At 39.8% G+C, this 54,793-nt stretch carries 42 protein-coding genes (1 of these 42 only partly in view); 20 read left to right on the top strand and 22 right to left on the bottom strand.

Translation table 11 applies throughout. The features are described from left to right. The coding region (locus AAEU28_RS11220; RefSeq protein WP_421964192.1) for a transposase at positions 1 to 245 on the top strand (245 nt) is incomplete at its 5' end. 287 nt (positions 246 to 532) lie between these two features. Here AAEU28_RS11220 and AAEU28_RS11215 read toward each other — a convergent pair. Beyond that, on the bottom strand, positions 533 to 1,750 hold the full coding sequence (locus tag AAEU28_RS11215; protein ID WP_421964191.1) for an NnrS family protein: 1,218 nt from the start codon (positions 1,748 to 1,750) through the stop codon (positions 533 to 535). A 183-nt stretch (positions 1,751 to 1,933) separates the two neighbouring features. Here AAEU28_RS11215 and norR point away from each other — a divergent pair, with 183 nt between their 5' ends. The 4 genes from norR (at position 1,934) to AAEU28_RS11195 (ending at position 5,457) form a co-directional block, all read left to right on the top strand. After that, positions 1,934 to 3,535 carry a nitric oxide reductase transcriptional regulator NorR gene (gene norR, locus AAEU28_RS11210; protein ID WP_421964190.1) on the top strand — a complete coding sequence of 534 codons (1,602 nt, stop codon included), beginning with the start codon at positions 1,934 to 1,936 and terminating at the stop codon, positions 3,533 to 3,535. 238 nt (positions 3,536 to 3,773) lie between these two features. Continuing rightward, complete coding sequence (gene bfr / locus AAEU28_RS11205; protein WP_421964189.1) at positions 3,774 to 4,244, top strand: bacterioferritin; 471 nt, start codon at positions 3,774 to 3,776, stop codon at positions 4,242 to 4,244. 3 nt (positions 4,245 to 4,247) lie between these two features. Next, positions 4,248 to 4,736 carry a bacterioferritin gene (gene bfr / locus AAEU28_RS11200; protein WP_421964188.1) on the top strand — a complete coding sequence of 163 codons (489 nt, stop codon included), beginning with the start codon at positions 4,248 to 4,250 and terminating at the stop codon, positions 4,734 to 4,736. Positions 4,737 to 5,124: 388 nt separating this feature from the next. Then, entirely contained in the window at positions 5,125 to 5,457 is a 333-nt protein-coding gene (locus AAEU28_RS11195) for a zinc ribbon domain-containing protein YjdM (RefSeq protein ID WP_058032344.1), read from the top strand. A 64-nt stretch (positions 5,458 to 5,521) separates the two neighbouring features. Here the strand turns inward: AAEU28_RS11195 and AAEU28_RS11190 are convergent, their stop codons facing one another. The 4 genes from AAEU28_RS11190 to AAEU28_RS11175 form a co-directional block, all read right to left on the bottom strand. After that, entirely contained in the window at positions 5,522 to 6,205 is a 684-nt protein-coding gene (locus tag AAEU28_RS11190; protein ID WP_421964187.1) for a LipL32 family surface lipoprotein, read from the bottom strand. Between the two features lie 174 nt (positions 6,206 to 6,379). Further along, positions 6,380 to 8,434, bottom strand: a complete 2,055-nt coding sequence (locus tag AAEU28_RS11185; protein ID WP_421964186.1) for a S9 family peptidase — start codon at positions 8,432 to 8,434, stop codon at positions 6,380 to 6,382. 162 nt (positions 8,435 to 8,596) lie between these two features. Then, on the bottom strand, positions 8,597 to 9,823 hold the full coding sequence (locus AAEU28_RS11180; protein ID WP_421964185.1) for a threonine/serine ThrE exporter family protein: 1,227 nt from the start codon (positions 9,821 to 9,823) through the stop codon (positions 8,597 to 8,599). A gap of 126 nt (positions 9,824 to 9,949) precedes the next feature. Next, positions 9,950 to 11,185, bottom strand: a complete 1,236-nt coding sequence (locus tag AAEU28_RS11175) for a glycosyltransferase family 4 protein (protein WP_421964184.1) — start codon at positions 11,183 to 11,185, stop codon at positions 9,950 to 9,952. A 219-nt stretch (positions 11,186 to 11,404) separates the two neighbouring features. Here AAEU28_RS11175 and AAEU28_RS11170 point away from each other — a divergent pair, with 219 nt between their 5' ends. After that, positions 11,405 to 13,921, top strand: a complete 2,517-nt coding sequence (locus AAEU28_RS11170) for an alpha/beta hydrolase family protein (protein WP_421964183.1) — start codon at positions 11,405 to 11,407, stop codon at positions 13,919 to 13,921. An 86-nt stretch (positions 13,922 to 14,007) separates the two neighbouring features. Here the strand turns inward: AAEU28_RS11170 and AAEU28_RS11165 are convergent, their stop codons facing one another. The 6 genes from AAEU28_RS11165 to AAEU28_RS11140 form a co-directional block, all read right to left on the bottom strand. Further along, complete coding sequence (locus tag AAEU28_RS11165) at positions 14,008 to 14,856, bottom strand: EamA family transporter (protein ID WP_421964182.1); 849 nt, start codon at positions 14,854 to 14,856, stop codon at positions 14,008 to 14,010. Positions 14,857 to 15,010: 154 nt separating this feature from the next. After that, positions 15,011 to 15,802 carry a class I SAM-dependent methyltransferase gene (locus AAEU28_RS11160; protein ID WP_421964181.1) on the bottom strand — a complete coding sequence of 264 codons (792 nt, stop codon included), beginning with the start codon at positions 15,800 to 15,802 and terminating at the stop codon, positions 15,011 to 15,013. 95 nt (positions 15,803 to 15,897) lie between these two features. Further along, a complete protein-coding gene (locus AAEU28_RS11155; protein WP_421964180.1) occupies positions 15,898 to 16,986 on the bottom strand; it encodes a methyl-accepting chemotaxis protein in 1,089 nt (362 codons plus the stop codon). A 72-nt stretch (positions 16,987 to 17,058) separates the two neighbouring features. Then, positions 17,059 to 17,898, bottom strand: a complete 840-nt coding sequence (locus AAEU28_RS11150) for a GGDEF domain-containing protein (protein WP_421964179.1) — start codon at positions 17,896 to 17,898, stop codon at positions 17,059 to 17,061. Positions 17,899 to 17,946: 48 nt separating this feature from the next. Then, the gene (locus AAEU28_RS11145; protein ID WP_421964178.1) at positions 17,947 to 18,375 is read right to left on the bottom strand and encodes a DUF3429 domain-containing protein; all 429 of its coding nucleotides are present in this window, start codon (positions 18,373 to 18,375) and stop codon (positions 17,947 to 17,949) included. 151 nt (positions 18,376 to 18,526) lie between these two features. Further along, positions 18,527 to 19,000, bottom strand: coding sequence for a DM13 domain-containing protein (locus AAEU28_RS11140; RefSeq protein WP_421964177.1), 474 nt, complete (start codon positions 18,998 to 19,000; stop codon positions 18,527 to 18,529). A gap of 621 nt (positions 19,001 to 19,621) precedes the next feature. On the opposite strand from AAEU28_RS11140, the gene AAEU28_RS11135 reads away from it, so the two are divergent. The 3 genes from AAEU28_RS11135 (at position 19,622) to AAEU28_RS11125 (ending at position 25,316) form a co-directional block, all read left to right on the top strand. After that, on the top strand, positions 19,622 to 21,133 hold the full coding sequence (locus tag AAEU28_RS11135; protein WP_421964176.1) for a sensor domain-containing diguanylate cyclase: 1,512 nt from the start codon (positions 19,622 to 19,624) through the stop codon (positions 21,131 to 21,133). 122 nt (positions 21,134 to 21,255) lie between these two features. After that, the gene (locus AAEU28_RS11130) at positions 21,256 to 22,659 is read left to right on the top strand and encodes a YfcC family protein (protein ID WP_421964175.1); all 1,404 of its coding nucleotides are present in this window, start codon (positions 21,256 to 21,258) and stop codon (positions 22,657 to 22,659) included. A gap of 146 nt (positions 22,660 to 22,805) precedes the next feature. Beyond that, complete coding sequence (locus AAEU28_RS11125; protein WP_421964174.1) at positions 22,806 to 25,316, top strand: EAL domain-containing protein; 2,511 nt, start codon at positions 22,806 to 22,808, stop codon at positions 25,314 to 25,316. 49 nt (positions 25,317 to 25,365) lie between these two features. On the opposite strand, the gene hemH is transcribed toward AAEU28_RS11125, so the two are convergent. Next, a complete protein-coding gene (hemH, locus tag AAEU28_RS11120) occupies positions 25,366 to 26,382 on the bottom strand; it encodes a ferrochelatase (protein ID WP_421964173.1) in 1,017 nt (338 codons plus the stop codon). A gap of 260 nt (positions 26,383 to 26,642) precedes the next feature. Here hemH and AAEU28_RS11115 point away from each other — a divergent pair, with 260 nt between their 5' ends. The 3 genes from AAEU28_RS11115 (at position 26,643) to AAEU28_RS11105 (ending at position 31,427) form a co-directional block, all read left to right on the top strand. Next, complete coding sequence (locus AAEU28_RS11115; RefSeq protein ID WP_421964172.1) at positions 26,643 to 28,193, top strand: methyl-accepting chemotaxis protein; 1,551 nt, start codon at positions 26,643 to 26,645, stop codon at positions 28,191 to 28,193. Between the two features lie 112 nt (positions 28,194 to 28,305). Then, positions 28,306 to 30,249, top strand: coding sequence for a RecQ family ATP-dependent DNA helicase (locus tag AAEU28_RS11110; protein ID WP_421964201.1), 1,944 nt, complete (start codon positions 28,306 to 28,308; stop codon positions 30,247 to 30,249). A 2-nt stretch (positions 30,250 to 30,251) separates the two neighbouring features. Then, positions 30,252 to 31,427 carry an anhydro-N-acetylmuramic acid kinase gene (locus AAEU28_RS11105; protein WP_421964171.1) on the top strand — a complete coding sequence of 392 codons (1,176 nt, stop codon included), beginning with the start codon at positions 30,252 to 30,254 and terminating at the stop codon, positions 31,425 to 31,427. Positions 31,428 to 31,814: 387 nt separating this feature from the next. Here AAEU28_RS11105 and AAEU28_RS11100 read toward each other — a convergent pair whose 3' ends face one another. The 4 genes from AAEU28_RS11100 to AAEU28_RS11085 form a co-directional block, all read right to left on the bottom strand. Continuing rightward, positions 31,815 to 32,249, bottom strand: coding sequence for a hypothetical protein (locus AAEU28_RS11100; protein WP_421964170.1), 435 nt, complete (start codon positions 32,247 to 32,249; stop codon positions 31,815 to 31,817). Positions 32,250 to 32,513: 264 nt separating this feature from the next. Continuing rightward, positions 32,514 to 33,269, bottom strand: coding sequence for a hypothetical protein (locus AAEU28_RS11095; protein ID WP_421964169.1), 756 nt, complete (start codon positions 33,267 to 33,269; stop codon positions 32,514 to 32,516). 156 nt (positions 33,270 to 33,425) lie between these two features. Next, entirely contained in the window at positions 33,426 to 33,761 is a 336-nt protein-coding gene (locus AAEU28_RS11090) for a gamma-glutamylcyclotransferase family protein (RefSeq protein WP_421964168.1), read from the bottom strand. Between the two features lie 412 nt (positions 33,762 to 34,173). Beyond that, entirely contained in the window at positions 34,174 to 36,315 is a 2,142-nt protein-coding gene (locus tag AAEU28_RS11085) for a DUF6351 family protein (RefSeq protein ID WP_421964167.1), read from the bottom strand. A gap of 155 nt (positions 36,316 to 36,470) precedes the next feature. On the opposite strand from AAEU28_RS11085, the gene AAEU28_RS11080 reads away from it, so the two are divergent. From AAEU28_RS11080 to AAEU28_RS11055, 6 genes are all read left to right on the top strand, one after another. Continuing rightward, positions 36,471 to 36,863, top strand: a complete 393-nt coding sequence (locus tag AAEU28_RS11080; protein ID WP_421964166.1) for a hypothetical protein — start codon at positions 36,471 to 36,473, stop codon at positions 36,861 to 36,863. Positions 36,864 to 36,894: 31 nt separating this feature from the next. Then, the gene (locus tag AAEU28_RS11075) at positions 36,895 to 37,275 is read left to right on the top strand and encodes a hypothetical protein (protein WP_421964165.1); all 381 of its coding nucleotides are present in this window, start codon (positions 36,895 to 36,897) and stop codon (positions 37,273 to 37,275) included. 91 nt (positions 37,276 to 37,366) lie between these two features. Continuing rightward, complete coding sequence (locus tag AAEU28_RS11070) at positions 37,367 to 37,852, top strand: DUF411 domain-containing protein (protein ID WP_421964164.1); 486 nt, start codon at positions 37,367 to 37,369, stop codon at positions 37,850 to 37,852. Further along, on the top strand, positions 37,852 to 39,609 hold the full coding sequence (locus tag AAEU28_RS11065; protein ID WP_421964163.1) for an efflux RND transporter periplasmic adaptor subunit: 1,758 nt from the start codon (positions 37,852 to 37,854) through the stop codon (positions 39,607 to 39,609). Before AAEU28_RS11070 ends, AAEU28_RS11065 begins: the two co-directional genes overlap by 1 nt. A gap of 15 nt (positions 39,610 to 39,624) precedes the next feature. Beyond that, a complete protein-coding gene (locus tag AAEU28_RS11060; RefSeq protein WP_421964162.1) occupies positions 39,625 to 42,765 on the top strand; it encodes an efflux RND transporter permease subunit in 3,141 nt (1,046 codons plus the stop codon). A 418-nt stretch (positions 42,766 to 43,183) separates the two neighbouring features. Next, complete coding sequence (locus AAEU28_RS11055; RefSeq protein ID WP_421964161.1) at positions 43,184 to 43,642, top strand: REP-associated tyrosine transposase; 459 nt, start codon at positions 43,184 to 43,186, stop codon at positions 43,640 to 43,642. Positions 43,643 to 43,856: 214 nt separating this feature from the next. On the opposite strand, the gene AAEU28_RS11050 is transcribed toward AAEU28_RS11055, so the two are convergent. The 3 genes from AAEU28_RS11050 to AAEU28_RS11040 all read right to left on the bottom strand — a co-directional run bounded on the left by AAEU28_RS11050 (position 43,857) and on the right by AAEU28_RS11040 (position 48,090). Next, positions 43,857 to 45,989, bottom strand: a complete 2,133-nt coding sequence (locus AAEU28_RS11050; protein ID WP_421964160.1) for a TonB-dependent receptor — start codon at positions 45,987 to 45,989, stop codon at positions 43,857 to 43,859. Positions 45,990 to 46,069: 80 nt separating this feature from the next. After that, entirely contained in the window at positions 46,070 to 47,413 is a 1,344-nt protein-coding gene (locus AAEU28_RS11045; protein ID WP_421964159.1) for a histidine kinase sensor domain-containing protein, read from the bottom strand. After that, positions 47,410 to 48,090 carry a response regulator transcription factor gene (locus AAEU28_RS11040; RefSeq protein ID WP_421964158.1) on the bottom strand — a complete coding sequence of 227 codons (681 nt, stop codon included), beginning with the start codon at positions 48,088 to 48,090 and terminating at the stop codon, positions 47,410 to 47,412. Before AAEU28_RS11040 ends, AAEU28_RS11045 begins: the two co-directional genes overlap by 4 nt. Positions 48,091 to 48,346: 256 nt before the next feature. On the opposite strand from AAEU28_RS11040, the gene AAEU28_RS11035 reads away from it, so the two are divergent. After that, entirely contained in the window at positions 48,347 to 48,970 is a 624-nt protein-coding gene (locus AAEU28_RS11035; protein WP_421964157.1) for a LysE family translocator, read from the top strand. A gap of 64 nt (positions 48,971 to 49,034) precedes the next feature. Here AAEU28_RS11035 and AAEU28_RS11030 read toward each other — a convergent pair whose 3' ends face one another. Beyond that, positions 49,035 to 50,567, bottom strand: coding sequence for a DUF3369 domain-containing protein (locus AAEU28_RS11030; RefSeq protein ID WP_421964156.1), 1,533 nt, complete (start codon positions 50,565 to 50,567; stop codon positions 49,035 to 49,037). Between the two features lie 2 nt (positions 50,568 to 50,569). Further along, entirely contained in the window at positions 50,570 to 52,063 is a 1,494-nt protein-coding gene (locus AAEU28_RS11025; RefSeq protein ID WP_421964155.1) for an ATP-binding protein, read from the bottom strand. A gap of 273 nt (positions 52,064 to 52,336) precedes the next feature. On the opposite strand from AAEU28_RS11025, the gene AAEU28_RS11020 reads away from it, so the two are divergent. Beyond that, positions 52,337 to 53,197, top strand: a complete 861-nt coding sequence (locus AAEU28_RS11020) for a hypothetical protein (protein WP_421964154.1) — start codon at positions 52,337 to 52,339, stop codon at positions 53,195 to 53,197. A 72-nt stretch (positions 53,198 to 53,269) separates the two neighbouring features. Here the strand turns inward: AAEU28_RS11020 and AAEU28_RS11015 are convergent, their stop codons facing one another. After that, positions 53,270 to 54,793, bottom strand: the 3' portion of a protein-coding gene (locus AAEU28_RS11015; RefSeq protein WP_421964153.1) for an ATP-binding protein. It continues 459 nt past the right edge of the window; 1,524 of the gene's 1,983 nt are visible here — the last part of the coding sequence; its start codon lies beyond the right edge, outside the window; it ends in the stop codon at positions 53,270 to 53,272.

Raw genomic sequence — 54,793 nt, 5'->3', positions numbered from 1 at the left:
AGTCAGGTAAACAGGTAGGAAAGACAACCTTAAGCAAAGAAGGGCCAGGTTATATCAGGGCTAAATTATATATGGCAGCCGTCGTAGCAGGACAACATAACCCTGATATAAAGGAGCAAAAAAGTAGGCTCATAAGGCATGGAAAAACAAAAATGCAGGCTATCGGTGCAGCTATGAGAAAGCTTGCTCATATCTGCTTTGGTGTTGTGAAGAATCAAACTGAATATCAGTCTCAAGTTGTTTAAATCAAACTTGAGACTGGTTAGGAGAGATGGTATCTACATACTTTTAAAGCGCTTCATGCTGATGTGCTGGGCTCAATTTCTCAGGTGAGAACCATCACCACCCATGTTGTGATGGACTCTCCCAAGGATACACGGAAGTAGTGCTTTCGTGAAATAGAAAACAAATTTGGCGATCAAAGACTACTGTTTTGTCGCTTTGCCGCCAACTCTATAAACCCGACATAAAGTCGGTGCTACCGTGTTGATTTCAAAGAACGAGTTGTTATTTTTAACGCCAACTTGGTCTATTAACCTCTTCGCCCATCAACTCTTTTCTGCATTAAAATGGGTGTATAAAACCATAAGAAAATAGCAAAACCAACAACCCACAAATAAGCGCTGATGTTCCATGCCAAATGAGGCGCATAAAGAACAGGCATAAAAGCACGCACCAGCGCACTCAAAGCTATAAAAGCAAATGCCCAAGCGACCATACTGGCAGGGGTTAAGGCTCTACCAGTATGACCAAGTGAGACTCTTGCCATCATTGCCAAGATCATTAACCCTATACCGCCAATGGTAATTAAATGCAGTGCATCCGCTGGATTAATACTGCCTGTGAGGTAGCTAAATGCGAGAAACAAAATGCCAACCGCACTTAAAAAGTAGCCTAAATGCAGCGACCAAAGTAGCGGCACTTTAAAAGTACCTTTATCAAACCATAGAATGGCGCGAGTTAAATGCAAAGTGGCAGCAGGAAGTAAAACCAAACCAACATTGATATTAAGAGAAAAGAGCTTGATGCTAGCAAATCCAGCCATCGCAAATAGGCTAAATAACAGCAGCAATTTATCGAGTTTAGGTGTTCTAACTTGCTCTTCTTGATTTAGTCCGCGCGCCGTAAAAAATGGAATGACACGTCCGCCGATAATGCCAATTAGCAGCATAAAGCCAAGCACGGCCAATTGTGTGAATAAGCGGGCGAGCGAATATTCGCCCAACCAAGTGCTCATTAAAAACGCACTATTAAAAATAGTGAGTAGGGCGAGTACAACAATCATGATGTAATTATGTTTAGAAGCCGACGTCACCAGCATATGACTCAAATAAGCAATAGCAAAGAGCCAGAAAAGTACTTGGCCGAGTAGCAACAATAATTGGTTGTCTGCATAAAAAAAGAAAATAGCTCGGCATGAAATCCAAATCGCGACAAGGATCATTAAGCCTTTACCAGAAAGTCCTGGCACGCCGGTCCATGTTTGTGCTGCGGTGAGTAAAAAGCCGATAGCCACCGCTGAAGCAAAACCAAAGATCATTTCGTGTGCGTGCCAAAGTGTCGCAGGAATTTGTGCTTGCCAAGAGAGTGTGCCATTTAAAATAAATTGCCAAAGCAAAATAGCGAGCACAGACCAAAGCCCAGCTAATAAAAAGAATGGCCGAAAGCCAAGCATGAATAATGGCCATTGATGTGGCTTGGAAAGTTTAAACTCATTAGGCACCGGCTCGGTTAAATTGATAGGTCTCATTACTACTCCACAGCTTGTTAATTTATCTTTTTAGGGCTTGTGAATGTAATGGCATTTACTGTGCCAAATATTATTCTTATTAAAATCATATTATTAGCAGGTTTGATAAATTATAGTTTGAATAAGTGAGTCATTTTGACTTAAACTTTGTATGTCTTTTGATAATTAAAGAGTCAAAAATACATGGAGCAACGTTCGTTATCTTCACTGCTTATGCTTAATAGAGCGCTGGCTCGGGCCTTACCTAACAGCGCACAATTCGACGTAGAACATTGTTTTGAAGCCGTTATTCAGGCTGTTAAAGAGTGTTTTATTAGCGATGCCATTGCTTTGTTACTTTACCAAAACAATAAACTGGTCCCTGTTGCCATATCAGGATTGATGCCAGATGTGCTGGGCAGACACTTTGTGATAGATAAACACCCGCGTTTACAGGCAATTAGTCTGTCAGATAAGGCTGTGAGGTTCAGTGCCAATAGCGAATTACCTGACCCTTACGATGGGCTTTTGATTGCACAAGAAGGCGATATTCCCGTTCACGCGTGTATGGGGTTTCCGATCAAGCATCAAGATCAATTGCTCGGAGTGATCACGGTAGACAGTTTAAATGCTGGTATTTTTGAAGACTATGCGCCTGCTTTTTTGCAAATGGTCAATGAGTCTTTGACCCGACATGTTAGTGCCATACTGTTGACCCATGACTTATTAACCAAGGCTCAGCAAGGAAGTCATTTGATCACCGAGCTGAGCAAAGGCCAATATGAAATGGTCGGGCAAAGTCAGGCCATGAAGCAATTACAAAGAGATATTCAACTTGTTGCAGGTTCAGACTTTACCACGCTTATCACAGGTGAGACGGGCACAGGTAAAGAGCTTGTCGCTCACTCTTTACATAATCAATCGCACCGAGCAAGCAAGGTCTTTGTGCAGGTAAACTGTGCCTCTTTGCCCGAGACGTTGGCTGAAAGTGAGCTATTTGGTTATAGAAAGGGCGCGTTTACTGGGGCGAATTCACATCGTGATGGCAAGTTTCTGCTTGCTGATGGCGGTACGATTTTTTTAGATGAAATTGGTGAGTTACCGCTTAATACCCAAAGTAAGCTGCTCCGAGTCTTACAAAGCGGTGAAATTCAACCTGTCGGTGCGGATAAAACCCAATCAGTTGATGTGCGAGTCATCGCAGCGACAAACCGAAATTTATTAGAAGAGGTTGAAGCCGGTCGCTTTCGCGCAGATTTGTATCATAGATTGAGTGTATTCCCGATTAAAGTGCCTTCTTTGAACGAACGCTTAGATGATATTCCGTTTTTGACTGGCTTCTTTGCTGAAAAAGTCAGTAAACAACTTGGTATTGCGCAGTTAAAGTTGTCGCCGAGTTTATATCAATTACTGCAATCTTACTCGTGGCCGGGCAATGTTCGCGAGCTTGAACATGTGATAAGTCGAGCTGCATTAAAAGCAAAACAACAGCAGTGGCCAAATAGTATTATCAGCGTAGATGAAAGTGACTGCGAATTGTTTAAAGATAATCAAACTAAAGACAATTTTACTCAGTCTCGTTTTGAACAAGGGCAAACTTCAAACTTTGCTCAAAACAGTCCTAATTTAAGCCAAATAGATTCATTAAAGTCTGCCACTGAGCAATTTCAAAAAAAATTAATAGAGCAGGCATTGTTAGAGCATGATCTAAATTGGGCGGCAGCGGCAAGAGCATTAAAACTTGATAGAGCAAATTTGGTACGTTTGGCAAAGCGTTTAGGTATTGCAGTTAAAAAAACAATTTAACTATATAAAACAATTTCTTAAGTTTTTAAATCACGTGTTCTAGAGTTGGCTTAATATGGATAGTAAAAAAGTATGGTGTTAAGAGTGTTTTTACTAATCTAAATCACTCTCAATAATGTTATAAGTTGTTTATTTTAAAAGGATATATTAATTTAGTGCTTATCTTTAATTGGTCTTGAACTGGATGAATATTAGTCTAGTGTTATAGGGCGTCTCGTTATTATTTTTAGGGGGCCCTATGCAGGGTAACAAACAAGTGTTGGCTTCGTTAAACGCAATTTTAACGCTAGAGCTGACTTCAATTAACCAATATTTTCTTCATGCCCGTATGTACAAAAACTGGGGCTTAGAAGAACTCAACGAAAAAGCCTATAAAAAATCTATAAAAGACATGAAGCAAGCGGACGATCTCATCGAGCGCATTTTGTTTTTAGAAGGCTTACCAAATCTGCAGCATCTTGAAAAATTGCGTATCGGCGAACATACAGAAGAAATGCTTGCCTGCGATATGGCATTCGAATTGGAGCAAATTCCTGCTCTAAAAGCGGCCATTGAACTATGTGAGAAAGAGCAAGATTACATCTCTCGCGAACTGCTTGAAGAAATCCTTGAATACGAAGAAGAGTATGTTGATTGGATTGAAGCGCAGCAATTCTTAATTCAGCACACTGGCATTCAAAATTATCTGCAGTCGCAGGTTGAGGAGTAAATCATGCAAGGTAATTCAAAAATCATTGACCTACTAAATCAGCAGTTAACGCTAGAGTTAACCTCAATGGATCAGTATCTGGCACATTCGAAAATGTATGAAGACTGGGGGTTGGGCAAGTTAGGACACAAACTGGCACATGAATATGATGAAGAGCTTGATCATGCAAAAGCGATTATCGAGCGCATTTTGTTTTTAGAAGGCAAACCAGATACCGCCTCTCGACAGCCTATTAATGTGGGTGATAACGTTCAGCAAATGCTTGAAAACGATCTTGCAGCTGAGATGACGGTGGCTGCGAGTTTAAAAAACATCATAGGTGAGTGCGAAAAAGCACAAGACTATGTGACTCGTGAGATGCTAGAGAAACTTCTAGATGACACCGAAATGGATCATATTTATTGGCTTGAACAACACTTAAATTTAATCAAACTGATGGGCCTACCAAACTACATACAATTGCAAATGGACAACAGTGCACCAGACGCTTAATACAAAAGAGTGCTTTTATAGACAAAAGTACAATGCTTAGGGCATTGTTTTTACTCAAAACTTGCCCTAAATTTTTTATATGAGCGAACTTTACTGTCAGCCTTTAACTTGCACAGGACTGTTTTTACCTCCTTTTTAGCGGTCCGTTAAAGCTTTAAAGTTCAGCTCGCTTTATATTAAGCTGAGAATAGCTTACATAATTAAGAGTTTAGGCATTATTTCTAACCTATCTGAACATCAACATTAGTACTTATTTCAAAAACACTTACTTAACCTGAATTAACCATCGTTAAAACCTGATGGTCGATCAGGTTTTTTCAAAATCTCCTCGCATGATACTTCTTTAGCCTTTAGAATAATGACATTGTAATTTTAGAAGTTGTGAAATATGTCATTACCTCCTTGTCCTAAATGTAATTCTGAATACGTATACGAAGATCAAACAAACCTAGTGTGTCCAGAATGTGCACACGAATGGAACCCAAATGAAGTAGATGAAGATGCATTTGAAGTGAAAGATGCAAACGGTACTGTGCTTGCTGACGGTGATAAAGTGACTGTTGCAAAAGATCTTAAAATCAAAGGCAGCTCACAGGTGATAAAAATTGGTACTAAAGCCCTTGTTCGTCGCGTATTAGATAAAAAAGACCATGAGCTTGACTGTAAAGTTGATGGTGTTGGCGAAATGATGGTAACAGCTAAGTTTGTTAAGAAAGCATAATAGATATAACGCCATAAATTAAAAAGGCCCAAATAGGGCCTTTTGTCATTAATAAAGGTGGAGCTTAAAGCTTATTGCCATTTACCAATTCATGTAACTCTTCAAGCGATGCAGCGATTTTAACGCCAGGTACGTTAGTACCAATTGTCGCTTCAAATGAGCCTTCTACGTTTGAACGAAAAGACGTAAATGAAATTCGGTAAACACCACGAACAAGCGCTTCGCTTGCGTTATTCATTGACGTTGTTTTACGAAGAAGAGAGTTGTAGTTTGCACCACTTGGGTTTGCAGGTAACTCTGACGTATCGTCATTACGCCCTAGGTTTTGTAGCACCTTGCCACCGTTTTTGATTTTTGTATTGTCGATGATATTTAAACGATCAAACACAATATAAGTATCAAAGAATTTATCAGCATCTTTTTGCATGCCAGGTGTGAAGTTAGCATGTTTAAAGTCATCCCCTTCTGGTTTTGAAACCGCTGGTGAGATCATAGATACACCGATTTCATCAACCGCAGCAGGTACCCAAGCGTACAGATAATAAGTATCTTTGCCTTTGTACTTACCTTCCGGCTGTACTGATGAGTCTACATAACCAAAGTAGTTTGAGTAGTTCGCATAAGGTAAACGCGCTTCAATGCCCGCTACACCTTCAGATACAGAGCTTTTAAGATGTGGACCTGTTGCTGAACAACCTGCTAATACAGCAGCGGTTACAAATGGTAAGACTAGACGAGAAATTTTCATTGATTCGACTCCATGTCACTAGTTAAAAATTGAGCATAGAGTATACGCATGAAACTTTTATTACTAAAGTATTAGTTTATGTAAATTTTTCATCTTTAATAAAACGAATTGAGTGAGACTCATACAAAAAAGCCACCTAAAATAGGTGGCTTTGGTTTAATCTAGAATGCTAAATTACTTTTTAGCTTCTTTTGCTGCTTTTAAATTTGCAGCATGGTCGATTTCATAAGTCGGCATGGTTTTCTTACCTTCAATAAGGTAGTTGTCCATCCAACGCATCAAACGAATGCTGTAGTCATATTGAGCTGCAACTTTACGGTTACCATGACCTTCACCAGGGTAATAAATTAGGCGAACATCTTTACCTTGTACCTTCATGTAACGGTATAGTTCCATTGACTGAGCAGGGTGAACGCGTGGATCATCTTTACCGTGCATGATAAGTAATGGTGTTTCAGACTGACCTGCCCAGTAAATTGGGCTGCGCTCTAGGTACCATTGCCACTTTTCCCAAGGGTATGAGCGGGCATGTACAAGGTACATTTCATTAGAGATGTCAGTTGTGCCAAACTTAGATAGCTGGTTTGTCACACCTACAAACATAACACTTGCTGCGAAGTGTTCAGTCAGTTTAGTCGCGCCCCAAGCTGATGCATAACCACCGTATGAACCACCTGTAATACCAACGCGCTTGCTATCTACTAGGCCCATTTCTACTAAATGGTTTTTCATATCAACTAGATCGTCAAACTCTTTACCTGCGTAGTCGCCTTGACCAAGTTTAGAGTAATCAACGCCTTTACCTGTTGAACCACGGTAGTTCGGGTAGAAAACCGCATAACCTCGTGCTGCACCCATTTGACCTGGATCTGAGTAGCTCGTTAACCAACCATCTTTGTCATGGCTTTCAGGACCGCCGTGAACCGCCATGATCAGTGGGTAGCGCTTACCTTCTTGGTAATCAAGTGGGTAAATTAATACGCCGCCAATCTCAACACCATCACGTGCTTTGAATGAAATATTTTCTTGTTTCGCAAAGCGTTTGTCATTTAACCAATCATTTGAATCAGAAAGGCGTTTTGTCTTTTTACCGCGAAGCATGAAAACTTCGTTCGGGTGCTTGTCAGTATTGCCTCGAAGAACAATGGTCTTATCTGAATCAGATACAGATAGGTTAGATGCAATCAGTTTGCCTTCTTTAACAATCTTCTTGTACTTGTTAGAGCCTACTTTAATTTGACCAACAAAGCTTTCAGCACCCACATTTGCAACAAAGTTTAATGTGTTACGGCGGTTAGCCCACTCGAAATCACCAATGTGTCCCATGAAGTTCGGGATCCACTCTTCAATTTCGCCTGTCTTTGCATTACCTAGATAAAGACGACCAGTTGCAGGATCGTGCTTGTCCTCAGCACCAAGAATGGCAACATAATCGCCTTCGTATGAGAATTCAGCAGCACCTAATTTACCTTCAGTTTTGAAAGACGTGGTGATTTTTTGAGAGGCTACATCCATAACGTGCCATTGAGACTTCATGTACTTGTCGTCAATAAGGGCTGTGGGCTGAGTTTTAACAAGTAACTTGTCACCTTCATCAGAGAAGTTGATGTCGCTTACATAACCTTCAATTTCTACCGCAGCAGGTTTAAGCGCTTTTTCAGATTGCACTAAATCAACAAGGTGTAGTTGTTTGTTTTTTAGACCTAACTCATAAACTTCAGCCATAAAGCCAAGCTTTTTAAGTTCTTTTTCAGTCTTATCTTTAGCAGGCATCGCTAAGATAGCAACTTGTTTGCCATTTGGGTTTAGCTTGTAGCTAGAGATTGAAGTACCATTTAATGATAATACTTTTTGTGACTCACCGCCGTTAGCAGCGATACGGTATAAAGAAGTGAACTTGTCTGTTTTCTTCTTGGTTAGGAAGTAGATGAAGTCACCATCAGCAGACCACTGAATGCTGCGAACACTCACTTTACCTGTGATGAAAGGGCGCTCAACACCTTTGTCATCAACAACATAAAGCTCAGAGTAGTTTGTGCCATTAGCATCAATATAAAGTTCTCTTGGCACTGAGCGTGTAAAAGCAACAAGTTCGCCTTCAGGATCTACCGCTGTTTGGCCAACAGATTGGATTTTAGGAATGTCTTCAATTGTTATTGTGTCATTTGCAAATGCAGACGAGGTAACTAAACCCACTGCAAGTGCAATTGTTGATTTTATTAACTTCATTATATGACCTTGTTGTTCAGTTTTGTTCGCTATTTTATAGTCACAAATAGTGATTTCCAGTGTTTGCGATTAAGCGAGAATAATTAACGACAAGATTTTAAAAGAAGTATTGTTAATTTAATAGAAAAGAAGGCTGCTCAGTTTATGCAGCCTTAATTGTACTTATAAACTTTTCTTTGGTGGTAGCGCCACGTTAGCGAAAATTAAACCCGCAACCAGTGACATGAAAATCAGAAAAGTTTGTTGACCAATTTGGTCTGCATTCACGAAACTTTGGCCTTCAATTAATGAGTTCAAGCCAATGTACGTTTTTGAACCTGGCACCAAAACAATAAGCCCTTGCATAGCCACTATTGAGGCTGGAGCATTCACTACACGGTTAAACAAATTACTAAAAACGCCGACAGCAAATGCACCAACGAATGCACCTATGCTGTAGTCAAAGTAAACCGCAGCACTGATACTTGCCGCATAGGCGATAAAACCTGAAGCAATCGACCAACTTGCATGCTTTAGCTTGGTTCTAAAGATGATAATTAAGCTACTACATAAAAGTAATATAGCTAACCAAGCGGTCCATTTAGGCAGTGCTTCGGGTTGAATAAAGTCAGTTTGCCCGAACAGTGCAAAACCAATGCTAATTCCAAGAAATGCGCCAAAATAAAGTTTAAATAGCAGCATGACAGCATCCATAACACGCGCTGTGCCTGATACCAAATGTCTTGCTGATAACTCAGCAAAGCCTAGTGCTAAAGCGAGGCCTGGAATAAATACAATGATCGATGATAAAACTACGAGTCGTATGTTGACTCCAGGGTCAATGTAGCTACTTACTGCACATGCTGCTATTGCAGCTGCAATGGCAACCAACGGCTCCAACATATGAGTTACGCGTTTAGAGCGGGCTGACCAGAGTACAAACAGAAATACGACAAGTGAAATCAAACCTGACCATAAAACATCATTCCAACTGGTGCCCATTAGCATTGCAAAAGCGGCACCAGAGACCATAAAAGCAAACCCAGTAAACCAATTATTAAACGGGTTCTTGCTTGTATCTATGGTTTCAAGGTTTGCATCAGCTTCTTCAATGCTTAATTCACCAGCCAACATACGAGTTACTACATCATCGGTGTCTGCTAACGAGCCTAAATCATGATCACCAGGTTCGACACGCGCAACATGTGTGTACTCTTCTTCATGACCGTCAGTCCATATAACAAAGGTCACTGAAGTTGGTGACATAACGAAAGACGATTTTAAGTTTAAGTGCGTTGCGACTTCCATTAAGTGCGCTTCAAGTCGATAGGCTGGCGTACCATATTTGTGCAGCATTTTGCCAAGCTTAACGATAAACTTTCTTTTTTGCGTAAAACTAGCTGTGTTCAAGTTTTTAAACCAAATGAGGGTGGTAAAAGTAAATATTAGGTTAACTATAGCCGAAGTTAACCCAACTGGTATGCTTTGTTAGAAACGGTGCGAATTCTAATCACTTTTGATGGTATGTCTAGCAATTTATTGTGAATTATTTTTGTTTTTTGCTTCAATCCACTGCGCCATATATTGTGTACTTTTCATGGTGTGATGTTTTAACATTTGACCCATGAAATTTTGCATTCTGTGCGCCTCTAAATTATCAGCAATATCGACAACTCGCTTAACTAATGACGCTTCTAACTCTTGTTGATTGTAAAAAGACCTCAATAACGCTTCTGAAGCATTTTTACTTTCCTCGTACAGCTTTTTATCTTGGTAAAGCTTTACTGCTGCATCAGCAAACGTCTGGGCGCTATTAGCAATTAAACCAGGCCATGCATGGTCTTCAGTCATGCCTTCGGCACCAATGTCCGTGGTCACACTCGGTGTTTGGTTTATCATCGCTTCTAATAGCTTGCCTTTAATGCCGGCACCAAACCTTAAAGGTGCTAAACATACTCTAGCATTTTGCATGACCTTATTTGCATCTTCCGCCCAGCCTTTAATTAGGAAGCCCGCTTTTGGGTTATGCAAGGCTGTGGCTTTCGGAGGTGGGTATGAGCCGTAAATGTGTAGCTCAGCTTCAGGTAGCTGTTTTTTGATAAGCGGCCAAATTTCTTGTAAGTACAAAACCGCATCCCAATTAGGTGCGTGTCTAAAGTTACCTATGGTCATAAAGTGGGCTCTTTGCTCAAATTCAGGCAAAGACTTTGGCAAATTCTCAAGATTAACCATAAACGGTAGGTGGTGGCATAGGTTCAAATCAACTTTGAAATGAGATTCGAGCAATGACATCTCATAACTGGAGATAATTAAACTCAAATCACAACGTAAAATAGCGGCAATCTCACGTTTGGCAATATCACTTTGTAAATCTGCTAAGGTAAAGTCTCGTTTGCCTTTATGGGCAGTATGTCTTGCTTGTCTGAGGCATTGTAAATCTTCAGTATCTAAGATTTTAACAGCATTAGGGGCAAACTTATCGACTCGCCAACCAAATTGCTCCTCCATCATAAAGCGATCAAACATCACAATATCGGGATTATAATTTGTGATGTAATCATCAAAACTAGAACAATTTAAGGCTATTTTTTTACTGCTGATCCCAAAATCATTTAGGTCAACCATGTGCTCTGTTTGTTGCGAGGGCGTAGCAAACTCAACTTGCCAGTTTTGATTTCGAAACGTCTTCAGTAAAGACATCATATGTGTGCCTGCCGCGGAAGAATTGGGTTCAGGCCATACATAACCAATTACTAAAACACGTTTACTCATTGCACTCTCATAGATGTTGATTTTGGAGGCGCGAAGTCTACCTGAATTTAATCTAAAACTCGACGTTGTACTGTCATTATGAGAGATATTCTAACCGCTTAAGTGTTTTAAATTTTCTGAAATACTCTGCAAATATTGAGTGATTCAAAGTTACGTAAATAGCTGCAATTTTAATGATTTAAGTATATTATTTCGCTACTAATTGATTAGGGGAACAGTATGAATCGCACAATATCGTCTGTATTTGGCGCTTTTTTCGTTACATTGTTAATATCATCTGAAGCCATTGCGAATGCCAACACGATCGGATTCAAGACACCAACGGAAGAGTTTGCGCGCTTAGTCGAAGTGCAATCTACACCAGATATTTTAATGAGCCCAGACAACGACTGGTTAGTTGAGTTGTCACAGCATGCGATTGGTTCATCTAAACAAGTACAACCGCAACTGTCTCTATTTGGTATTAACTTCAACCCATACAATTACTCGCACGCATCACTCAAACGTTATGCTGATATTGAAATACGTCATGTTATTTCGGGTTCTGTGCTTAACATCAATAACTTACCTGAAGGTGAGATTAGAGACGTGCAATGGTCTGCGAATAGTCGTTACTTAAGTCTTGTTTTAGAGCGGGTCAATTCTGCAACGCTATGGGTTTATGACGTTAAGACCAGACGGTTGGAGCAAGTCACTCAATCGACCCTGAATGGTTTCTTAACAACTTCTCCTTACCAATGGTTACCGGATAGCACGGGGTTTGTGGTTAATATTGCTGTGAATCATGGCAAACCCTTATTAAAAGAGCCCGCTGAGCCTAAAAAAGAGCAACGCATTATCATCCCAAATCAAGAAGGCTTAGTTATCACTGAGTACTTTCGTCCTGTAGAGGAAGTTGTTGAAGCGACTCAAAGCGAGCTAATTACAAGCAATGAACTTCAAGTGACGGCGCAACCTGAATCAAACGAAGTGACAAACCAGGTTGATGAAAATGGACAGCCGGCTTCTGAAGAGATTAAACCCGATCCGATTGCCGATCAGTTTAAATTTTTTGCACAAGGTCAACTGATTAAAATCAGCTTAAGCGGACTTGCAAAGCCGATTGGCCAAGCAACCTTTTTAAATCATTTCGATGTGTCTCCTGATTCAACCAATTTAATCGTCAATATGATTGATGACCCCATTACATCTGATAGACCGCTTGAAAACTTTGCTAACGTTTGGCAAGTCTGGGGCATGACAGGTCATGCTTTATATGAATTAGCAGTAAACCCACTCGTTGAAACTTTAGACTCACCCGTTGTACAAAAACATAAGTTCCAGTGGCGTTTAGATAAAGGCGCAACGGTTTTATGGGCTGAAGCTAAACCTGATGGTTCAGATAACTTATTTACTGTCAGTGCACCGTTTCGAAAAGCGCCTAAAGCGTTCGCAATATTAGATTGGAAGCTAGATAAGATAGATTGGTTTAACGACAGTTTGGCATTGCTTACTGAAAAGTCGTTAGATAATAAAAAGCATCGACAAAGCATTATTACTCCGAGAGATGCAGACCAACGTCGTGTTGAATTTAAAACATTCACTGAAGATAAATCTTCTCAAACTTGGCATAAATTTATTAAACAAAGGAATGACTTAGGGACAGAAGCACTTAAAGTCGTTGGAGGTCGATATTTGTTTGTGCATAGCCAACAAATTCAAGGTGACTCTGTCATTCAATTACTAGAACGTTTTGACGCTAAAACAAACAGTAAATCAACTGTATGGCAATCTCAGCCTGAGTTCTCTGAGTCTTTGATTGCACTGCTTGATGATGAAGGCATGCGTTTTTTATTTAGTAAAGAGACTCAGTTGCAGCCTACTAATTTTTTTATCAGTGATTTGACCTTCAACACCTTGGAGCAACTAACGAGAAACATGCATCCAATAGAAGGCTTTATTGGTGTGAAAAAAGAGCAATTGCAATATCGTCGCGCCGATGGTCAAACATTAACGGCAAACTTATACTTACCAAATAACTATGATGCAACTCAAGGTAGCTTACCCGTCTTATTTTGGTTAGGTGATGATATCTACAATAAAAAAGGTGAATTTGTTACGAGCAACCACAAAGATATGGTGGCTTATGTTGCAAAAGGTATCGCAATTCTAGAAAACCCAAGTATGCCAAGTCTAAAAAGCGCAGCCTCAAGTGCAGCATTTATGACAGATTTGAAGTCTAGCTTCAAAGCAGCTAAGGATGCGTTAATTGCAAAAGGGGTAGCTGAACTTGGCAAAATATCAATCGCTGGTCATGGAGCGGGTGCAACGCTTGCTTCACTTGCATTGGCAAACACGGATTACTTTTCATCAGGCATTTTAAGAAGTGGTCAATATAATGTGACTATGTCGAGTAAAGGGTATTTAGACAGTGATGAGGCTTATTGGCAAAAGGCGTCTTTGTTTAGTGGTGTATCTGCTTTTAACTCTGTAGATAAAATTAATGTCCCGATTCTGATTATCCACGGTAAAGATGATGATAAGGCGACAAAACTACAAGCCGAGTTGTTATATCAAACCTTATTGAGTTTAGATAAAGAAGCACGCTTGGTATTACTTCCGAATGAATCACATGAGTATCAATCAATAGAAGCTATTTTACATGTGTTATGGGAGCAAGAGCAGTGGCTAGAAAAGTGGGTGATGCCAAAGCCAGAAGATTATCTTTTAAATAATACTAACTTCCAAGAGTACTAAAATTAAACAGAATAAAGCCGGGGACGACCTCGGCTTTATTCTAGAACTAGACTGTTAAAATTTAAGTTGCTCTACAAATCTTAAATTTAGTGTTTTTCTTTATTACCCAATGAGCTGCCCACTGAGGCAATAATAATCATAAACACAGCGAACCACTGCCACACCGTTAAAAGTTCTCCTAAGATAATAAGTCCAGCTACAGCGGCAACGGCAGGCTCTAAACTCATCATGATACTGAAACCTTGTGCAGGCATATTTCTAAGCGCAACCATCTCTAAACTATAGGGGAGCGCACTTGATAAAATACCTATCATAATACCCAGTGGGATAAGCTCCCAATTCAATAATGCAGCACCTTGTGAGGCTGCACCATATGGCACTAATACGAGTGCTGAAACAGCCATTCCAATTGCAACGGTTGCGCCACCTGAGCCTTGATTACCGGTTTTCTTACCAAATAAAATATAACCCGCCCAAAATCCACCTGCGACTAGGGCAAGTATTACGCCTATTGGGTCGAGCCCTTCTTGAGTGCTCATATCAGGGAGCAGTAATACAATACCTGCAATGGCAAATAGTACCCATAAATAGTCACGTTTTCGTTTTGATGAGAATAAAGCAACCGCAAGGGGACCGGTAAATTCAAGGGCAACACCTATCCCAAGCGGTATTCGCTCAATGGCGTAATAAAAAGTGATATTCATGCCGCCTAAACAAAGGCCATAGACGACAATTGGCCCCCATTTTTTTGGCACGTGTCGCCATGGTCTAAAAATAAGACATAAAATTAGGGCTGAGAAACCAAGTCTATAAGCAGTAGTACCTTCAGGCCCAACATAAGGGAAGAGTTGTTTGGCAATAGATGCACCTGATTGAATGGTGATCATTGCACACAGTAAGCAAGCCACCGCGAAAAGCAAATCTCTATTTGCCATTGGTTATGTTTACTCTCATATTAAATCAGAGCCGTAGTCTAATCGTGAAATTAACTTTGCTCAATAGGCTTGTATACATTATTCATAGCTTTTGCGGTGAGCATCTATTTTTCTAACATACTGTTTTCTTGAGGGAGATTAATAATCACATTTTTTACAAAGTTTCGCTTTTTAAATATGCCATCCAATCGTCATGGTGCTTTTTCATATTTTTATGCTTTTTAGAGTTTGTATGCGCGAGCTTGTCTTTGTCTGTAAGAAATGGGCCTGCGCGACAGAAGCTGCAATGATTATCTAAAAGGTAATGCGGCCGATTAAGGTGAGGAAGTTCGTCGGATGTTGTTTTTGCAGACCACACATAACTGATCCCACTGGTGTCTTTTACATGCTTATCTCTATCAACATTTCTTATCTTATAACCAGGGAAGTCATTGATATTAAATATACTTTGACCTAGATAGTTAATATCTAAGCCCTGTGTCAGTGACGATTCTAAATCCCACTCACAATAAGGTTTCACATCTTTTGAGGTAATAAAGCATAACATGGGCCCAGCAGGGTCAAGTACGTACTTATGCGCGTAGTGTATATATAATCTTAATAAGCGCCTGTTTAAGGTATTTACTGACAGACTCTGCTGTTTAAAATCATCAAAATTAGAAAATGCCGGAATTAATGGAAATTGAAATATCACCACATCGATGCTTTTGCTAGCAATCCTTTTCCATGAGCCCGGTTCAGTGACATCAAATTCTGTTAATACTTTGACTTGTTTTTGTTTTAAAGCATTGAGCGCATTATCTTTATATTTATCGAGCAATACAGTTTCTGAATCATATACGCTGGCAATAAGCTGTGAGCGAGGAAATTGTAAAGAGAGTGCGTGGGAAAAACTGAGATCGCCATCACCGACGGTCAAAATACGCCACTGTTTATTTAGTTTCATAACTACAATGTATAAATAACAATGGCGTGATTATATATTTTATGGCCTCAAGATACGAGGCTCGTCATCTTCTTCTAGAGGTTCTGGAGAAGCTATTAAGCTTGCCTAGCTAATTCATCTAGTAAAGACATAACTTCAGCAGATGCTTGTTCCATCAGATTTAGTTTTTGAATACAACCCTGCTTGTTTCCTTGAGCAAATAAGTTCATTGCTTCAACGCCAGTGGTATGAACCTGCTTGTGAGGAGCATCAAGGCGTTTAAATGCACTCAAATCACTAAACTTTTTATGACCCTCAGAATTCATCCACGTTCCGAGACGACAACTTGCATGATCAGCAAATGCTGAAATGGGCTGTGAATTTAACCCAATAAGATGGTTGTATACATCAGACTTCCACACAACATGGTCTAGCTTTACAGTTTGCACAAACGTCTGTGTGGTTGCATCCATGATGGTGTTTTTCATCGAACCACAACTACCCACTATGCTTGAATAATCATTGTTTAGCTGCGCGATACTTTCGGATAAATCGTGGTTTGAACTTTGGATCACATTAACTGCGTTTACCGTTTGTTGCGTAGTATCCATGATTTGTTTAACAAGGTCTGAAACTTCGTTTGCTGACTCATTGGTATTGTTCGCAAGCGCACGAACTTCATCAGCTACGACGCTAAAGCCACGACCAGCCTCACCGGCGCGTGCAGCTTCAATTGCAGCATTAAGTGCCAGTAAGTTAGTTTGATCAGAAATCTTAGAGATAGTGGTAACGAACGTATTGATGTTATCGGCCATTTGCGACAAACCAGAAATATTGGTTGTCATGGTCGCCATATTCTCGGTCAGCCCATCCATACCTGATAAAATATTAGTCAAAGATTTTTCTGAAGTTTCGAAAATTGAATTGATGTTATTAATAGACTGGCTTTCTTGTTCTATTGAAGTAAAACTCTGACTTACAGTTTCTCTGATATCTCGAACTTGAGATAAACCATTAATAGCACATTGAAGGAGTTGGTTATCGGTGTTCTCATTGAGTTGAGCCTGGGTTTCGACTAGCAATTCGTTAAGGTTATCATTCTCAGATTGAAGCTTTTCGTTGTCTTGCTGTAAAAACTGTACTTGTTGACGTAATGCCTGAAGTTCTTGTTCTTGCTGTTGATTATTAAATAAGTTACCGAACACAGCGATTCCCTCACAAATAGAAATTAGTATTAGACTATCAGCATGATCTTAAAAGTGCCAGAAATAAGCGCACTAAGTTCTTGGTCTTTGACGAATTATTTTGTGTGATTTATCAGAATACATGGCTGAGTCGGCACGGTGCATAATCTCATCTGGAGACTCTTTAGACGTTATCTGAGCCATGCCGATACTGACTCCTACACCGAACTCAAAAATATGCTCTATTAATTTTTCCCTCAACATTTCAAGGTTTTCAGGAGGTGTTTTGCTAAAAGCGACAAATTCATCTCCCCCAAGCCTAAAACAGTTATCATTGCCAAATTCGGATTGCAAAGTATTGGAAATTAAAATTAGTATTTTATCACCTGTTTGATGACCATATGTATCATTAGCAGACTTAAAATTATCAAGGTCAAAATAAAGTAAATAAGGATATTTGTTACTCAATGCCGTAAAGTTTTCAAAGCAAGATTTTCTGTTACCGAGTTGGGTTAGGTGATCATGATTGGCTTCAAAGCTTAATTTTTCTTCGAGCTTTTTTCGCCGTGTAATCTCGTTATTTAGTTTATTGATGATTTTTCTTTCGTGATGAATAACGTTGTAGAGCACCACACAAGTTAAAATCAGGCCAATCTTTTTTAGTGAGGTATCAGCGACCAACAGCGGGAGTGTGTCTTTGCTTAGAATATCATCGAGTACATCTAGGAATAATCCAACACAGTACATTCCCCAAGCGACGATTAAAAAGCGATTACTGACATACTGGGCGCCATAACCGATTAATAAACCGGTGCAAGAAAACCAAAATAATTCTTCGAATGCATCTATGTCTATACCTGGTCTTTTTAGAAGCAAAATGGCTAGGCACAAAGTAGTGATTATTATAAAGGCATAAAAATGTTTAATCTTCATCTGCTACATCTAGTTTAAGTCATATACTACATATAGCAGATTTAAGGCTTATATGTTGCTAGAAAGTTCAATTTGTTGTGCAATCATAAATAAATGACTGACAAACAATACTGAAGTGAGTACAAAACGCATTTTGTGGTAATCCTTATGATAGGATTGCCACGCTGGCATACCTCGCTCGAAGAGCAAGATTAGTGGGTAACAAATAGCTAAATAGGCTAGGGTAATTGTTGTATTCGCAAAAGCCAGTAAAGGAAAGGGGATAATAAGTAAAACGGCCATTACAGCATGGGTAATGCTTTGCTCTCCTGGGCGCCACATTACACCAGCGCAGAAGGCTGAAATACCAAGGCTATAAAATGTAAATGCTTGTATAAGCATTTCGTTACTTCCAAGTATTAAGCTGCCAAATATACATGCTAAAAATGGTAAAACACCATAATAACCAAGTTGTACATGATTTGAGAAAGAGTGCATGAAGATCCGAAAATTTATTTTTACTAATTCAGTATAATACCAGTTTTATAGAGAACTAGATCAATCATAGTCGTTTTCTGTGCGCAGAATGATTGGAGCATGAAATCAGAACCAGTATTTAAAAATTTTCTATAAATAACGAAAAGCATTTCTAGCCTTGTTTGTAATTCGCAGCAGTAATAAACTCTTGGAAAGCTTCACACCAAATGACAACATTGGAATATTCACTAATATCAACGTTTTTTGGCACTTCTAAAATAAAACCATTGAATGATTTAACTTCACCCACTCTAACCATTAGTTGTTTATGTTGAAGAAACTGAGGCTCATCTTCTACAAAAATTGGTGATAGATAAACTTGATAATCTGGGCCTGGAGAGAGTGTACCTTGAAAGACAATATTTTTTTCGGAGAGCGAAAAAGTGCCTTCTCCAAAGTGAAGGAAGTCTGAACCACTTAGGGATTCAGGGATAATCGCTTGGTATTTTGTATTTAATGTCGCGGTAGCAAATTCGAGCATGCTAGGCGTTGGCGGAGCCATTAAAGTGGGCAACATATATATGCCGCTGACAAAACCAGACAGATAGATTAATACGGCTAATAGTAAAAATTTAAGTTTATTCAAAACGCGACCAAAAATTATCTTTTTTGCAAGTATAGTCGCAAGTTTCCCATCTAGCTTAAATATGGAAGAGCAGAATTGAATTTCTTCGATTCAAATACCTATGTAGTTCCTAATGTTTCTTTTTTTTATTTTTATCTTTTTCTGGCACTATACAAAAGCCAAGAGAAGAAACAACATAGACTAGGATTAATGAATTACCTATAATCAAAACATGCTTATCACTGACAAGTAGCCATAAAGTGGCGAGCAATACACAAGCAACAGTAAGATGAGTAGTAAGGGCTTTGAGTTTACTGCGAACCATAAAAATCAGCACAAATTAAGATATTGAAATTATACCGATGTCAGATAGAAAAAACGACTAACTTATTTTTGGTAAATAAAATGTTATCTGAATCAATTTTTTGAGGTTCTTGATGTTTTTTATTGTTATAATTGGTATATAAAATTTAAAACATAAAGTTGATTTAGATTAATGATTTATTTTTTTCTAAGCGTAACTTTGTAATGTTGGGTTTGTATTTACACTTTTAACCATTAGAGGTTCATTTGGTTAATGTTTTTGGTGCCTTCAGGCGACTTGATTTAAAACGCTTAGTTTTGATATTGGCTTTTTTCGGTGTGCTCCTAACACTCGGAAACGCACTTTTTGCTGTCTACAAAGTTCAAAAAGACTTGATAGTCAACGACACCTTAGACGCAAATAGAGTCTATGCTAGTAAAATAGCCAATGTAACAGACCTTTTTTTGGGTTCAGTGTTATCTCAGCTCGAATATACTTCTGAGTCTTTAAAAGATAACCATGATGACCCCACTGTTTTACAAATTGAGCTAGCGCGTTTGTTAAAACAAACCGACAGTTTTAATGCAACCATCTTTGTTGATAAAAATGGCAAAGTGCGTGCCGTTTCTCCCTCATCTCTGAACTTAGTCAATACCTATATTGAAGGCGAGAAAGCACTAGAACCATTAACTAGACAACAAACTTATATATCAGAACCTTTCTTGTCTCCGGTCGGCAATTTAATCGTCAGTATCACTTCACCTGTGTTTGACAGTCAAAAAAGATTTGTAGGTTTTGTAGGTGGCGCTATTTATCTTCAAGAAAAAAATATCCTCAATCAAATACTTGATAAACACCATCATAATGATGATTCTTACACATATGTTGTCGACCAAAATGGCCACATTATCTTTCATAAAGATGTAACAAGAATAGGTGAGAAGATAATTAATAACCAAATAGTTGATGCGGTTTTGGCTGGTATATCAGGTAGCATGATTGCAGCTAATTCACAAAGCCAAAAAATGTTGGCGGGATTTGCCCCGGCTAAGCTACCAAATTGGGGGGTTGTGTCACAAAGCCGCAAGTCAGCAACGTTGGATAAGGTTTCGAATACTATCGTTGATGTTCTGTTGAGCACACTACCACTTATTGTTCTGACTTTACTTATTATTCTGTTGTTTGGAACTAAGATAGCCCAACCATTAGCAAGCTTAGCTCAGGCGTTAAAAGAAGAAGGTCTCGATAGTAAGTTTGACGCCAATAAAATCAATACTTGGTATTTTGAAGCCGATTATTTAAAACAAGCATTCTTATCAAGCCATAAACGTATTGAACAAACAATTCACAGACTTGATCAAGACAGACAAAAAGACCAATTAACTCAATTGCTAAACCGCCGAGGTATGGAAAATTCGATATCGTACTTCGTAGCAAATGAACAAGCTTTCTCAGTACTCGCACTAGATATAGACCATTTTAAGCGAGTAAATGACACCTATGGGCACGATGTTGGCGACATTGTCATTAAAGAGTTTGCAGCACTTATGCAAAATTGTGCCCGAGAGCAAGATCTAGTCTGTCGCTCAGGCGGAGAAGAATTTTTGATCTTTTTGCCAAATGTAGAGCTAGATGTCGCATATAAAATCGCTGAAAGGCTTAGGCTTAGCATTGCTGACTTTAAGTTTCAGCAAGTTGGTAACGTGACGACCTCGATAGGCATATCTCATTGGCCTAACTTGAGCGAAGACATAGATACCGTGTTAAAGCAAGCTGATAGAGCGCTTTACAGTGCCAAAGAAGCAGGAAGGAATCGCACGCACATAGCAGAGCAAGCTTACTCAAACTAGACGTCTTCAATGCCTGTTTTCATTTGTTGACATCTTGCAGGTGAATAATGGCGCTGATTTAGGTATTATGCGCGCTCCAGACTACTCGAGAGTCTCAGATTTATAAGAATAGGAGCGTGTAAATGGGTAATTTAAAAGTACCCCATACCTTGATTTTGTTATTGGGCATGATGGTTGTAGCTTTATTTGCAACCTGGGTTGTGCCACAGGGCTTTTTTGAAACAAGTACGACTGAGTCAGGTCGTCAAATGGTTGTGGCAGGCACTTATGCGCAGGTTGCAGACAAAACTTATCTCACCCCATGGGATTTACTAACTTCTATTCCACGCGCTTTTGCTGCGGCGCAAGATGTCATTTTCTTTGTATTAATTGTGGGTGGTGTACTCGCAATCGCCCGTGCAACAGGCACAGTTGATGCGCTAATCGGTCGCCTTTTAGAAAAACATGGCACTAAACCACAACGTCTTATCTTTATGGTTGTATTTTGTTTTGCGCTTGCTTCTAGTGCAATCGGTACCGCGGGTGAATACATTCCTTTTGTATTAATTCTAGTAGGCCTTTGTAAGGCAATGCGTCTTGATGCAATGACAGCAGTAGGTATGATTGTAGCGGGTTATGGTATCGGTTACGGTGTATCAGCATTTAACCCATTCACGGTACTCATTGCTCAACAAATTGCTGAAGTGCCTCAATATTCAGGTGTTTGGCTACGTTTTGCTATTTTCATTCCATTTGTTTTAATCGGTTTCCACCATGTTTGGAGCTACTCTAAAAAAGTGTACGAAGATCCAAGCAAATCAATGATGATCGGTGTGCCTTGTCCTTTAGAAGGTCAAGAAAAACCATCTTACCCGCAATTAAATAAACGCCACCAGATGATCTTAGGTAGCTTCATCATTACGCTTGTGATTGCAATCTGGGGTATTTCAACAAAGGGCTGGTATTTAACACAATTAGGCGGTGTTTTTATCGCTTGGGGTGCTGTGGTTGCAGTATTAGGTAAGTTATCTGCAGACGAAACTGCAAATCGTTTTATTGAAGGTGTGTCAGACCTAGTTACGACTGCAATCTTAATCGGTGTGGCCCGAGGTATCGCATTGGTATTGGAAGATGGTCAAATCTTACACACATTAGTTCATGCGATGTCTTTACCGCTTTCTTACGTGGGTGCTGAAGTGTCAGCGGTGGGCATGTTAATCATCCAAACTTTATTAAATACCTTTATACCATCAGGTTCAGGGCAAGCCTATGTGACTATGCCATTGATGGCACCATTAGGCGATTTAGTTGGCGTACCACGCCAGGTTGCAGTACTTGCGTATCAGTTTGGTGATGGCTTCTCAAATATGATCATCCCAACAAATGCCGTATTAATGGGTATTTTAGGCATGGCGGGTGTACCTTACACGCACTGGTTCAGATTCTGTTTGCCACTTATGCTTAAACTTATGGCAGCAGCATCAACCGTACTCGTTTTAGCCGTAATATTTGGCTATGGTTTAGATGTTCAGCCTGTAATTCAATAACCACACCGTTTAAAATTGCTGCAATAATTCATTGTTGCAGCAATTTATCTGCATTTTTTTGATCTCACTACAAAACACTTCAAAACACTTCCATTATTATTACGATTCGTGCATTTTGTATATACGTCGTTTAATTAGTGGATCACATGACACTTTCTTTTAGCCATTTTTACAGTCTTGAGAATAGCCAAGCTAGGTATGAACAAGCCATTCAGATGATGTTTGAAGAGCTAACTCCTGTTCATTGCCTAATCGGCCAATTTGTTAATGGAAGAACTCAAGTACAAACAGTTTGTTATGCTAAGGACGGCGTTTTACAACCAAATATTACTTATGACCTTGCTGGTACGCCGTGCAATGATGCGCAAGATAGTGAAGGGGTCTGTATGCTTAATCATTGTCTTAAAGAGACTTATGTTGATGATGAATTATTAAGAGTTTTAAACATCAATAGTTATGCAGGTGTCACCTTACGTGCATTAGATCATACACCTATTGGCATAATGGTTTGTATGTACGAAGATGAAAGGCTATTAACCGACAGTCAGCAATCGTTTTTAAAAGAGTTAAGTTACATCGTTGGTGCAGAATTAAACCATAACTTAGAAATGGCTTCTCAAGATTTGATTTTAAAGCAGCTTGCAAAAGGTGAGCGCATTGCAAAATTAAGCTCTTGGAATTGGCATTTAGAACAAGATAAGCACTGGTTTAGTAAAGAAATGCGCCATCTCATTGGCAAGCATCATGATATTGAATTAAGCCTAGATTGCTTTTTAGAGTGTTTAGAGCAAAGAGACAAAGAGCGACTCGAAGACCTGCTCTTGCTTTTAAAGCGCGGGGACATTGAGCAAGTTGATACCACAGTACGTCATAAGTTGTTGTCTAAGCGCAAAGGTCTGATGCGCATTATTGGGCATATCGAAAACGAAACAGGTCCTATATCTGAACGTGTTTTTACTGCTACAGTGCAAGACATATCTCAAATCAATGCACTTACAAAGCAACTAGAATTAACCAATGTGGTGTTCGAACACGCCACAGACGCTATTATGATCACAGATCATGAAAATAAAATCATCATGGTCAACAAAGCATTTGAGGATTTGACGGGTTATAAAGGTTTTGAACTAATGGGCCAAGATCCCGGTGTTCTTTCGTCAGGTCAGCAAAGTAAACAGTTTTACAAAAAGATGTGGCATGCGCTAGAAACTTCGGGTACCTGGAAAGGTGAAATTTTTAATCGACGTAAAAATGGTCAAATTTTTCCAGAAGAATTGACTTTAAGCGTTGTTAAAGATGAATTAAATCAACCCACAAATTATGTCGCGATATTCAGAGACATCACTGAATGGAAGCGTAATGAAGCCCAATTAACGTTTTACGCAAATCATGAACCGCTCACAGGCCTGACCAATCGTCGCTCATTTTTAGAGAATTTAGAGCAAGTTATTTCGGAAAACCGCGCGAAGAAAAAAGAGTCTGTTGTTTTATTTATTGGCTTAGACAGGTTTAAAGAAGTCAACGACGTTTATGGTTCTGAGATTGGGGATAATGTTCTATTATCTGTGGCTAAGCGAATAAAAAATGGTGTGCGCAGGCAGGATATTGTTTGTCGTTATGGCGGTGATGAATTTGCTATTCTACTCCAGAACAGCGGCATAGATAATGCGATGCTTGTGGCTGAAAAAATTCAGTCTAAAATATCACTTCCGTATGTTTTTAATGAATTGTCAGTAGAGATCACTGCGTGTATTGGTGTAGCAGAATTAGCATCAAATCAACCTTTGACTGCATCAACTTTAATCAGTCATGCAACGCATGCTCTGGGCTCTGCAAAGAAAACGTCACCAGGTCAAATTGCACTATACAACGAAGCCATTCAAAATGCTTATCTGCAGAAAATACATCTCAGAGACAAACTCAAAGAGGCCATAAAATTCCAACTCCTTTCAGTACACTACCAACCTATCATTGACTCTACAACAGGGAATATTCGCAAGTTCGAAGCACTTGTGCGATGGTCAGATAGTGAGTTAGGTGCTATATCACCCGGGCAGTTTATTCCAATAGCTGAAGAGTTTGGTCTTATCCATCAAATTGGTCAGTTTGTACTAGAAAAGAGCTGTAAAGACTTGGCTAAAATGCACAGTCAAGGCCATACACATATCTCAATTTCGATTAATCGTTCGGTCAATGAATTTAAAGCAAGTAACGATCAATATAAACAGATTATCAACGCGATTGAAGAAAACCACCTCCCTTATCATGCATTAACGATTGAAGTGACTGAATCTGTAGCTGCCAATCAATATACATGGCAAGTACTGGGTGAGCTTCAAAAGAAAGGTGTGCAAATTGCGCTAGATGACTTCTGTACCGGTTATTCTTCTTTAAGCCATTTATTAAAGAGTCAGGTTGATTTCGTCAAAATTGATAGGTCTTTCATCGATACTTTGATAGACGATAAAAAGAAGCAAGCTATGGTTAAGTACCTTGTCGAGCTAGGTGATGACATTGGCACACAGTTAATTGCCGAAGGCGTTGAACAAGAAGCCCAAGTCAACATGCTTAAGCAATTTGGTTGTCATAATGTGCAGGGGTTCTTTTATAGTCCCGCACAACCGATATCGGTTTGTTTAGATATGCTTGACAAATAGCAGTCAAAGTTAGGCACTCAATAGAATGAGTGCCTGTTTATTTTCGTGTTTATAAATTTGGTTTTAACACATCATATAATGCGTCAATATGATCATCTCTGTCGTTTAACGCAGCAATGTAACGATACTTTTCACCACCCGCTTCTTCGAAAATCTCTCGATTTTCTTCTTCAAGTTCTTCGAGTGTTTCTAAACAGTCAGCACTGAATGCTGGACTGATAATGGCAATATCTTTGATGCCTTCTTTAGGAAAAGACTCTAGGGTTGCATCTGTGTATGGTTTTAACCATTCAGCTTTACCAAAGCGGCTTTGGAAAGTCGTCATTACTAGGTCTTTATCTAAACCTAATTTCTCAACCACTAAGCGCGTGGTTTGATGACATAGACAGTGATACGGGTCGCCATGATCTAAAAACTGCTTTGGCATCCCATGATATGAGAATACAATTTTTTGAGGCGTGCCATTTTTATCTAGGTCTTCTTGAATACTATTAGCTAGAGACTCAATGTAAAGCGGGTTTGTGTGATAACCATTGATGAAATGTAATTCAGGTACCCAGCGCCATTTCTTTAATACATTTGCAATTGCGTCAAAAGTAGAACCCGTTGTTGGACTTGAATATTGTGGGTACAAAGGAAATACAATAATCCGGGTTATACCTTTATCTCTGAGTTTTTCTAAACCCGCTTCGATTGAAGGGTTGCCATAACGCATCGCAAGCTCGACCTCTACGTTATGATTATTTGCCTTTAACTTCTCGGCGATTTTGTCTGCTTGCTGCTGAGAAATATGAATAAGTGGTGAGCCGTTTTCAGTCCAAATACTTGCATATGCTTTGGCTGATTTCTTTGGGCGAACTCGTAAAATAATGCCATGAAGGATCATTAACCATATTAGGCGCGGTATCTCGACAATTCTGGGATCAGATAAGAATTCGGCCAAATAAACACGTAAGGCTTTAGGCGTTGGTGCATCCGGGCTACCTAAGTTGGTTACCAAAATACCAGTCTTTTTATTAAAACGACCCTCATGCGGGTTGTCAGTGATCGCAGAAAAACGAGACACAAAATGCTCCTTTATAAATTACCATTCTTTAAAAAAGTGAGACGGTGTTGAGAGTGGAAGATTTTACAAGATTTTCAATACGTTCGACACCAAAAACAGGATCATTCTTGTGTCAGAACAAAGTACAGATTTTTTTATAGTCATTTAGTATTAAATTTCGGTTCATTTATTAAATATTGTTTGCGTAATAAATAATTTATTAGTAGATTTCGTGCCCCGAAATCAATCTAAATTCTACTGTTTTACATTAGAGGGGCATAATGAGAAACAACCAGCCAATTACTGCAAATCGCAAATCCTTTTCTTCTGATGTGAAATTAATCTCTGTTACAGACTTACAAGGTAACATTACAGAGTGTAATGACGAATTCGTTACTATTAGTGGTTTCAGTAGAGAAGAGTTGATTGGTCAACCCCATAATATTGTTCGTCACCCTGATATGCCGGAAGTGGCATTTAAAACCATGTGGGCAGAATTAAAACAAGGTAAGCCTTGGATGGGCTTGGTTAAAAACCGTTGTAAGAATGGTGATTTCTACTGGGTTGATGCCTACGTTACCCCTGTCACAGAGCATGGCAAAGTAGTCGGGTACGAGTCGGTCAGAAGTGTACCGAATGAATCAGCAATTAAACGCGCTGAAATTATTTACGCTCAAGCGAAACAGAATAAAAGCGGGTTTAACTTCCGCGTCGATACTTATTACGCAGCACTCGCCGTTATTTTGGCTTTATGTGTGGCTGCATTTATTTCAGGTTATCAAGTCGCGGCTTTTGCCTCTTCTATTCTTGCCACTATTTTAACCATAGTCCTAAAAAGCAAACAAAAGAACTACTATTTCAAAGCATTAAGTAATGAGCTATCGAGCAGTTTTAGTGATGACATTTCTAAGAATGTTTATTCTACGTACCCAAGTGATATTGCTGACTTACATGTACGAATCCTGAGTGAGCGAGCGCACTTAGACACCGTTGTTACCCGTATCGCTGATGCGGCAAAGCATGTATCTAAAGGAGCGAACTCCTCTTTAGCTATGGCGCAAAATGCCAATACACAATTAGTACAGCAGCAATTACAGACAGAGCAAGTCGCAACAGCCATGAACGAAATGAGTATGACGATTAACGATGTGTCGGGTCATGTTCAAGCAACGGCTGAGCAAGCAGGTCAATCACACGATCTTGCAACACAAAGTGCTGAATACAGCGAGCAAACTAAGTGTGCAATTGAGTCATTAACGAATACTGTGTTAAACATCAAGCAATCTGTAGAAGGCGTATCAAAGCAAACTTCACGTATTGCAGATGCGGCTCAGTTCATTGAACAAATCGCGGAGCAAACAAACTTGTTAGCTCTAAATGCTGCGATTGAAGCTGCTCGTGCCGGTGAACAAGGTCGAGGCTTTGCAGTAGTTGCCGATGAAGTTCGCAGTCTTGCTCAAAGAACGCAGCAATCTACTCAAGAAATACAAGGTATTATTAACGAATTATCTCAAAGTACAGCGCATGCGGTTGTCGTCGCTGAACAAGGTGAGCAAGAATCTCAGCAGGGCATGGCACACTTGCTACAAAGCAGCGATATGTTGGTTCAAATCAATGAATCAATTGATAAAATTAATGATATGTCACTGCAAATTGCAGCAGCCATCGAAGAGCAAGCGAATGTTTCTGAAGATATAAACCAACAAGTTGTGAATATTGCCTCATTAGCGGGTGACAGTTTACACAGCGCTACAAGTGTTGAACAAGCTAGCCAAACACTCACGCAAGTATCTCAAGATATGGTTGAATTAGTGGTGCGTTTCAAACGTTAAACACGACATTAAACAGTTGCTATATCAACCCTGATAATAAGCGCGTCGGTATTATTTGGGGTTGATATTATGCTATCTTAGCTAAGCAGTTGTTAACATGGAATTTCGCATCATGACCGAGTCGGTGCTTCATCAAACCTTAGCGCAATATTTTGGCTTTTCAGAATTTAGACCAGGCCAAGAACAAACAATCACCCAACTAGTAAACGGATATTCTAGTCTAGCAATTTTTCCAACGGGTTCAGGCAAGTCCTTATGCTATCAGTTGACTGCCTTACAGCTACCCAATTTAACGTTAGTTATTTCGCCTTTACTGGCGTTAATGAAAGATCAATTAGAGTTCTTAAAAAGCAAAGGCATTAATGCAGCCAGTTTAGATTCCACGTTAAGTCGAGAAGAAAGTCAGTCAGTAATGCAAAATGTCAGAAATGGCAGCACAAAGGTCTTGATGATCTCGGTTGAGCGTTTTAAAAATGAGCGCTTCAGAGAATTCATTAAGCAAGTACCAATTTCTATGCTGGTCGTTGATGAAGCGCACTGTATCTCTGAATGGGGTCATAACTTTAGACCTGACTATCTTAAATTACCTGACTATCGTAACGAATTAGACATTCCATTGGTGCTGTTATTAACTGCGACAGCCACTAAAAAAGTAAAGCACGACATGGCTAGCCGCTTTGATATAAAACCTGAGCATATTGTTCAAACTGGTTTTTATCGCGCTAATCTAGATTTAAGTGTTTATGCATACCCTGAAGATGAAAAAATCCCTGCCGTTGTTGGATATTTAAAGCAACAAACTGGTGCGGGGATTGTTTACGTAACGCTACAACAGCAAGCCGAGCAAGTTGCAAAGCAATTACAAGCTGCAGGTATTAATGCTGCTGCATACCATGCAGGTTTAGACGATGGCCTTCGCCAAAGCATTCAGAATGACTTCATGAGTAACCAAAAGCAAGTGATTGTGGCCACCATTGCATTTGGTATGGGTATAGATAAATCAGATATCCGTTTTGTTGTGCACTATGACTTACCAAAATCGATAGAGAATTATAGTCAAGAGATTGGGCGAGCAGGCCGTGATGGACAATTTTCAGAATGTATCACTTTAGCTAATTTAGATGGTGTTGCTACGCTTGAGAACTTTGTATATGCCGATACGCCTGAACAAACGAGTATCCAAGCACTGATTGAAGAAATCCAATCTCAGCAACAGCATGGTTTATGGGAAATGCAGGAACTCAGTGCTTCTAAGGTTAGTAATATAAGGCTCCTTGCGCTGAAAACTCTGTTGGTACAACTCGAATTAAAAGGTGTGATTGAAGCTAAATACGCGTTTTACGCCGACTTTAGATTTAAATGGTTGCACACAGAGCACAAAATTCTAAGTCTATTTGACCCAAATCGTCAGCAATTTATCCAGCAAATATTTGCCAATACACACTTTAAAAAAGTGTGGGGTACTGTTGATATACAAGCCTTAGTGCAACAAGGTCATGATAGGAATCGCATTGTTGCTGCCTTAGATTATTTACATGAGCAAGGGCTTATTGAGCTTGAATCAAAGCGTATGATGCAAGTGTATCAAGTTGATGAAATTAAGTTAGCCCTGCCAGATTTAGCGAAAGAGCTTGCCGATTACTTTTTAGAAAAAGAGCAAGCTGAGGTTAAGCGTATCGCTGCTATGCTTCGTTTCTTTGAGTTAAATACGTGCTTGAGTTACAACTTGGCAAGATATTTTGATGACACAAATGCGCCAGAGCAGTGCGGTCACTGCTCAGCGTGTCGAGGGCAAGTTGCTAAACTTGAGCAGTCTAAATCAACTGAGTTCCCATCAGATGAAGCATTAAGAAATGATCTGAATGCATTGAGGCAACATTTAATGCAAATAGGTGTTGCGCCAAGTTCAGCCATTCTGACTCGTTTCTTAACGGGCATGACTTCACCTCTATCGACATCGTCGAAATTTCGACAACGCGCTGGGTTTGGCTGTTGTACCGACATTCGTTATCAAGCGGTGCTGAGTAAAGTGAAACAATTAGGGTTTGGGGCTTAAAAGTGCGCAAAAACATTGAACAGTTATACCACGTTTCACAAAAACCAAAACGCCAAATTATAGGTTTAATGAGTGGTACGTCACTTGATGGGCTAGACATCGCTTTGTGTGAAATAAGTGGTTGTGGTACGAATACCGAAGTGACTTTAAAACACTTCAAGACAGTTGATTACCCTGAGGAAGTTAAAAGCAAAATCAGAACGGTCTTTGCCAAACCACAAGTATCGCTAGAATACCTCTCACTTCTAAACCCCTGGATAGGAAAGTATCACGGCCAACTGATCAACCAAGCTTTAAAAGACTGGCAAGTTAACCCTAAAGACATAGATGCCATAGCCAGTCATGGTCAAACAATCTATCACTGCCCTAAACATCAGCATGATTTTGAAGATTTTGGTAATGCTACTTTGCAAATCGGTGATGGTGATCATTTAGCTATGGAAACTGGCATACTCACTTTGAGCGACTTTAGACAAAAGCACATTGCAGCGGGTGGTGAAGGTGCGCCACTAGCTCAGTTTGGCGATTACTTTTGCTTTTCATCGAACACTGAATACCGTGTTTTATTGAATTTAGGCGGCATCGCCAATATCACTTATTTACCAAAGGCAGGCAGCTTCAACGACATGCTGTGTAGTGATTTGGGTCCAGGTAACACCATCATGGACGCCTACATACAGAAGCATTTCGACCAAGCGTTTGACATTGATGGTGCGATTTCTTCAAAAGGCAGTGTTAACCAAGCTTTATTATCTAAACTTCTAGACATGGATTTTGTTGAATTAGACCTTCCTAAATCAACAGGACCAGAGGTGTTTAATTTAGCTTACTTACAAGCTGCACAGGAAGGCTCAAATACAACTCACTTAAAACATGAAGATGTTATGGCAACCTTGTGTGAATTGAGTGCATTACTAATAGCTAAGCAACTCAATCACCTTTCAGAAAATAAAGAACTTAATGTGTATGCCAGTGGTGGTGGGGTGCACAATCCAATATTGATGCAAAGAATTCAGGAATTATCTAAGGACAAGGTTTTAATTTCATCAAGTAACGAAATAAGCCTAGACCCCGATGCGAAAGAAGCCATTTTATTTGCTGTACTTGCCAATGAGTGCTTAGTTGGTACTTCCATAGAATTTGGAGTAAGTATGGGAAAATTGAGTTTTCCGAATTAACTTAGAAGACACGAAATAAATTTGCTGTTACCGAGGCCATCTAGCTCGGCAGCACCGACTTTACGTCGGGTAAGCGTTTCAAATTCAGACGCGAAATGAATTAGCTGTTAACGAGGCAGTTTAGCTCGGTAGCACTGACTTTACGCAGGGTAAGCGTTTGAAATTAGCAGCGAAGTGAATTTGCTGTTACCGAGGCCGTTTAGCTCGGTAGCACCGACTTTACGTCGGGTAAGTATTTGAAATTAGCAGCGAAGTGAATTTGCTGTTACCGAGGCCGTTTAGCTCGGTAGCACTGACTTTATGTTGGGTTATTTTCTTGCATTCATAAATGCTCAAGAAAGAAAAAAGCCCCGCTAAATTAGTGGGGCTGAAAAACAGCTTAGTAATCTAAAAAGCTGAGAGCATCACTGACATTAGTTTTGCCCCCTGTTTTTTAGCACTTATGAGCCAAGGGGAAATAGCGTTCATTTTTTTGTTTTTAATCGCTTGGCTTTTTATATGCGCATTAAACTCAGCTGAATTTTTAATTGAGCCATGCAAACCAAGCAAGTTAAGCTGCATCAGGTAATCATCGGTTTCACCTTCACCTATCAGCTTTAATATTGCATTCTTATTTTCTAAATCAGCTTTCGTTAAAGTTGTCTCTGCACTAAAACTTTCTGCTCTCGCATCAGGTTTTGTTGCTGATAATGAAATCACATCACCGATCTGTGCATCGTACGGTAAGACGCAATTAAAGGTTATGCCTTCTTTTGCATAATCTAGCTTTAATGTGTCGTACTGACAGGTATGTTGCACACTGTAATTATCTAAGTCGTTCATTGTACGGGGTGTGAATCCGAGCAATAACGGTGAGTGGTTCATAACTTTAAATAGGTTGCTGTATAAGATGGTGTGTATTATCCAAGAGTTTTATTACAGCAATATTACTAACTGGTCGATTTGAGTGTTTTTACTCTAAACGTCTGATTTAAGGGTGCTTTAAATTTCTAGAGCACCCTTCTTGAATTGTAATTGCATAATGGGTATACAACAAAAGTTAATTTATTTAACAGGTTTGTAACGATTTTTCGAATTATCTTTTTATCATCGTAGCGTAATGGTTATATCATCTAATCGTCTTTGTTGTGACGCTCTACTTTTACTGCCACTAGCATAATTACTATCAACACTGCCTAATCTAAAACGTTCAACAAGAAGATTAACTGAGCAGTTTTGGCGTGTGTTTAGATTTTCATCTTTAAACATAGTTAATGTATCAAGATCAATGCTTAGCTTGCCGTCATCTGTCACGTTTTCAAATTTTTCAGCATTTCCTTGAGACCCACCGTCTTTGAGTTTGCAAGAAGAGCTGAGCGTCACATCAAGTTTATCGCCGGTGTTATGGTTAGACCATTCAATCACTAATTGTTCAGACTTAGAGAATGATTGGCTTTTCTGAGGTGCAAGTATTTCAAATGGAGCTGGTAGCGTTAAAGTATTCGTTAGAGTAACATTATCCTCAGAGCGAACAAACTTCACAACATATTGTGTATCTTCAGTGTGTTCATCAAAAATGGCTCGATAGTCAACATCGAATACATCAGTATGTTTTTCTAGTGTTTTAGTGTCGTTGCCCACACTTGCCTCTAACTTATCTGAACTTGATAAACTGATGTTAGTGCCAAATTCATCGGTTAAATTTAATTCAGCGATAACTCGACTAGTATCGCCTCCTGATGTGACATAAATATTTGACCATATAGCGCGAGTTTTGACGTTATCAGATTCAGTTGTTTCCGTTGAGCAGCCGCTGATGGCTGTTAAAGCAAATGGCAAAATGAAATTAATTAATTTGCGCATTATCTTTCCTTTTTATCTTTATAAGCGAGTAGAGGTTTTCTCTCATAACCTACAATGAGAGTGTTTCAATTTTAGTGTCAGATAATTATTTATGTATATAAATTAACTGTAATAGAGTGTAAGTAAAGGTCTGAATTTGTAGCCGGATTAATTTAATTAAGATGCCGCAGCATAAATCCAGCATGTTTTACCTGACGCTAATTGCGCTTCGACTCTTTGGTAGTCATCAACTTCATATTCATCGGCTTGTTGTAACTCAGCATCAGTGATTAAAAAAACGGTACCATCAACAGTATCTTCGCTATGCTCTGATTTAATGAGAATTGGATGATATTCTTTGCCACTGCTTTTAATGACTGCTTCGTCAGTGATTTTAACTTCCCCGAGCTTGTAACCAATCAAGGTATCTTTTTGGCCCTCAAGTAAACGACCAAATGTATCAAGTTGCACTTGAGGTTGCTGTAGCGTGCCATAAGAGAAGAGCGCGTTCATTTAAGTTTCCCGTACATAAGATAAGTTTCGATTGTACAAGAGTTTAAGGCGATTAAAACAGCTATTCATAATCAACCCCTTTAAGGGTCGACTTTATGTCACGCTCAAAAGCGCGGGGTAAACCCGTGCCTAAAGATATAAAAGCGTTCATGAACCCGACATAAAGTCGGTGCTACCGAGTCTTAATTTAGTTAATATGCAGATGACATTTTTCAAACTGATTGTATTGGCCTGTAGACGCACTTTATGTCGCGCACAAAAGCGCGGGGTAAACCCGTGCCTACAAATATAGAAGTAGATTAACCCGACATAAAGTCGGTGCTACCGAGTCTTAATTTATTTAAAGAATTGACCTGTAGGCGCGACTTTATGTCGCGCACAAAAGCGCGGGATAAACCCGCGCCTACAGATGTTAAATATTACTTGGGCGCCCCATATCTCCTTGCTCATAATCACAAACGCCGTGTGGGAAAACGGTCTTTAATTGCTCTGTTAATTTTGTGATAGGGTGGGTCCCATACATGCCTTTTTCGATTGCTGCTTCAACATCAATTAAATGGCATTTGAAGATGTCGCCCGCCCAAGGGCCACCCGATTCAATTCGGCTGGTACTAAACATCGGAAAACGTGACTGACACGCACCGTCTGACTTTTGATTCCATTTACCATCAAACACATCCTCGCCTTTGGCATACGTACTGCCATCGGCTTCAAAGCAGGTATCGCCTAACTCTTGTGGCTTTGCTTCAATAACACTCAGGTTTGGGTTTTGTTTAAGATTCAAAAGCCATTTATCTATCATGGCAAACGCGGCCTGTGTTGGGTCATGATCTTTGTGGGCGACCCAAATAATGTGATTTTTATGATCGCCATTGGCTTTATCTATTCGTAAACGACTATAAAAAGAGGCCGACATATGATGCATATCTAACTCATTTTCAAGGTAATGTCTGGCATCTATGATTGGCAGGTCAACTTTACCTATAAAGACTTGGCCTGAACGATAGGCTGCCTCAATGGCTTCAAGGCTAGCGGTATGACGCTGGGCAGGTCCATGGTTCGCTTCATAAATGTTTTCACTGCCCCAAAGGGAGAGCCAAAGCGGTTTGTGAGGGCCAAGTGGTGTAATGATATGCTCTACTTGCATGGTGGGCTGTGACTTCCAAGCCCCAATGTTGTAGTTGATATCAAAAAACTCCTCGATACTGATTTTATTCTCAAGAAGCGCATTTAACCCATATTGTACGCCCACGTTATCCCAAGTTGAACGGCCAAAACCTTGCTTGTCTGTGCCGAGCACATGCTTCATGTCTTGCCAGTAACTCCAGTTATTTTGTTCTACCACAGAATCGGAAAATAAAGGTCTTAAAAAGCCCTGTTTAGGATTGTTAATATAAGCAGATAGCCCAAAGTAACCGTTTATACATTCGCTGTTCCCATCAGGGAAGCTAGGTACAAATCCGGCCATAAGTTGGTTCAATGGTTGCAGAAAACCGGCCCGCTGCGGAAAGTCATTAATGGCATTCATGCCTTCAATTAAGCGGCGTCTATCCCAGTCTCTCCAAGCCTTTCGGTTATCGGCTCTAAAGGTGAAATAGTTGTTTAGCAGATCACAATCGAGTGCATAGGTGGTTTGGCTGATCATATCCGGATAACTATAAAGAGGCAGTAAGCCATCTAGAATACCTGTACTATTTTGTGCAATTAAATATTGCGCAAGGCCGCCACCCGAGCCACCTACACCCACTGTATAAAGTGGTTCACCATATAAACTGGTAAATTGCTTTTTAACTCTCCTAGCAGTGTCTTCGGCTAGCAGCATGTTATAGGTATAGCTGGTTTTATTGCCACTAGAACTGATAATGGCATAACCATCAAGTAATTGGTCAACTTGGCGCTGCATGACTTTATAGGTTTTTTGCCGGCCTTGCCTAAAGCCAATGCCTGAGCCGCCATTAAATTGATACACCAATCGATTGTTCCATTGCGACTTTGCTAATCTGTCTCCCACTTCTTCAGGTTTAATAGGCATGACAATGGTATAAATAAAGCGATTAATTGTGCCTTGCTCCGCTCTGAATAACGCACCTTGGTAGCCTTTTGCTTGATCTAAAGTGAGTTTTTCGGGCTGTTTGTCGGCATTAATGGCAAAGTATTGTAAGTGCGATTTGACACCGCAGTCTTTGCTGAAACCTAAAAGTTCACCGGTATCACTTGTGACTGGCACACCAAGACCTTCTTGGTTATCGACCTCAGGCTGGCCCACTTTTGAATCAACTGACATACAAAAGAAGGGGTATTGGTTTGGCCCTGAATACAAATTGGTTGCAGGTCCAACTCCACCAAGCGGAATAGGGAAGGGGTAAGTCTCTTCAGGACGTTGGTGTTGAGAAATATGCGGGTAAAAATTAATTAGAAAATTATCTTCAGCAGGTGCAATTGCTTTCACCTGTCTTGCAAGGAATGGATCAGGCGGGGTGAGTTGCTGCCATGCAATAAAGCCAATAATTGCGCTTAAGAGCCCACCAATTATTCCCAAAGTTAGTTTACTCATAACATCACCTTTGGATTATGGCGTTCTCTTTAAGTTTAGAAATAACTTAAGTACTCCGTTGTTATTTGTTTGTTAATTAATCGGTTTTTATATTTAACGGCTTTTTGCTAGTATCTGGATTTAGCATTTCGCAGGTATGAAAGGGAAGTAAGGGCATGAAGCTATTAGTTAAGTCTTACAAAAAACTAATTGAAAAAATAAAACAATTTTCTTGGTACAGCTTGGCAATGTTAATTGTTGTTGTGTTTGCAGGGCCAGAAATTTTCGTGGCAATGGAATTGACTTTGATGCTTGAAGTCATGGGGGCATCGACGTTCTGTATGTTCTATTTGAGCGCCATTAAAGCCTTCTTTGAACCTTATCTCAAAAAACTTAAACCCTACTTTGAACGTTTTGCTCAGTTTGAAGGGCACAGCTTTTTTGTTTTGAAATACAAGCAATATAAGCAAATGCCAAGTATGTTAATGCATGCTGTGCCTGCAAATACTTTACTGCTAGGCTATCTAAGTACCATTACAGGCTTTGCCATCCTGACAAAAATTGTTTAGCATTAGCGGCAGTTAATTCTGTTGAGTTGTTATGTTTAAATTCATCGCATCAATTATGCTGTTTTTAAGTTTAGTCGTTTCGCCATTTGGTCAAATGACGGCTTTTGCTGCCCATGAATGCGATATGACCATGATGACTCAAGATAGCATGATGCAACACACAATGGCGCAAGACGGAATGTCAAAAGACGGAATGTCAAAAGACGGAATGTCAAAAGACGGAATGTCGTCAATGGATTGCTGCGAAGTTGAGTGTGTTTGCCCGATTAATGCCTGTCATGCTTTCACTTATGTACCTCAGTCAGTTCAGACGCTTGGTTTTTTCTCTAGCTTCGAGAAAATTCAAAATGCGCCATTAACACCACCAGCTACAACAATTTCTAATCTCTATCGCCCGCCGATTTTTGCCTAACCTAGGATAAGTGCGCCTAAAATTTGGCGTGTGTGTCCGATTAATCACCTATTTTATTGTTTTGTTTTTATTGTGATTAGGAGCGCAGGCGATGCGAGTTTTCTCAAAGTTAATTTTTTCACTCACGTTATTTTTAAGTATTTTTTCAAATAACAGTTTTTCGCAAGACAAAGCCATAGAGCTACTGGTTGCGAAAACCCCGACTTGTGGCTGTTGTACCTTATGGTTAGATCATCTCACTTCCCAAAATATTAAGGTCGAAGGCAAAAATTTTTCACACCCGCAAATGAGCGAAATAAAGAGTCAGTATGGTATTGAAGCGAGATACCGCTCATGTCATACCGCGGTGCATGCCGACGGGTTTGCATTCGAAGGTCATGTGCCTGCGAAATTCATAAAACAGTTTTTACAATCTCCCCCTGAAAACGCAATTGGATTAAGCGTACCCGCTATGCCACTTGGCTCACCTGGGATGGAAATTGATGAAAGGTTTCAAGCCTATAAAGTGCTGTTGCTAAAAAAAGATGGCAGCTACGAAGTATTCGCAGAAGTGAACAGTTATAAGGAGCAATTCTGATGTCTAAATTTATAACAAATGCGGTATTGCTCAGTTTAGGCATTGCTGCTGGCAGCGCGGGTATGTACTTTTATTCGCAATCAAATACAGAACACAGTACACATGCCGAACAAAGTGATGAAAAAAAACCACTGTATTGGGTTGCGCCAATGGACTCTAATTACCGTCGAGACAAACCTGGTAAATCCCCGATGGGCATGGATCTAATTCCGGTATATGAAGAGTCTAACAGCGAAGATGAACACGGGCCAGGGGCAATTAAGATCTCTCCTGAGGTTATAAACAACTTAGGTGTTCGAACTGCGCAAGTCACACTGAGAGACATGACGCCAACAATTAATACCGTTGGCTATATTCAGTATGATGAAGACAATCTGGTGCATATTCACCCGCGCGTATCGGGTTGGGTTGAGCAATTATTTGTGAAAACCACTGGCCAAAAAGTTAAAAAAGGCCAAGCGCTCTATACCTTATATTCCCCTGAGCTTGTGAATGCACAACAAGAGTTTTTAATTTCTCTTCGTGGCAAAGAATTTGGATTAATAGAAGCCGCCAAGGCTCGATTGAGAGCGCTTCATATTGACGATATTTTTATCGAGCAGCTACAGCGAGATAAAAAAGTCAGCCAAAATGTGACTTTTTATTCGCCGCAAAATGGGGTGGTTGCCAACTTAAATATTCGCGAGGGTTATTATGTGCAACCGGGCACAACCATGATGAGCATTGGTGATTTAAGCAATGTGTGGGTTGAAGCCGAAGTATTTGAGCGTGATGCAGCGTCGGTAACAGTTGGTTTGCCTGTACACATGACCTTAGATTATCAGCCCGCTCGAGCTTGGCATGGTGAGGTGGATTACATTTATCCAACCCTTGATGAAAAAAATCGCACGCTACGTGTACGTCTACGTTTTGAAAACAAAGACGGTGCGCTCAAGCCAAACATGTATGCACAATTGCAAATAAGCGGTAAAACAAAACAAGATAGCATTCTTACGCCAATCGAGTCAGTTATAAGAACGGGTAAACAAAACCGCGTGGTCTTAGCTTTGGGTGATGGGCAGTTTAAATCTATCGCCGTGCAAATTGGCCAAGTCTATCAAGATCAAATTGAAGTATTAGAAGGTCTCAATGAAGGCGATACCGTCGTCACATCTGCGCAATTCTTGATTGATTCTGAATCGAGTAAATCATCAGATTTTAAACGCATGGAGTTTGTTGAAGAGCCAGCTTCTGTCTGGGCTGAAGGGGTCGTCACCGCAAAATCTGACACAGAGCAAAGTGTGACCATCGATCATGCGCCAGTTGAAGCGTGGCAATGGCCACAAATGGTGATGGATTTTGATGTGCTTAACCAAGCTGACTTTGATGCGCTAGAAGTAGGCCATAATTTACATTTTGAGATCACCAAACAAGATGATGGCAGTTATCCGGTTTCAGCAATTCATATTATGGGCAAAGTTGAAGTTGAAACACCTGATACACAAGCCACCGTAAATGGTGTGATCAATGCCATTGATTTTGACGCTCGTATTATCAATATCAGTCGCGAAGCCATTGAAAAGTGGGGCAGAGGGCCTGCAACGATGGACTTTGAGGTTATCAATGAGCTGGACATTTCAACGTTCAAAACGGGTGATAATATCGAATTTACTTTTGATACTGCACAAGACTTTAAAGTCATCGCCATCAACAAACTAGCCGATGAAAAAGCGATGCAGGATGATGATATGTCAATGAATGAGCACGCTCACCATTAATCACGAGGAGGTAATATGATCGCAGCAATTATTCGCTGGTCTATCAGCAACCGCTTCTTCGTGGTGTTGATGAGTTTAATTTTAGTTGGCGCAGGGTTGTTCTCGTTAAAGAACACCCCTGTTGATGCCATTCCCGATTTATCTGATGTACAGGTTATCGTAAAAACCAGTTACCCTGGTCAATCACCGCAAGTGGTGCAAGATCAGGTGACATTCCCGCTCACCACTGCCATGTTATCGGTGCCGGGTGCACAAACGGTAAGGGGTTATTCCTTTTTTGGCGATTCTTACGTTTATATCATTTTCGACGATAAGACCGACTTGTACTGGGCGCGCTCGCGGGTGCTAGAGTATTTAAGCCAAGTTGCGTCGAGCTTACCCAGTAGTGCAAAACCTCAATTAGGTCCTGATGCCACTGGGGTGGGTTGGGTATATTTATATGCGTTGGTCGATAAAACAGGCAAACACGACATTAGCCAACTGCGCAGTATTCAAGACTGGTTCTTAAAATACGAATTGCAATCTGTAGCAGGTGTCTCAGAAGTCGCCGCAGTTGGCGGTATGGTGAAGCAGTATCAAGTGCAAGTCGACCCGGATAAGTTACGCGCCTATGGCATTCCGTTAAATCATGTGCAAACTGCATTACAGCGGGGCAACCAAGAAACAGGCGCATCGGTGCTTGAAATGGCCGAAGCGGAATATATGGTTACCGCGACGGGTTATATCCAAAGTGTGCAAGATATTCTGCAAATTCCACTAGGTGTGAATGAAAAAGGCGTGGCGCTTACCATTGCCGATGTGGCCGTGGTCAATCTTGGCCCGCAAATGCGCCGCGGTGTTGCTGAGCTGAACGGTGAAGGCGAAGTGGTGGGTGGCGTTGTGGTGATGCGCTTTGGTGAAAACGCCAAAACCACCATTGATGGCGTGAAAGCTAAATTAGAATCGCTAAAAGCGGGCTTGCCTGAGGGCGTTGAAATTGTCACTGTGTATGACCGCTCAGCTTTAATCGATAGAGCAGTCGATAATCTATGGGGCAAACTCACCGAAGAGCTGATTGTTGTTGCCCTGATTTGTGCAGCTTTCTTGTTCCATTTGCGTTCTTCAATTGTGGCGGTGATAAGCCTACCAATGGGTATATTAGTGGCGTTTATCGTCATGTATTTTCAAGGGATTAATGCCAACATCATGTCGTTAGGCGGCATTGCGATAGCCATCGGTGCGATGACAGATGGTGCCATCGTAATGATTGAAAATATGCACAAACACATGGAGAAGACCCCACTTACCGATGAAAATCGTTGGCAAGTGGTGAGTAAAGCCGCCAGTGAGGTAGGGCCTGCGTTATTTTTTAGCTTGCTGATTATTACCGTGAGCTTCTTACCTGTGTTTATTCTTGAAGCTCAAGAAGGGCGCATGTTTGCGCCGCTTGCGTATACCAAAACCTATGCCATGGCGGCGTCTGCTGGTTTAGCGATCACCCTAGTGCCTGTGTTAATGGGCTACTTTATTCGCGGCAAGGTACTACCTGAGCGTAAAAACCCGTTGAATAGATTACTGACTGCGATTTATATGCCAGTTCTGAAAGGCGTTTTACGTTTTCCAAAAACCACAATTTTGGCGGCGATCGCAGTTACAGTGGTTGGTTTTTATCCACTAGATAAGATCGGCAGCGAGTTTATTCCACCTTTAGATGAAGGTGATTTAATGTATATGCCAACGACGTATCCGGGCATTTCGATTGGTAAAGCCAGAGAGTTGTTGCAACAAACTGACAAACTAATCCGCACTATTCCTGAGGTAGAGAACGTGTTTGGTAAAGTGGGTCGTGCAGAAACCGCCACTGATCCAGCGCCGCTTACTATGATCGAAACCTTTATCCAGTTAAAACCCAAATCACAGTGGCGTGAGGGCGTGACTACTGAGAGTTTAAAAAAAGAGCTGGATGCATTGGTGAAATTGCCCGGTGTGACCAATGCTTGGGTTATGCCAATCAAAACCCGTATCGACATGCTGGCAACGGGCATTAAAACACCTGTGGGCATAAAAGTGGCAGGACCAGATCTCGATGTAATTCAAGATATTGGTCAACAGCTCGAAACGCTTTTACCTAAGCTTGAAGGCACAGCGTCTGTGTATTCAGAGCGTGTTGCTGGTGGTCGTTATATCAAGGTTGATATTAATCGTGTAAAGGCTGCCCGTTATGGTTTGAATATCGCCGATGTACAGCAAGTAGTAGCAACGGCCATTGGCGGCATGAATGTAACTCAAACTGTTGAAGGGCAAGAGCGCTATCCGGTGAACTTGCGTTACCCACAAGACTACCGAAATTCGCCTGAACAATTAGCGCGAATGCCGATGGTGACACCCACAGGCCAGCGTATTGCGTTGGGTGATGTCGCGCATGTTTATATTGAAAATGGTCCACCAGGTATAAAGAGCGAAAACGCCCGTTTAAATGGTTGGACGTATATTGATATTGAAGACATTGATGTCGGCAATTATGTTGAAAATGCCAAAGCATTACTTACCAAAGAGCTCGAACTACCTGCTGGCTATTCAATTAATTGGGCCGGGCAGTATGAGTACATGGAGCGTGCCAAAGAGAAGCTGAGCTATGTTGTACCATTAACGTTAGCGATTATAGTTATTTTACTTTACCTAAACTTCAGACGTTTGAGCGAAGTTGTGGTGATCATCGCAACATTGCCGATGGCGATGATCGGCGGCTTATGGCTTATGTATCTAGAAGGTTTTAATTTCTCGGTTGCAGTTGGCGTTGGTTTTATCGCATTGGCCGGCGTTGCTGTAGAAATTGGCGTGATCATGTTGGTGTATTTGAATCAAGCACTGCAAGATTTAAAAGATGAACACAAAGCCAAAGGCACAGCCATTGGTAAATCTGGTTATCTAGAAGCCATTTTACATGGCGCAGGATTACGCGTACGCCCTGTGATGATGACAGTCGCAACCATCATTATCGGTTTGTTACCGATTTTATATGGCGATGGCACAGGCTCTGAAGTGATGAGTCGAATTGCAGCGCCTATGGTCGGCGGCATGTCGAGCGCGGTGTTACTGACCTTAATTGTTTTACCAGCGGTTTATTGTTTAATGAAAGCGGGTGAGATTAAGAAGTTTAATGAAAAGATGAGTTAACAATTCGGTAGCACCGACTTTATGTCGGGTGAGTAGTTTTAAATTAAGACGCGAAATAAATTCGCTGCTACCGGGTGTTTAGCTCGGTAGCAGCGACTTTACGTCGGGTAAGTGTTTACAATTAAGACGCGAAATAAATTCGCTGCTACCGGGTGTTTAGCTCGGTAGCACAGACTATATGTCGGGTGAGTAGTTTGAAATTAAGACGCGAGATAAATTCGCTGCTACCGGTGCACTTTAACTCGGTAGCACCGACTTTATGTCGGGTAAGTGTTTGAAATTAAGACGCGAAATAAATTCGCTGCTACCGGGTATCTAGTTCGGTAGCACCGAATTTGCATTGGCTAAATAGCGAACATGCAAAATCAAACTTTAAAGCTAAACTATTAGATTGGTTTGTAATAAAAGGATTTTGTCAATGTTTTCAGCCATAAATCTTCGAAAAGGCAGAGTGTCAATTCCAGGAAGGTATTATGCAATTACAATCACAACTCAAGCTCGGAGAGCAATATTCACCCGACTGCCCGTCAACCAGCTTTTGGGTCAAGAAATATATAAACTTGAAGATAAACAATATGCTGACGTCATTGCATATACAATAATGCCTGATCATATCCATTTGTTGATTAAACTGGGCTTCACTCTTGAATTGGGGCAAGTCATCAAATTCTTCAAAGGACGAACTGCGACTCTTTTAAGAAATACCGTCACAGGTAAGGTTTGGCAAAAAGGGTATTACGATACATGTATAAGGCGAGAAGAAGAGCTGTTAAATCAAGCGAGATATATTGTTGCCAATCCGTTGCGAAAAGGCTTATGTGAGCGAGTGTCAGATTATTCCTATTGGGATTGTATTTATTTAAGTGACGCTAAATAAATTCGCTGCTACCGGTGCAGTTAAACTCGGTAGCACAGACTATTTGTCGGGTGAGTAGTTTTAAATTAAGACGCGAAATGAATTTGCTGCTACCGGGGGAGTTTAACTCGGTAGCACCGACTTTATGTCGGGTAAGTGTATGAAATTATGACGCGAAATGAATTTGCTGCTATCAAAATGTAGCAGCAAATTCATAATACTTATCAGTTAATTATTAAAACTGATAAGACACACTTAAACGTATATCACGGCCAGGCTCATACATACCTTTTAATGTTTCATAGCCCTTACCAAATTTACTAAAGTCGCCAACACTGCCGTGGCTTCGGTATGTTTCGTTAAATAAGTTTTGAATAGAAAGGTCAAAACGTAACTGCTCAGTTGGTTCGTATCGTGCGTATACGTCAACTAAGTTGTAGCCCTCTTTATCGATGCCACCTAGCTCATCTACCCAGCCTAACTCTAAAGAGCGGTGCATAACTTCAATATCATTTAAGTCCGCAACATACTTAAAATTAAAGCCCGTTTTAATGCTATCTGTTACTTCATAGTTAAAGTTGATATTCAGTGCGTTACCTACAGCATTACCAAGTCCACCATATTCGTAGGCATTAATATCTACCTTATTGCGAATGACCTGTTTTTTGCCACCTTCAACTGAACTATCAGGCCAGCTAAATGCCATATTATTTAGTACAACATCGTTATGGTTAAAGCTGACTAACACATCAAATTGATTTGCTTGGTAGCCTGCAACAAGTTCAACACCTGTGCTTTCTAAATCGCCGATATTTTCGTAAAAAACACCTTCACGACCTTTGAATTTATCGAATACCACACCATTAATAGTGCTCTGGTAAACAGATGCTTCGAATAGCCATGTGCCATCGTTGTATTCAAGGCCAAGCTCAATGTTTTCTACATCTTCAGGCGCGAGTTCAGGATTGTCGTTTACTTCACCTGCGGTAAATGCATCAGCTACTTGGCGGCCTCTCAAGGCTTCTGCGTAGCCTGCGCTCAAGGTAATGTTTTCAGCTAAGGTGTATTTGAAACCGATGTTTTTACTAAAGCCGTCTTGTTTTTTAACTGAAAAGTCTTTGCTCTTTGTGACAGGGTTGCCTTGTTCATCATGTTCAACAACCCATTTGCCATCTACCTTAACCCAGTTTGCTTCAAGACCTGTGTGGTCTAGCTCGTAGGCGTCATAACGTACTCCAAAGCTTAGTAATAGGTCAGGTGTAATTTGCCAATGATCTTGGGCATACACGCCAGTCACAGTACCGTCTTCGTTAGCTTTGCCACCAAATGCTTCGTATGACTCAGAGTTAACTTCATCATTCTTTTGTTCAATACCATAGGTTAGAACGTGATTGCCTAGGTCACTGGTATTTCTAATATCAAAACCTGTGGTTTTAATCCCAGCGTTCCAAGTGTAAAGCTCACGCTTTAAAGAAGACTCAGTTGAGTAAAGCGTGGTTTCTAAATTGATGAATTCATTTAAATAAAGCGCATGGTTTAGCACTAAAGTTTCACGGTCAGACCATGTTTTGAACAAAGGCGAGTCAATAGTTTGCACCCAGTTCGTTTGCTTACCAAATTCACCTTCTTCTTCACGAGTTTCATAACTTATGGTGATAAATTGGCTATCACTAATTTCGGCATCTACTTTAACAAAGCCCAGAGTTTGATCTGAGCCTGAACCAGGCAAAACCTCACCATTACCATCTTCCATGTTGTCACGGCTGACATTCACATATGACGCTAACACATTCACTGAATCAGTAACACGACCATACAAAGCAACACTCTGCTTGTTGCCATCGTTAGAGAAAATACTCGCTTTCGCCAACCCGCCAAACTGCTCATCCGCATTTAATAAATCGTTTGCAGTTTTTGTTTTAAAACGAATGGCACCACCGACTGCGCCACTGCCCGCTGTTGCTTCACCCGCACCGGCTTGTACTTCAACACTTCGTAATAATTCAGGCTCAATTGACACACGACCAACATGGTGGAAAAGCGTGCTAGTTTGTGGCGCACCATCAACCGTGATATTCATCATCGAGTCTTCTAAACCACGTACAAATACCTTTTGTACAATACCCAACGAACCGCCAACCGTAATCGATGGGGTAGCTCTAAAGATATCTTCTAAATCATTGGCTTGGTAATTATCTAATTGCTCAGGCGTAATTTCAGAGTTGGTTGTTGCACCTACAACGACAATTTTTTCAATGTCTTTGTTGTCAGAGTCTTTTTCGGTTGCAAGGGCTTGAGTACTCAGCAAGCCAGCAATAAGGGTAGATAGTATTTTTGTTTTGAACACAGGAGTCGCTTTAAAAGTCATGGGACATCTCTAATTACTGATATTTTCTAAATCAGAATTATTCCTATTTGCAATTGTGATTGGTAGCACTTTTACAACTGTTACATTTGCAGCTTTGGAATGGTGATTTTAACGCTGAGGCCGCCGCTTTCTTGATTTATGGCATAGATATTTGCACCAACACTTAAAAGATGGCGTTTAGCTAATGCTAACCCTAAGCCAAAGCTGTCACTTTCAGCCATTCTGCTGTCGTCAACTCTAAAGAAGGGTTCGAAGATTTTATCTAGCAAGTGCTCTGGGATCCCTGGGCCCGAATCATTGATTTCTAGTAGGTAATGATCTTGCTGTTGTGTGAGTCTTACCGAAACGGTTTCTTTGCATGGCGTGTACTTTAGGGCATTTCGCAGCACGTTTTCTATCGCTGGGCAGAGTGCTTTATGACTTGAGTCAGAGATCATTGCTGAGTTTGGTAATTTACTCTCGATGAATTTACAGGCAAACTCGAATCTGGCGTCTTCAATCAAAACATCGAGTAAATCAACTAATTCTACTTGTTCCTGCATGATCTTGGGCTGTTCATTTTCGAGCCAAGCAAAAGTGAGGGTATTTTCAACAAGCTTCCTTATTTGCTTAGATTCCCTTGAAATACGTTCTAAATGATGTGAACTATTACTCGAGTCAAAGTTCTCAACGGCAATATCTAAACGAGTTAATGGCGTTCGCAACTCATGGGACAAATCAGCTATGAGTTGCCTTTGATTCTCGATAAGCTCTCCTATTCGTGATGCCATTGAATCAAACGTATTGGCAAGATGAGACAGTTCATCATCTCGTTTGGCAAAGTGTTGGCCGACTCGAACTGATAAGTCACCCTTGCTGAATGCGAGGGTGGCATTATCGAGTCGATGTAACGGCGTAATAATGTGCCTGTATAGAATGAAGGTGAGCAAGATAAGTAACATCATCGGAATAACGATCTGCAATGCAAATTTTGTTGTTAACCAATGTGTGCCCGGTCGCATTCGCTCAGGTAATCGAATTAAAAAACTGGCGCCATACTCTTGAAAAGGTAACTCCATAATCGGGTTATCAGAAAAGTAGAGGTGGATCTTCCAATCAATGCTGCGCCCAAAATGATAATAACCTACGATGTCTTTATCGTAAGGTTTACCCGCAAATTGCTCAGCTTTAAAACCGACGACAGACACCCACACGTTCTCTTGTTGCTCTATGTCTTGAAGGTACTGTTCTAATCCTGCAAAGTCTTTTTGAACGTAATATGACTCTGCTTTTTCGCCCCAAGCGCTTAATTCAGCTCTATGCTCAGCTTTAATAAAGCTCATTTTCTCTTCGGTTTTTAAGGTAATGGTGTGAACCAAATAGAAAAATGTCACTAGGCCTGTTGCAAGGATAAAAAACAGCTTCCAGAAAATCTTACGCTTCATTTAAAACAGTACCCTTTGCCATGCACTGTCTGTAAACGATCTCCCTGCCAGCCTGCTTCATTAAGCTTGCGCCTTACACGGCTCAAATGCATGTCGATACTGCGGTCGTACGCCCCCAGTTTTTTATTTAATACAGCTTCGTGCAACTCCGCTTTTGGGATAATAACGTTCTGTTTGCTAAGCAGGTTCCACAATAATTTAAATTGGATGGGGGTAAAATCTAACAGTACTTCATTAAGATGTACTTGCTGTGTGTTCACATTGATAGATAAACCATCAAAGTGCATATGCTCTTGGCTGCTACTTTCTATGTCGGGCTTGGCACGGCGTAAAAGACTTTCAATGCGCAGCAGTAATTCTTGGCTGTTAAAAGGTTTGGCAACATAATCATCAGCCCCATGAGTGAATCCTAAAATACGCTCTTCTTCAGCGCCTTTAGCCGAAACCATGATCACGGGGATCTGGCTTACTTTTCGCAATTGTTTGAGTAAAGTAACACCATCTAGTTTTGGCAGCATTTTATCGAGTAAAACGAGGTGATGCTGTTCAGATCTGGCTTTATCAAATCCATGCTCCCCATCAAAGCATTGTTCAACAAGGTAGCCTGCTTTTTTCAGCAAATCTGATAAATAATTGCTAAGTGTAATGTCGTCTTCAATGAGGAGAATAGAGGTCATGGAATATATTATTGCAAATGGAAACTGTTATTATTTGCAATAATAAGCTTGTCAGACGTCTATGTAAATCATTGTGTTCCATTTTTAGGTTTTAACTAAAGAAAAGGAAAGTCAAAAAAATAATTTTTAATAACAGAGTGTTACTTATTATTTTTTAATTTATGAAGTTGTAAACTTATGGGTTAAATTAGATAACTTGCTCAGTTAAAGTGAGCTCGTTAAACTAGCTGCGAATTTTACTATGCAGGATAATGTTGTGGAGTTAACAACTTGGCTAAGCTTAGCCACAATTTGTGTAATTGGTGCTATGTCACCGGGCCCGAGTTTGGCTGTCGTATTACGTCACTCACTATATAACAGTGCAGGGCACGGTATCGCAGCAAGTGTGGCACACGGTGTTGGCGTTGGTATTTATGCCGCATTATCAATAGCAGGTTTAGCAAGTTTAATTACCCATTTTCCGATTGTATTCCAAACGCTGGTTTACGCAGGCGCAGCGTATTTAGCCTATATGGGTTATAAAATCTTAACCAGTAAGTCTTCAGGTCTAGATATTGCTAAAGCAAATGCAACGAGTTATAAGCAAGCCGCGCAAGACGGCTTTGCCATTGCTTTTTTAAATCCTAAGCTCGCAATCTTTTTTATCGCCTTGTTTTCGCAATTTATACAACCAGAAGCCATGACACTGACTGTCGCCATATTAATGTGCGGCACCGTGTTAGTGATTGATACCGCATGGTATTTCTTTGTGTCGGTTGCCAGCGCCAAAGCAAGGCAGAAGTTTGACTTAACTAAGAAACAAGCTGTGATTGATAAATTACTAGGCACTGCGTTTTTATTACTTGCAGCAAGAGTGTTGTATCAACAATTAGTTGGTTAAAGTGACGATAGCCGAACATTTGTCATTATTGTTCAGCTATTGCGCTCGCTTGGAATTATTTTGTTTAATCAGGGTAAGCTTCCATAATTCGTTGTACTTCATCTATATTCTGAATAAATAGCTCTACTAACCTAGGATCAAAATGTTCGCCTTTTTCTTCTTCGAGCAGTTGTAATACTTTATCTATTGGCCAAGCTTCCTTATAACAACGAGAATGGGATAGGGCATCAAACACATCGACAAGTGCAACTATTCGACCGTATATATGAATATCCTCACCTTTTAAACCATTGGGGTAGCCTTTGCCATTGTACTTTTCATGATGCTCTCCAGCGACGATAGCAGCGGCTTTTAAGGTAGGGCGTTTTGAGCGAGCAAAAATTTCATGCCCAATATTCACATGGGTTTTCATTATCTCAAACTCTTCTTCAGTGAGCTTGCCTGGCTTTAAAAGAACAGAATCTGGAATAGCCACTTTACCGACATCGTGCATGGGTGATGCCATAAACAACTCTTGTGCTTTTTCTTCTGGTTCACCAGCCCATAAGGCTAATGCTCTTGATAAATGAGCTACACGTTTAACATGGTTTGCTGCTTCTTTAGAGCGACTTTCAACGACTTCACCTAAAGTGTCGATAATTTCAGATTGTGTTTCGAATATTTCTTTATCAAGCTCAAGATTATCAAAAGCAACCGAGATGTTATTTGAGAAGAGTTCAAGAAGCTTTCGATCCAAATCATCGATTTGATTGATCCCTTCTAAATAAATTAAGTTTTCACCTGCATTCATTGTTTTGAAGTATCCAACAAAACAGTCATTTTCAATTACACACTTCTGACTTAAACAAGCGTTTTCTATCATTGCGTTGATGTTTTCAGGCAGATTTACTTTGTCGCCAGATAATGGACAGTAATCACCAGTACCAGCTAGAAATTGTAATCCATCTTCAGTTTTTCTAACTGCAAAGTTATTGCTATTTTCAGTTCTTTTTTCGTCTGCGTGAAGGAGTGATGCAATTTGGACGAGTAAGCCGCTGGCAAACTCTTGCAATGAGCGGATCCTAAATAAGCTGGCAGTAGAGTCAATGACACGCTCTAGACCTTCACGGTGATTCTCGAGTTTTTTTCTGGCAAGCTCTATATCTAAGATGTCTCTATAGCCTCTCAGGCCGGTATAAACAACGGTAAATAACTTATCACTACTCAAACTTGTTTTATCTTTATAATCATTGATGTCATAGTTAGTAATAACTGTTCTTTCAGGTGCTTGGCCGGGTTGGCCTGTACGTAAAATGATCCTGATAAAATGATTATTTAATTCTTGTCGAATGTATTGCGCTACTTGAAGTCCAGCATCGTCTGTCTCCATCACGACATCTAACAGTACTAAAGCAATATCATTACGCTCTTTAAGCACTTTTCTTGCTTCTTCACCGCTGTAAGCACTTATAAACTCAACGCCTTTGTCATCAAATTCAAACCGACTTAACGTTAGTTTTGTGACTGCATGAACATCAGGCTCATCATCAACAATTAAAATCTTCCATGAAGGTTTATTTTCATCCTTTGATTTTGAAGACTTTTTAAATAACCCCATAATCAATCACCTTCTTTAAAGCTTTGTATATCGATAGGCACTTTAATCGTAAATTTAGTACCTTTACCCAGCTCACTTTGGACTGTAACTTTTCCTGACATTTTCTGTGTAATAATGTTAAAGATAATATTCATACCTAAACCAGACCCACCATTTGCGCGGTTTGTAGTATAGAAGGGGTCGAAAATTTTCTTCTGACTTTCTTCTGTCATACCTTTACCATCATCTGTGAATGTAAAGATAAGGTCCTCATCTTCAGTATAGAACTTAAGTACAACTTGACCAGTTGAATCAGGGTCATAAGCATGTATTAAAGTATTTTGAATTAAGTTGGTGAAAACCTGCGCCCAGGAACCTGGGTAATTATTGATGATTAATACTTCTGAGTCACAGTCAATCTCAAAGTTAACTTTACTTTGCTTGAGCTTGTTATTGAGGCTGGTCATAGTGTCTTTAAGGTATTGAATGATGTCAAATTGCCTCACTTCTTCAGCGGACTGGTCAACGGCAACCAATTTAAAGCTTTTCACTAAATTTGCAGCCCTTTGCAGGCTATTATGAATTGTACAAGACAGCGCTTTGCTTTCTTGTATGAACCTGACAAAGTCATCTTCTTCTAGCTCGCCAGCTTCGAAAAGTTTTGCGACTTCATCTACAGTTGATTGAAAGTGTGAAATTCCAGTTAAAGATAATCCCACAGGTGTATTTATCTCATGCGCCACACCTGCGACTAAGCTTCCGAGTGATGCCATTTTTTCAGATTCAATAAGTTGTGATTGAGCATGTTTGAGTTCTTGTAATGAGTTAGCAAGTGCTTGTTCTGATTTTTGTCTAGTTTCTATCTCGCAAAGTAGTCTATCTTGCTGTTCATTAAGCTGAGAAACGGTTTGTTGAAGCTCTTCTGTGCGTTCATCAACAATGGATTCTAAATTTTTGTTTATTTTGTCTAATTTATCGAATGCTTCAGCTGTTTTGTTAATCATAGTATTAAGCGCACTTTGTAAAACCCCTAACTCATCATTGGGGTTTTTAGCAACGCTAATCAGTGATTTCTGTAATTCATTTGGATTAATTAGACTTGCGCTTGAAGCCAATTGGCTCAGAGGTTTTGTCAGTAATTTTCTAAAAATGAGGAAAATTAATAAAAAGATTGCTGCAGTTTTCAACGCGGCATTGAAAATAAGAAGGTAAATACTTGGTTTAATACTATTTATTATGAAGTCTTCATTTGCGAATAACTTTACATCACCAATTTGTGAAGTATTGTTGAAATCACTATAAAGCGCAAAAGAATGAAAAGTAAGCGCTTCATTATTGTGATTTAATAAAGTACCTGCTTGAACAACTTTCTCATTGTTATCGGATTTGACTTCAATGCCTGCGATTTGTGGAAGGCTGATAATACTATTTGCTGTAATTTCAACTTGCTCAAAATCTAGATTCCATAAGTCAGAAGCTAATATTTTCCTAAATGTTTTTTCAGAAGCAATAAGCACTTCTTCTACCTGTCTCTTAGCATTTACATACTCCACACTGATATGAAGAATTGTAATGAAAAGAGTTATCAGCAAATATATTGATAAAACATAACTTAATAACTTAATTGATATTGAGTTTTTTATTTTATGGAGGTCCATAAATCTCTAATCAAATTGCGTACATAACTCAAAATTAGTCTACCTTTCAAAGAATAGGCAAGTTTTAAACTAAACTTGTTTCATGCTTATATTTGATGCGACTCGTCCACGATTTTAGATAAGGCTTTTTATATGAAAGTTTGTTTTTTGTTCGTTATTTTGTTTTTCTTTATATCAAACGCAGATGCAGAAACAATAAAAGTAAGGGCGAGCCAATCTAAGTTTGATAGTACTCATGATTACTATATTGGACTGATTAAACTCGCCTACAAGAAAATCAATAAGCCAATCACAGTTGAGTATGCGCCATATATGGTGCAAGAAAGGGCACTATCAGAAATGCAAGCTGGTAGGCTTATTGATTTATATTGGGCAGGGTCTAATGTTGAAAGAGAAAGTAAGCTTGGTTTTGTGCCAATTCCTCTTGTGAAAGGATTACTTGGATATCGCGTTTTTACAATTAATAAGAAATATCAAAGTGAGTTTTTAGAAGTTAATTCACTAAAAGATCTGAATGGAATCCCTTTGTGTCAAGGTCAACATTGGCCTGATACTGATATTCTTCTTGCTTCAGGCCTTAATGTTGTTCCAAACATGGTGTATGAAAATATGTTTAGACAAGTATACTCCGGCCGCTGTAAAGCATTTCCTAGAGGCATTAACGAGGGTTATTCAGAAGTAGAAAGTCGACAAAAAGTCATGCCTGAACTAATGGTTTTTGATGATTTAATATTGCATTATCCTTTCCCAATGTATTTCTTCACTCATAAGGAAAACAAAAAGCTGATTAATAATTTGACTGATGGCTTAATGCTAGCCATCGAGGATGGTAGCTTTAATGATTATATGGCGATGCACCCAGCTACGCGTCACTTGTTTCCTTTATCTAAATGGAGTAGTAAAACAATAATTACGATTGAAAACCCTTTTTTATCTAATAACGCTGAATTTAAAAACCCTAAGCTTTGGGTTGATTTAAAGAGAAAAAATTAGTCTCATACCAACCCTAAACTTCAAAATAGCTCAATTGATCAAGAGCGTTGGTATAAGATAAAAGGTATTACTTTAAATAAAGTCATCTAAATCTATATCGATTTCTTCACAGTCATCACGATGTTTGGGGAGTGTAATATCTAGCCTTGTAAACTTATTCAGATCACTTGAGATTTTAATAGTCCCATTCAAAGATTGAGAAACAATGATATAAACTATATGCATGCCAAGGCCCACCTTCCCATTTATTCTCCCAGTCGTGTAGAACGGCTCAAAAATTTTTGAGATTTCTTCTTCAGAGATCCCTTTACCATTGTCTTGAATGCTCAAATTGACTTGTTCATTGCTATCATTGACAGTGATGCTTATTTGTTTATTAGCAGTGTCTTTAAGGCCATGTTCGATTGCATTTTCTATAATATTACTTATCACTTGCGTCAGTAAATTCACATCAGTATCAATCTCGCACTCAGTTCCATTGATAGAAAACTCAATATCTTTGTGTGATTCTTCAATAGGCAGATACGCAAACTCAATCAGTGATAAGAGTTCAACTCCCTTTTGAGGGCTGACATTCAATGAGCTATTTACTTGCTTGAAGGTTTCTATGAGATTAACTACTTTGTTTAAATTTTTATCAATCAATACTTCAGTATTCTGCGATGATTGAATAAACTCTTTTAGGTCATCTTCATCAAGTTCTTCATTTGTAAAGAGATTGTTTAAATTTTCAATGGCACTTTTATTAAGGCTGTAACTAGAAATGATGATACCTAATGGCGTGTTTATCTCATGGGCAACCCCTGTAATCATTCTACTAAGTGACCCAACTTTTTCAGCTTCTACTAATTTACTTTGATTGACAGAGATGATTTCGGCCATTTCATTAAAGGTATTAGCTAAATCACCAAATTCATCTTTAGACATGTCATTAATACGCGTATTTAAATCACCTTGTGCTAATGCCATTGCTTTTTGAGAATAATTACTCAAAGTTGCTTTAAGTTGAAGGTAAATACCATAAACAAAATAGACTATAACTAGGTAGAGCATAAGTGTGACAATGACTAAAGCAGCAAATTTAAATTTTTGCTCCGAGCTACGGTTGTCTAATTGAACTCCCACATACTTTAAAATAAGCGTGTCAAATTCGCGCATTTTTTTTATTTCATTTGAATAAAACTCTAAATATTCTTTCCAATTAGGCAGTAATTCAGGCTCATCCAAAATCTGCTCATAAGTATAATTAAGGAGTTTTTTGGCACTATTTAGCAGCTCTGCCATACCACCTTTTATGTCACTATTTTCGTTCAGATAAAGTGCGATATGGCTAGATGAATAATTGTTTAAGGAAATATTATCTTCAGTTTGAGCTGCTAATTTTTCAAGTGTGTGATAGGTGTAACTGTCCACAGTTGGCATACTCAGAGCGTAAGTTCCTGCGGCACGGAGAAAGCCGATATTTTTATAAATTTTAGGCGCTTCGTTAACAAAGTTATTGATGAGATAGAAATTGATTGGACTGTCGTCATGAATAAGGGCACTTTCAAAAGTAATGACTTTAGCTAAAAGTTGAAGTTCAAGTACCACTTTATC

The organism is Pseudoalteromonas sp. SS15, from assembly GCF_049257195.1.
In the GTDB taxonomy this organism is placed as follows: domain Bacteria; phylum Pseudomonadota; class Gammaproteobacteria; order Enterobacterales; family Alteromonadaceae; genus Pseudoalteromonas.
This window is presented reverse-complemented; position numbering and strand designations above follow the sequence as displayed.

Bases quoted from the DNA above. Each gene is read 5' to 3' on its own strand.
- AAEU28_RS11215 (WP_421964191.1), bottom strand. From the start codon at position 1,750: ATGAGACCTATCAATTTAACCGAGCCGGTGCCTAATGAGTTTAAACTT.
- norR (WP_421964190.1), top strand. From the start codon at position 1,934: ATGGAGCAACGTTCGTTATCTTCACTGCTTATGCTTAATAGAGCGCTG.
- bfr (WP_421964189.1), top strand. From the start codon at position 3,774: ATGCAGGGTAACAAACAAGTGTTGGCTTCGTTAAACGCAATTTTAACG.
- bfr (WP_421964188.1), top strand. From the start codon at position 4,248: ATGCAAGGTAATTCAAAAATCATTGACCTACTAAATCAGCAGTTAACG.
- AAEU28_RS11195 (WP_058032344.1), top strand. From the start codon at position 5,125: ATGTCATTACCTCCTTGTCCTAAATGTAATTCTGAATACGTATACGAA.
- AAEU28_RS11190 (WP_421964187.1), bottom strand. From the start codon at position 6,205: ATGAAAATTTCTCGTCTAGTCTTACCATTTGTAACCGCTGCTGTATTA.
- AAEU28_RS11185 (WP_421964186.1), bottom strand. From the start codon at position 8,434: ATGAAGTTAATAAAATCAACAATTGCACTTGCAGTGGGTTTAGTTACC.
- AAEU28_RS11175 (WP_421964184.1), bottom strand. From the start codon at position 11,185: ATGAGTAAACGTGTTTTAGTAATTGGTTATGTATGGCCTGAACCCAAT.
- AAEU28_RS11170 (WP_421964183.1), top strand. From the start codon at position 11,405: ATGAATCGCACAATATCGTCTGTATTTGGCGCTTTTTTCGTTACATTG.
- AAEU28_RS11165 (WP_421964182.1), bottom strand. From the start codon at position 14,856: ATGGCAAATAGAGATTTGCTTTTCGCGGTGGCTTGCTTACTGTGTGCA.
- AAEU28_RS11160 (WP_421964181.1), bottom strand. From the start codon at position 15,802: ATGAAACTAAATAAACAGTGGCGTATTTTGACCGTCGGTGATGGCGAT.
- AAEU28_RS11150 (WP_421964179.1), bottom strand. From the start codon at position 17,898: ATGAAGATTAAACATTTTTATGCCTTTATAATAATCACTACTTTGTGC.
- AAEU28_RS11145 (WP_421964178.1), bottom strand. From the start codon at position 18,375: ATGCACTCTTTCTCAAATCATGTACAACTTGGTTATTATGGTGTTTTA.
- AAEU28_RS11130 (WP_421964175.1), top strand. From the start codon at position 21,256: ATGGGTAATTTAAAAGTACCCCATACCTTGATTTTGTTATTGGGCATG.
- AAEU28_RS11125 (WP_421964174.1), top strand. From the start codon at position 22,806: ATGACACTTTCTTTTAGCCATTTTTACAGTCTTGAGAATAGCCAAGCT.
- AAEU28_RS11115 (WP_421964172.1), top strand. From the start codon at position 26,643: ATGAGAAACAACCAGCCAATTACTGCAAATCGCAAATCCTTTTCTTCT.
- AAEU28_RS11110 (WP_421964201.1), top strand. From the start codon at position 28,306: ATGACCGAGTCGGTGCTTCATCAAACCTTAGCGCAATATTTTGGCTTT.
- AAEU28_RS11100 (WP_421964170.1), bottom strand. From the start codon at position 32,249: ATGAACGACTTAGATAATTACAGTGTGCAACATACCTGTCAGTACGAC.
- AAEU28_RS11095 (WP_421964169.1), bottom strand. From the start codon at position 33,269: ATGCGCAAATTAATTAATTTCATTTTGCCATTTGCTTTAACAGCCATC.
- AAEU28_RS11090 (WP_421964168.1), bottom strand. From the start codon at position 33,761: ATGAACGCGCTCTTCTCTTATGGCACGCTACAGCAACCTCAAGTGCAA.
- AAEU28_RS11085 (WP_421964167.1), bottom strand. From the start codon at position 36,315: ATGAGTAAACTAACTTTGGGAATAATTGGTGGGCTCTTAAGCGCAATT.
- AAEU28_RS11080 (WP_421964166.1), top strand. From the start codon at position 36,471: ATGAAGCTATTAGTTAAGTCTTACAAAAAACTAATTGAAAAAATAAAA.
- AAEU28_RS11075 (WP_421964165.1), top strand. From the start codon at position 36,895: ATGTTTAAATTCATCGCATCAATTATGCTGTTTTTAAGTTTAGTCGTT.
- AAEU28_RS11070 (WP_421964164.1), top strand. From the start codon at position 37,367: ATGCGAGTTTTCTCAAAGTTAATTTTTTCACTCACGTTATTTTTAAGT.
- AAEU28_RS11065 (WP_421964163.1), top strand. From the start codon at position 37,852: ATGTCTAAATTTATAACAAATGCGGTATTGCTCAGTTTAGGCATTGCT.
- AAEU28_RS11060 (WP_421964162.1), top strand. From the start codon at position 39,625: ATGATCGCAGCAATTATTCGCTGGTCTATCAGCAACCGCTTCTTCGTG.
- AAEU28_RS11055 (WP_421964161.1), top strand. From the start codon at position 43,184: ATGTTTTCAGCCATAAATCTTCGAAAAGGCAGAGTGTCAATTCCAGGA.
- AAEU28_RS11050 (WP_421964160.1), bottom strand. From the start codon at position 45,989: ATGACTTTTAAAGCGACTCCTGTGTTCAAAACAAAAATACTATCTACC.
- AAEU28_RS11045 (WP_421964159.1), bottom strand. From the start codon at position 47,413: ATGAAGCGTAAGATTTTCTGGAAGCTGTTTTTTATCCTTGCAACAGGC.
- AAEU28_RS11040 (WP_421964158.1), bottom strand. From the start codon at position 48,090: ATGACCTCTATTCTCCTCATTGAAGACGACATTACACTTAGCAATTAT.
- AAEU28_RS11030 (WP_421964156.1), bottom strand. From the start codon at position 50,567: ATGGGGTTATTTAAAAAGTCTTCAAAATCAAAGGATGAAAATAAACCT.
- AAEU28_RS11020 (WP_421964154.1), top strand. From the start codon at position 52,337: ATGAAAGTTTGTTTTTTGTTCGTTATTTTGTTTTTCTTTATATCAAAC.